At 72.8% G+C, this 56,841-nt stretch carries 52 protein-coding genes, 1 tRNA gene and 1 riboswitch; of the genes, 33 read left to right on the forward strand and 20 right to left on the reverse strand.

The window, feature by feature from the left end; genetic code table 11:
* From cbiE to ACFWPT_RS28460, 3 genes are all read right to left on the reverse strand, one after another.
* Positions 1–426, reverse strand: a 426-nt coding sequence (gene cbiE, locus ACFWPT_RS28450; RefSeq protein ID WP_380485255.1) for a precorrin-6y C5,15-methyltransferase (decarboxylating) subunit CbiE, incomplete at its 3' end; no start/stop codon positions are given.
* A gap of 102 nt (positions 427–528) precedes the next feature.
* Complete coding sequence (locus ACFWPT_RS28455; protein WP_380485257.1) at positions 529–948, reverse strand: gamma-glutamylcyclotransferase family protein; 420 nt, start codon at positions 946–948, stop codon at positions 529–531.
* A 129-nt stretch (positions 949–1,077) separates the two neighbouring features.
* Positions 1,078–1,671 carry a dihydrofolate reductase family protein gene (locus ACFWPT_RS28460; RefSeq protein WP_380485259.1) on the reverse strand — a complete coding sequence of 198 codons (594 nt, stop codon included), beginning with the start codon at positions 1,669–1,671 and terminating at the stop codon, positions 1,078–1,080.
* A 149-nt stretch (positions 1,672–1,820) separates the two neighbouring features.
* On the opposite strand from ACFWPT_RS28460, the gene ACFWPT_RS28465 reads away from it, so the two are divergent.
* Positions 1,821–2,396, forward strand: coding sequence for a TetR family transcriptional regulator (locus ACFWPT_RS28465; protein ID WP_363367271.1), 576 nt, complete (start codon positions 1,821–1,823; stop codon positions 2,394–2,396).
* A 54-nt stretch (positions 2,397–2,450) separates the two neighbouring features.
* Here the strand turns inward: ACFWPT_RS28465 and ACFWPT_RS28470 are convergent, their stop codons facing one another.
* Complete coding sequence (locus ACFWPT_RS28470; protein WP_380485261.1) at positions 2,451–3,014, reverse strand: EF-hand domain-containing protein; 564 nt, start codon at positions 3,012–3,014, stop codon at positions 2,451–2,453.
* 120 nt (positions 3,015–3,134) lie between these two features.
* On the reverse strand, positions 3,135–3,566 hold the full coding sequence (locus ACFWPT_RS28475) for a cytidine deaminase family protein (protein ID WP_380342319.1): 432 nt from the start codon (positions 3,564–3,566) through the stop codon (positions 3,135–3,137).
* 41 nt (positions 3,567–3,607) lie between these two features.
* Here ACFWPT_RS28475 and ACFWPT_RS28480 point away from each other — a divergent pair, with 41 nt between their 5' ends.
* The gene (locus tag ACFWPT_RS28480) at positions 3,608–4,261 is read left to right on the forward strand and encodes a GNAT family N-acetyltransferase (RefSeq protein WP_380485263.1); all 654 of its coding nucleotides are present in this window, start codon (positions 3,608–3,610) and stop codon (positions 4,259–4,261) included.
* Here ACFWPT_RS28480 and ACFWPT_RS28485 read toward each other — a convergent pair.
* The 4 genes from ACFWPT_RS28485 to ACFWPT_RS28500 all read right to left on the reverse strand — a co-directional run bounded on the left by ACFWPT_RS28485 (position 4,258) and on the right by ACFWPT_RS28500 (position 9,922).
* Positions 4,258–5,898, reverse strand: a complete 1,641-nt coding sequence (locus ACFWPT_RS28485; RefSeq protein WP_380485265.1) for a dipeptide ABC transporter ATP-binding protein — start codon at positions 5,896–5,898, stop codon at positions 4,258–4,260. The genes ACFWPT_RS28480 and ACFWPT_RS28485 overlap by 4 nt on opposite strands.
* A 118-nt stretch (positions 5,899–6,016) precedes the next feature.
* Entirely contained in the window at positions 6,017–7,009 is a 993-nt protein-coding gene (locus ACFWPT_RS28490) for an ABC transporter permease (protein WP_063350084.1), read from the reverse strand.
* Between the two features lie 119 nt (positions 7,010–7,128).
* Complete coding sequence (locus ACFWPT_RS28495) at positions 7,129–8,880, reverse strand: ABC transporter substrate-binding protein (RefSeq protein WP_380342312.1); 1,752 nt, start codon at positions 8,878–8,880, stop codon at positions 7,129–7,131.
* Between the two features lie 76 nt (positions 8,881–8,956).
* Positions 8,957–9,922: an ABC transporter permease gene (locus ACFWPT_RS28500; protein ID WP_363367281.1), complete on the reverse strand. Its 966-nt coding sequence runs from the start codon at positions 9,920–9,922 to the stop codon at positions 8,957–8,959.
* A gap of 305 nt (positions 9,923–10,227) precedes the next feature.
* A riboswitch (ZMP/ZTP riboswitch) is annotated at positions 10,228–10,323 on the forward strand.
* 29 nt (positions 10,324–10,352) lie between these two features.
* On the opposite strand from ACFWPT_RS28500, the gene ACFWPT_RS28505 reads away from it, so the two are divergent.
* Complete coding sequence (locus ACFWPT_RS28505) at positions 10,353–11,843, forward strand: glycine hydroxymethyltransferase (RefSeq protein ID WP_380342309.1); 1,491 nt, start codon at positions 10,353–10,355, stop codon at positions 11,841–11,843.
* A gap of 162 nt (positions 11,844–12,005) precedes the next feature.
* Here the strand turns inward: ACFWPT_RS28505 and ACFWPT_RS28510 are convergent, their stop codons facing one another.
* The gene (locus tag ACFWPT_RS28510; protein ID WP_380485268.1) at positions 12,006–13,436 is read right to left on the reverse strand and encodes an aldehyde dehydrogenase family protein; all 1,431 of its coding nucleotides are present in this window, start codon (positions 13,434–13,436) and stop codon (positions 12,006–12,008) included.
* 613 nt (positions 13,437–14,049) lie between these two features.
* On the opposite strand from ACFWPT_RS28510, the gene ACFWPT_RS28515 reads away from it, so the two are divergent.
* Positions 14,050–15,030 (forward strand): class I SAM-dependent methyltransferase, encoded by a 981-nt coding sequence (locus ACFWPT_RS28515; protein ID WP_380373820.1) that lies wholly within the window; start codon positions 14,050–14,052, stop codon positions 15,028–15,030.
* Between the two features lie 125 nt (positions 15,031–15,155).
* On the opposite strand, the gene ACFWPT_RS28520 is transcribed toward ACFWPT_RS28515, so the two are convergent.
* Both ACFWPT_RS28520 and ACFWPT_RS28525 read right to left on the reverse strand, forming a co-directional pair.
* Complete coding sequence (locus ACFWPT_RS28520; protein WP_380429400.1) at positions 15,156–16,838, reverse strand: APC family permease; 1,683 nt, start codon at positions 16,836–16,838, stop codon at positions 15,156–15,158.
* Between the two features lie 358 nt (positions 16,839–17,196).
* Positions 17,197–17,281 (reverse strand) — tRNA-Leu (locus ACFWPT_RS28525).
* A gap of 384 nt (positions 17,282–17,665) precedes the next feature.
* Here ACFWPT_RS28525 and ACFWPT_RS28530 point away from each other — a divergent pair.
* Positions 17,666–18,208, forward strand: a complete 543-nt coding sequence (locus tag ACFWPT_RS28530) for an ATP-binding protein (RefSeq protein WP_380485295.1) — start codon at positions 17,666–17,668, stop codon at positions 18,206–18,208.
* A gap of 32 nt (positions 18,209–18,240) precedes the next feature.
* On the opposite strand, the gene idi is transcribed toward ACFWPT_RS28530, so the two are convergent.
* Positions 18,241–18,897: an isopentenyl-diphosphate Delta-isomerase gene (idi, locus tag ACFWPT_RS28535; protein WP_079136034.1), complete on the reverse strand. Its 657-nt coding sequence runs from the start codon at positions 18,895–18,897 to the stop codon at positions 18,241–18,243.
* Positions 18,898–19,413: 516 nt separating this feature from the next.
* Between idi and ACFWPT_RS28540 the strand changes: the two genes are divergently transcribed.
* The 15 genes from ACFWPT_RS28540 to ACFWPT_RS28610 all read left to right on the forward strand — a co-directional run bounded on the left by ACFWPT_RS28540 (position 19,414) and on the right by ACFWPT_RS28610 (position 37,102).
* On the forward strand, positions 19,414–20,169 hold the full coding sequence (locus ACFWPT_RS28540; RefSeq protein ID WP_380485270.1) for a sugar phosphate nucleotidyltransferase: 756 nt from the start codon (positions 19,414–19,416) through the stop codon (positions 20,167–20,169).
* A complete protein-coding gene (locus tag ACFWPT_RS28545) occupies positions 20,157–21,218 on the forward strand; it encodes an iron-containing alcohol dehydrogenase family protein (RefSeq protein WP_063350092.1) in 1,062 nt (353 codons plus the stop codon). Before ACFWPT_RS28540 ends, ACFWPT_RS28545 begins: the two co-directional genes overlap by 13 nt.
* A 91-nt stretch (positions 21,219–21,309) precedes the next feature.
* Positions 21,310–22,047 (forward strand): CDP-alcohol phosphatidyltransferase family protein, encoded by a 738-nt coding sequence (locus ACFWPT_RS28550; protein WP_063351558.1) that lies wholly within the window; start codon positions 21,310–21,312, stop codon positions 22,045–22,047.
* Positions 22,044–22,943: a glycosyltransferase family 2 protein gene (locus ACFWPT_RS28555; protein ID WP_380485272.1), complete on the forward strand. Its 900-nt coding sequence runs from the start codon at positions 22,044–22,046 to the stop codon at positions 22,941–22,943. The genes ACFWPT_RS28550 and ACFWPT_RS28555 overlap by 4 nt, the downstream gene beginning before the upstream one ends.
* 136 nt (positions 22,944–23,079) lie before the next feature.
* A complete protein-coding gene (locus tag ACFWPT_RS28560; protein WP_380373811.1) occupies positions 23,080–24,021 on the forward strand; it encodes an ABC transporter permease in 942 nt (313 codons plus the stop codon).
* Complete coding sequence (locus tag ACFWPT_RS28565) at positions 24,014–24,823, forward strand: ABC transporter ATP-binding protein (RefSeq protein ID WP_063350095.1); 810 nt, start codon at positions 24,014–24,016, stop codon at positions 24,821–24,823. Before ACFWPT_RS28560 ends, ACFWPT_RS28565 begins: the two co-directional genes overlap by 8 nt.
* Positions 24,824–25,082: 259 nt before the next feature.
* The gene (gene hpnC / locus ACFWPT_RS28570) at positions 25,083–26,063 is read left to right on the forward strand and encodes a squalene synthase HpnC (protein WP_380485297.1); all 981 of its coding nucleotides are present in this window, start codon (positions 25,083–25,085) and stop codon (positions 26,061–26,063) included.
* Between the two features lie 41 nt (positions 26,064–26,104).
* Complete coding sequence (gene hpnD / locus ACFWPT_RS28575; protein ID WP_063350097.1) at positions 26,105–26,962, forward strand: presqualene diphosphate synthase HpnD; 858 nt, start codon at positions 26,105–26,107, stop codon at positions 26,960–26,962.
* Positions 26,963–27,104: 142 nt separating this feature from the next.
* On the forward strand, positions 27,105–28,541 hold the full coding sequence (gene hpnE, locus ACFWPT_RS28580; protein WP_380373808.1) for a hydroxysqualene dehydroxylase HpnE: 1,437 nt from the start codon (positions 27,105–27,107) through the stop codon (positions 28,539–28,541).
* A gap of 239 nt (positions 28,542–28,780) precedes the next feature.
* Positions 28,781–29,869 carry a polyprenyl synthetase family protein gene (locus ACFWPT_RS28585; protein ID WP_079136360.1) on the forward strand — a complete coding sequence of 363 codons (1,089 nt, stop codon included), beginning with the start codon at positions 28,781–28,783 and terminating at the stop codon, positions 29,867–29,869.
* Between the two features lie 7 nt (positions 29,870–29,876).
* Positions 29,877–31,961 carry a squalene--hopene cyclase gene (gene shc / locus ACFWPT_RS28590; RefSeq protein ID WP_244293508.1) on the forward strand — a complete coding sequence of 695 codons (2,085 nt, stop codon included), beginning with the start codon at positions 29,877–29,879 and terminating at the stop codon, positions 31,959–31,961.
* A complete protein-coding gene (locus ACFWPT_RS28595) occupies positions 31,958–32,638 on the forward strand; it encodes a hypothetical protein (protein ID WP_063350099.1) in 681 nt (226 codons plus the stop codon). The genes shc and ACFWPT_RS28595 overlap by 4 nt, the downstream gene beginning before the upstream one ends.
* A 2-nt stretch (positions 32,639–32,640) precedes the next feature.
* Complete coding sequence (gene hpnH, locus ACFWPT_RS28600) at positions 32,641–33,669, forward strand: adenosyl-hopene transferase HpnH (RefSeq protein ID WP_063350100.1); 1,029 nt, start codon at positions 32,641–32,643, stop codon at positions 33,667–33,669.
* A gap of 126 nt (positions 33,670–33,795) precedes the next feature.
* Entirely contained in the window at positions 33,796–35,706 is a 1,911-nt protein-coding gene (dxs, locus tag ACFWPT_RS28605; RefSeq protein WP_380485275.1) for a 1-deoxy-D-xylulose-5-phosphate synthase, read from the forward strand.
* Positions 35,696–37,102 carry an aspartate aminotransferase family protein gene (locus ACFWPT_RS28610; protein WP_380373800.1) on the forward strand — a complete coding sequence of 469 codons (1,407 nt, stop codon included), beginning with the start codon at positions 35,696–35,698 and terminating at the stop codon, positions 37,100–37,102. Before dxs ends, ACFWPT_RS28610 begins: the two co-directional genes overlap by 11 nt.
* A gap of 94 nt (positions 37,103–37,196) precedes the next feature.
* On the opposite strand, the gene ACFWPT_RS28615 is transcribed toward ACFWPT_RS28610, so the two are convergent.
* Positions 37,197–37,472, reverse strand: a complete 276-nt coding sequence (locus ACFWPT_RS28615; RefSeq protein ID WP_363377224.1) for a DUF6343 family protein — start codon at positions 37,470–37,472, stop codon at positions 37,197–37,199.
* 77 nt (positions 37,473–37,549) lie between these two features.
* On the opposite strand from ACFWPT_RS28615, the gene ACFWPT_RS28620 reads away from it, so the two are divergent.
* On the forward strand, positions 37,550–37,750 hold the full coding sequence (locus ACFWPT_RS28620; protein ID WP_063350104.1) for an I78 family peptidase inhibitor: 201 nt from the start codon (positions 37,550–37,552) through the stop codon (positions 37,748–37,750).
* 82 nt (positions 37,751–37,832) lie between these two features.
* Here the strand turns inward: ACFWPT_RS28620 and ACFWPT_RS28625 are convergent, their stop codons facing one another.
* Together ACFWPT_RS28625 and fabG are read right to left on the reverse strand one after the other, a co-directional pair.
* A complete protein-coding gene (locus ACFWPT_RS28625) occupies positions 37,833–38,600 on the reverse strand; it encodes a phosphatase PAP2 family protein (protein ID WP_363377226.1) in 768 nt (255 codons plus the stop codon).
* Positions 38,601–38,831: 231 nt separating this feature from the next.
* On the reverse strand, positions 38,832–39,599 hold the full coding sequence (gene fabG / locus ACFWPT_RS28630; protein WP_350875567.1) for a 3-oxoacyl-ACP reductase FabG: 768 nt from the start codon (positions 39,597–39,599) through the stop codon (positions 38,832–38,834).
* 375 nt (positions 39,600–39,974) lie between these two features.
* On the opposite strand from fabG, the gene ACFWPT_RS28635 reads away from it, so the two are divergent.
* A complete protein-coding gene (locus ACFWPT_RS28635; protein ID WP_363377227.1) occupies positions 39,975–40,871 on the forward strand; it encodes a MarR family transcriptional regulator in 897 nt (298 codons plus the stop codon).
* A gap of 257 nt (positions 40,872–41,128) precedes the next feature.
* Here ACFWPT_RS28635 and ACFWPT_RS28640 read toward each other — a convergent pair whose 3' ends face one another.
* Positions 41,129–41,992 carry an aldo/keto reductase gene (locus ACFWPT_RS28640; protein WP_363377228.1) on the reverse strand — a complete coding sequence of 288 codons (864 nt, stop codon included), beginning with the start codon at positions 41,990–41,992 and terminating at the stop codon, positions 41,129–41,131.
* A 477-nt stretch (positions 41,993–42,469) separates the two neighbouring features.
* Between ACFWPT_RS28640 and ACFWPT_RS28645 the strand changes: the two genes are divergently transcribed.
* From ACFWPT_RS28645 to ACFWPT_RS28695, 11 genes are all read left to right on the forward strand, one after another.
* Positions 42,470–44,242: an ABC transporter transmembrane domain-containing protein gene (locus tag ACFWPT_RS28645; protein ID WP_380373790.1), complete on the forward strand. Its 1,773-nt coding sequence runs from the start codon at positions 42,470–42,472 to the stop codon at positions 44,240–44,242.
* Positions 44,243–44,306: 64 nt separating this feature from the next.
* Positions 44,307–46,079, forward strand: coding sequence for an ABC transporter ATP-binding protein (locus ACFWPT_RS28650; RefSeq protein ID WP_063350108.1), 1,773 nt, complete (start codon positions 44,307–44,309; stop codon positions 46,077–46,079).
* 149 nt (positions 46,080–46,228) lie between these two features.
* Positions 46,229–46,474 (forward strand): LapA family protein, encoded by a 246-nt coding sequence (locus ACFWPT_RS28655; protein ID WP_363585876.1) that lies wholly within the window; start codon positions 46,229–46,231, stop codon positions 46,472–46,474.
* 47 nt (positions 46,475–46,521) lie between these two features.
* Positions 46,522–47,250: an amino acid ABC transporter ATP-binding protein gene (locus ACFWPT_RS28660; RefSeq protein ID WP_063351563.1), complete on the forward strand. Its 729-nt coding sequence runs from the start codon at positions 46,522–46,524 to the stop codon at positions 47,248–47,250.
* Positions 47,251–47,259: 9 nt separating this feature from the next.
* On the forward strand, positions 47,260–48,177 hold the full coding sequence (locus tag ACFWPT_RS28665; RefSeq protein ID WP_380373785.1) for a glutamate ABC transporter substrate-binding protein: 918 nt from the start codon (positions 47,260–47,262) through the stop codon (positions 48,175–48,177).
* Between the two features lie 12 nt (positions 48,178–48,189).
* Positions 48,190–48,834 (forward strand): amino acid ABC transporter permease, encoded by a 645-nt coding sequence (locus tag ACFWPT_RS28670; protein ID WP_380373783.1) that lies wholly within the window; start codon positions 48,190–48,192, stop codon positions 48,832–48,834.
* Positions 48,831–49,700 carry an amino acid ABC transporter permease gene (locus ACFWPT_RS28675; protein WP_063350111.1) on the forward strand — a complete coding sequence of 290 codons (870 nt, stop codon included), beginning with the start codon at positions 48,831–48,833 and terminating at the stop codon, positions 49,698–49,700. Before ACFWPT_RS28670 ends, ACFWPT_RS28675 begins: the two co-directional genes overlap by 4 nt.
* A 107-nt stretch (positions 49,701–49,807) precedes the next feature.
* Positions 49,808–50,722: a LysR family transcriptional regulator gene (locus tag ACFWPT_RS28680; protein WP_380485278.1), complete on the forward strand. Its 915-nt coding sequence runs from the start codon at positions 49,808–49,810 to the stop codon at positions 50,720–50,722.
* A 124-nt stretch (positions 50,723–50,846) separates the two neighbouring features.
* The gene (locus ACFWPT_RS28685) at positions 50,847–51,428 is read left to right on the forward strand and encodes a cysteine dioxygenase (RefSeq protein WP_380342271.1); all 582 of its coding nucleotides are present in this window, start codon (positions 50,847–50,849) and stop codon (positions 51,426–51,428) included.
* 13 nt (positions 51,429–51,441) lie between these two features.
* The gene (locus ACFWPT_RS28690; protein WP_380373855.1) at positions 51,442–52,533 is read left to right on the forward strand and encodes a YeiH family protein; all 1,092 of its coding nucleotides are present in this window, start codon (positions 51,442–51,444) and stop codon (positions 52,531–52,533) included.
* Positions 52,534–52,618: 85 nt separating this feature from the next.
* Positions 52,619–53,326 carry a spermidine synthase gene (locus ACFWPT_RS28695; protein ID WP_380485281.1) on the forward strand — a complete coding sequence of 236 codons (708 nt, stop codon included), beginning with the start codon at positions 52,619–52,621 and terminating at the stop codon, positions 53,324–53,326.
* A 132-nt stretch (positions 53,327–53,458) separates the two neighbouring features.
* On the opposite strand, the gene ACFWPT_RS28700 is transcribed toward ACFWPT_RS28695, so the two are convergent.
* The 3 genes from ACFWPT_RS28700 to ACFWPT_RS28710 form a co-directional block, all read right to left on the reverse strand.
* A complete protein-coding gene (locus ACFWPT_RS28700; protein ID WP_380485283.1) occupies positions 53,459–55,207 on the reverse strand; it encodes a hypothetical protein in 1,749 nt (582 codons plus the stop codon).
* 130 nt (positions 55,208–55,337) lie between these two features.
* On the reverse strand, positions 55,338–56,231 hold the full coding sequence (locus tag ACFWPT_RS28705; protein ID WP_380373774.1) for a TetR/AcrR family transcriptional regulator: 894 nt from the start codon (positions 56,229–56,231) through the stop codon (positions 55,338–55,340).
* Between the two features lie 33 nt (positions 56,232–56,264).
* Complete coding sequence (locus tag ACFWPT_RS28710) at positions 56,265–56,774, reverse strand: NUDIX hydrolase (RefSeq protein ID WP_063350117.1); 510 nt, start codon at positions 56,772–56,774, stop codon at positions 56,265–56,267.
* Positions 56,775–56,841: the final 67 nt, after the last annotated feature.

Here is a 56,841-nt window from a genome sequence, read left to right on the forward strand (position 1 = left end):
GGCCAGGGCGAGGGTGTCCAGCGGGCGGCCGACCAGGCTGACCACCTCGGTGGACTCCAGCGGCCAGCCGAGTCGGGCGCAGGCGTGGGAGACGGCGGAGGGGTGCGGCAGGACGCGCAGCCGCCCGGCGCCGACCGTCTCGGCGAGGGTGCGGCCGATGCCGTAGAACATCGGGTCGCCGCTGGCCAGGACGGCGACCCGGCGGTCCGCGTGCGCGGCGAACAGCCCGGGAACGGCCGGGCGCAGCGGGGACGGCCACGGGACGCGCTCGGCGGCGACCTCGTCGCGGGGGAGGAGGTCCAGCTGCCGGGGGCCGCCGACGACCACCTCGGCTGCCCGCAGGGCGGCCTGGCCGGCGGTGGAGAGGCCGGGCCAGCCGTCGGCCCCGATCCCGACGACGGTGATCGGGGGTGGCAGCTCGGGCACCGGGTGGCTCCTGTCGTTCGGCGGGCGCCGTGAGTAGAAAAAATAACTATCGGGGCAGCCTACCTGGCGGTATCCGGCCGCCCGTCTCCCGCCCGTCCCCCGCTACCGGTCCGCCCAGTCCCCCGAGTCGATCACCGCGGGCCGCTCCCGCAGTCGGCTTTCGACGACGGGCCCGGCGAAGTACACCCAGGCCTCCCGCAGCTCGCCCGCCGCCGTCCGCACCGGCAGCCGCCGCCGTACGTACAGGCCCGTCCCGTCCGCCCGGCAGTCCTCCAGCCGGTCCAGCGCCGCGAGCGCTCCGGCGTACGCGCCGGGCCGTACGGTGATCAGCTCGCCCACGATCCGGCGCCCGGGCGTCGCGTCCGGCACCGCGTACGGGTACCCGGGGCCGTCGTGCAGTGTGGCGCCGTCCAGCACGGCCGGGCGGATGTCGGCGCAGCGTTCGGCCAGGTGGGCGGCGTGGTTGCGGCCGCCGCTGCGCAGGGTGCCGTAGACGAAGAACGGCAGGGCCTCCTCGGACACGGGTTCGACCTCTCGGCTGGGGGAGCGCCCACGGTACGTCCTCGCGCCCGCGCCGCGATAGCGCCTCTTGCCTCGCGCGCCTCTTGCCTCGCGCGTCCCGTGCCCCGCGCGTCCGCCGGACGGTGGGCGTCAGGCGGCGTCCGGGGCGGTCCGTGCGTAGGTGAGGACGACGTTGCCGCGCTCGAAGACGCGGCTGTCGGTGAGCGTGAAGGCGCGGGGCCCGAACTCCGCGCGGAACAGCGGGATGCCCGATCCGACCACCACCGGGTACTGCTTGATGATCAACTCGTCGATCTCGGGCAGCAGCCGGCCGGCCAGGTCGGCGCCGCCGCAGAGCCAGATGCCGAGCCCGTCCTGCTGCTTCAGCCGGCGGACGAGGGCCACCGGGTCCTCCGCGGTGACCTCCACCGCCGGGTCCGGGCTGGTGCCGAGGGTGCGGGAGACCACGATCTGCCGCAGGTGGGCGTAGGGGCTGGTGAGGCCCACGGCCAGCCCCGGTGCGTAGGTGCCGCGGCCCATGACGACGGTGTCGAAGCGCTTGTTGGGTGCCTCCGCGATGCCGAACGCCGCGCGGCCGGGGGTGGGGATGGTCTCCGGGTACTCGGCGAAGAGCGTCGAGGTGTAGTCCTCGGTGAGGAACGGCGCGAAGAAGTCGAAGCTGTCGTCCGGGCCGGCGATGAAGCCGTCGATGGTGGTGCCGATGAAGTAGGTGAGCTTGCGCATGCAGGTCCTTTGGGGTCGGGAAGCGGCGCGGGCCGTGCGGCCCGCCGCCTAACCACTCCGACTATAGTACTCCAGTCGTAGTGGTTGCCAAGGTGTTTTCGGACCCGGGCACCCCGGCTCCCGAAAACCCCGCGAGAGAGAATCGACCCATGGTCCAGAACCCCGCCCGCCGCACCGCCCTCGCCGACGCCGCCATCGAGGTCCTCGCCCGCGAGGGCGCCCGCGGCCTCACCTTCCGCGCGGTCGACGTGCAGGCCGGCGTCCCCAACGGCACGGCCTCCAACTACTTCGCCAACCGCGACCACCTGCTCCACCAGACCGCCCGGCACATCCACCACCGGCTCACCCCGGACCCGGCCGTCATCGCCGACCTGCTGCGGGCCCCGCGTGACCGCGCTCTGGTCGCCGCCCTGATGCGCGACCTGATCCGCCGCATCTCCGCGGACCGGGCCGGCTACCTCGCGATGCTCGAACTGCGCCTGGAAGCCACCCGCCGCCCCGGCCTGCGGGCCCAGCTCACCGGCACCATCCGCGAGCAACTGGAGGCCAACGTCGCCTACCACCTCGACGGAGGACTGCCCGGCGACCGCGAGACCGTCCTCGTCCTCTACCTCGCGATGACCGGCCTGATCGTCGAACACCTCACCCTGCCCGAGGTGTTGGGCACCGACACCCTGCCCGCCCTGCTCGACACCATCGTCGAGCGAATCGTCCCCGCCACCTGACCCTGCCGGCCTCGCGTTTCGGCGGGCGAGGGGGCGGCTGTGCCGGAGGGGGTGTCAGAGGGTGTGCGGGGGCCTGCCCGTCCACCAGTTGCCGGGGGCGTCGGGGTCGCGGCTGGTCCAGAACTCGATGATCGCGCTGGTGAACTCGGCTGCGGAGAGGGTGCCGTCGCCGTCGCGGTCGAGGTGGCGGAAGGCCTCGTCGGCGTCGTCGCGGGAGAGGCCGGCGAAGTGGCCGCGCTGGAAGACGAAGAACTCGCCGGCGTCGACCGTTCCGCTGCGGTCGGTGTCGGCGACGGCGAGGAAGGCGTCGGCGAGTGCGCCGAAGCTGGTCCGCGCGGCCTCGGGGTCGTCGGAGAGGGCGCCGGTCGAGCGGACGAACTGTTCGCGGGTGATCGCCTCGGTGCCGGCGGGCAGGCGGGCCAGGTGCAGGTCGTGCCAGACCGTCAGGTAGGCGCGGACGATGACGGCCTCGGCCTCCGAGCCCTCCTGGTGGCCGAGCGAGCGGGCGACGGCGATGCCCATGAGGATGTGGTCCCGTTCGGTGAGGAGTCCGTCGCCGTCGGCGTCGAGGTGGTCGAACCCGTGGTTGATCTTTGCTGTGAGCAGGTCGTCCGACAATGTGCCCCCTCGGTTGGCGATCACTACGACACGTCGCCAGCACGCTAGTGCCTGGAGTCGCGCTCGCGCAGCCGAACGACGGGCGAACGGCCACACGAGCGCGACTCAAGGGCGAGGTTGCTAGCCGTCCTGGTGCTCGGCCCAGACGTACGCCTCGGGGAGCAGGTCGAGGACGGGCAGGGCGAGCAGTTCCGTCCCCCGCTTGACGATGATCTCGACCGTCGGGAAGTAGTCGAGCAGCACCTGCCGGCAGCGGCCGCACGGCGGCACGACGCCCCGGCCCCGGTCGCCGACCGCGACGACCGTGGTGAGGTCGTACGCGCCCTGGCCGGCGGCCGCGCCGATGAGGACGAGCTCCGCGCACGGGCCGCCGGTGAAGTGGTAGGCGTTCAAGGCCGTGACGATCCGCCCGTCGGCGTTGCGTCCGGCGGCCGCGACGGTGTGGTTGTCGCCCCGGGAGAAGCGCTGGGCCACCGCCCGGGCGGCCTCGACGAGCTCCTGGTCGACGGCTGCGCGGTCTCCTACGGGGTCGGATTGATCGCTGGCGGACATATTCGCTGGGACTCCTTGATCGCACATGACAGGCTTCGAGCATGGACCGACCGCCCCTGATCGTGCCAACGCTTTGCGCGGGCCCCTTCACCCTTCGCCCCTGGCGCCTCACCGACCTCGCCGTGGTCCGGGAGGCGGGCACCGACCCGTACATCCCGCTGGTCACCACCGTCCCGGCCGCCTCCGCCGGGTACGACGACGGGGCCGATCGGGCGTTCGTCGAACGGCAGTGGGCGAGGGCGGCGGACGGCACCGGTTACTCCTTCACCGTGGCGTCGCGGCCGGACGACCGGGCCGTCGGCTTCGTCGGGCTGTTCCCGCAGGCCGACGGCAGGGCCTCCGTCGGTTACTGGACGGCCCCCTCGGCGCGCGGGCGCGCGGTGGCCGGGCACGCGCTGCGGACGGTCGCGGCCTGGGCGCTGGACGACCTCGGCCTCGCCCGGCTGGAGCTGTACATCGAACCCTGGAACGCCGCGTCCCTCCGGACCGCCGAGCGGACCGGCTTCCGGCACGAGGGCCTGCTGCGCAGCCACCGCACCGTCGGCGACGAGCGCCGCGACATGCACCTCTACGCACTCCTCCCCACCGACCCCCGCGAGGCCACGCCCGGCCCCTGTGAGGCCACCGACCCCCGTGAGGCCACGCCCGACCGCACGGCCACGGCCAGTCCCCGCGAGGACCGGTCCCAGGATTAGTGCACCGCCGCCAGCAGTTCCCGGGTGTACTCGGTGTGCGGCGCGCTGAACAGGCGGTCGCGGTCGGTGGACTCGACCAGTCGGCCCCGGTGCATCACGGCCACCCGGTCGCAGAAGTGCCGCACCACGGCGAGGTCGTGCGAGACGAACAGGAAGGCGACGCCGAGGCGTTCGCGCAGCTCCATCAGCAGGTTGAGCACCTGCGCCTGGACCGAGACGTCGAGGGCCGACACCGGTTCGTCCGCGATGATCAGGCGCGGCTGCGGGGCGAGGGCCCGAGCGATGCCGATCCGCTGGCGCTGTCCGCCGGAGAACTCGTGCGGGTAGCGGTCCAGGTGGGCGGCGGGCAGCCCGACCTGGTCCAGCAGTTCGGCCGAGCGCTCCCGCCGCTGGGCCGCGTCGAGTGAGGTGTGCAGGCGCAGCGGGGTGTCGAGGGTCTGGGCGACGGTGCGGCGCGGGTTGAGGGAGGCGTACGGGTCCTGGAAGACCAGCTGGATCTCCCGGCTGAGCCGGCGCCGCAGCTCCCGGCTCGGGCGGGTGACGTCCTGGCCGTCGTACAGGACCGTTCCCGAGGTGGGCTGTTGGAGGCCGGCCAGGACGCGGGCGGTGGTGGACTTGCCGGAGCCGGACTCGCCGACCAGTCCGAGCGTCTCGCCGGGGGCGATCCGCAGTCCTACGCCCTCCACTGCCCGGACGGGCTCGGCGCGCAGGCTGGGAAGGCGGCGCCGCCCGGGGAAGTGGACGGCGAGGTCCGCCACCTCGACGAGCCAGCGCTCGGGGTGCCCGACCGTCCGGGGCGCGAATTCGGCGGTGGGTGACGGATCGTCAACTGTCGGCAACGGTGAGCCGGGTACGGAGTCGAGGGTGAGCGCCGCCCCGACCAGTGCGCGGGTGTACGGCTCGCGCGGCGCGGCCAGCAGCTCGACGGTCGGCGCGGACTCGACCTCGACGCCGCCGCGCAGCACGAGCGTGCGGTCCGTCGTCCCGGCGACCACGCCGAGGTCGTGGCTGACCAGCAGCACCGCCGTGCCGTGCTCGCGCTGCAACTCGCCGAGCAGGTCGAGGACTTGCCGCTGCACCCGGGAGTCCAGGGCGGTGGTGGGCTCGTCGGCGATCAGCACCTGCGGGTCGTTCATCAGTGCCATGGCGATCATCACCCGCTGGCGCATCCCGCCGGAGAACTGGTGCGGGAAGTCGCGCACCCGGGCGGCCGGGATGCCGACCCGGTCGAGCATCGCGGCGGCCCGTCGGCGGGCCTCGGCGCGGCCGGCGCCGGGGTGGTGCAGCCGGTACATCTCGGCGAGTTGGGCGCCGACGCCGTGGAAGGGGCTGAGCGAGGTGAGCGCGTCCTGGAAGACCAGCGCGGCCCGGCCGCCCCGGACCGGGCGCAGCGTGGACTCCGTCGCGCCCACCAACTCCTGCCCGCCCAGCCGGATCGAGCCGGTGACGGTGGTGGTGCGCGGGTCGTGCAGGCCGAGGACGGCGAGGCCGGTGGCCGACTTGCCGGAGCCCGACTCGCCGACCAGGCCGAGGACTTCACCGGCGGCGAGGTCGAAGGAGAGCCCCCGGACGGCGGTCACGGGCGTCCCGCCGCGCGGGTCGGCGAAGGTGACGGTCAGATCGCGAACGCTCAGCACGGGCTCTGCGGAGGGCGCGGCACCAGGCCCAGGAGCGGCCTCCGACACGGCTCCGGGCGCGGCTCCGGGCACGCCCCCGGACACGGATTCAACAGTGGACGTCATCGAACGGCTCCAGTCAGCTCAGGCGGATTCGCGGGTCGAGCCAGGCCACCACCAGGTCGGCCAGCGCGACGAACAGCACCACGAAGCAGGCGGCCAGCAGCACCGCGCCGACCACCGCGGGCAGGTCCTGCCCGGACACCGCCTGGGCGGCGAACCGCCCGACCCCGTTCAGCCCGAACACCGTCTCGGTGATGACCGCCCCGCCGAGCAGCACCCCGGCCTCCAGGCCGAGCAGTTGCACCAGCGGTCCGGCGGCGCCGCGCGAGGTGTACTTGAGGTGGGCGCGCAGCCGGCCGAGGCCCTTGCCGCGCGCCGTGCGGACGTACTCCTCGTTCATCGTCTCCAGCAGCTGGGAGCGTGAAAGCCGGGCGAACACGGCGGAGTTGACGAAGCCGAGGACGAGCCAGGGGAGCAGCAGCCCGCCCGCCCAGGCCGCGAGGTCCTCGGTCGGCGGGGTGTAGGAGGGCAGTGGCAGCAGGCCGGTGGAGTAGACCAGTGCCCACTGGGCGACGTATCCGAGGAAGTAGATCTGCACGCTGGCGCCGACGAGGGTGAAGCCGGAGAGCAGCCGGTCGGTGCGGCCGCCGTGCCGCAGCGCGGAGACGAACCCGGTGCCGAGGCCGAGCACCAGCAGGACGGCGAGGGCGCCGGCGGTGAGCGAGAAGGTGACCGGCAGGTGGTCGGCCAGGGCCTCGGTGACGGGCTGGTGCAGCCGGTAGGAGTAGCCGAGGCAGGGCGCGTCGCAGTGGATGACCGAGCCGTCCACGTCGCTGATGTCGCGCCCGGCGACGACCCCGGTGAGGTAGTCGGTGTACTGGGTGAGCAGCGGCTGGTCCAGGCCCATGCTCTGGCGCACCGCCGCGACTTGGCCGCTGTCGCAGCGCGGGCCGCAGGCGGCGCGGGCCGGGTCGGCGGGCGCGGCGTAGAAGAGGGCGAAGGCGGCGGCGGAGACCGCGACCAGGACGGCGAGGGCCTGGAGGGTCCGCCGCAGGGCGAAGGAGAGCATGGCCGGTCCGGGGTCGACGGGACGGGGAGACGTACGCGAGGGCTACGTGGAGCACACGGGGAGTGCAGGACTTCAGGGGCCCGCCCCCGCACCGACCGGCGCGGGGGCGGGTACGGCGGTCAGGACTTCAGGTACAGCCACGCCAGGCTGACCGTGCCGTAGATGGGGTGGATGAACGCCCCGCCGACGTTGGAGCCGCGTACCTGGTTGACGTTCGCGTAGACGAACGGCAGCACCGGGACGTCCTGCATCACGGTCTTCTCCAGCGCGTACAGCTCCTTGGCCTTGGCGCGCGGCTCGCCGATCTGGTTGATCCGGTCGATCTCCTTGTCCACCGCCGGGTTGCGGTAGCGCGCGGAGTTGAGGTCGCTGCCGGCGCGGCCGTCGAAGGAGAACGGGATCAGCGTGGACGGGGTCGGCCAGTCGACGGAGGAGGTCTCCTCGAACAGGTCGTACGGGGAGTCGGCGCGGTGCACCTCGTCCAGGAACGCCTTGGGGTCGATCGGCTTGGGCACGATGGTGATGCCCGACTTGGCGAAGCCGTCCACCAGCACCTGCGCGGTGCGCTGTCCGTCCGGGGTGTTCTTGTACCCGTAGGTCAGGCTGGTCGGCGCCTGCTTGGCCTTGGCGAGCGCGGCCTTGGCGGCCTCCGGGTCGCCTTCGGGCTTGACCGGGTAGAGGTCGTACTTCTCCCAGTCGATCAGCGCCGGCGAGCTGAGCGTGCTGGCGAGTTCGCCGATCCGGGAGCCGCCCTGGACCTGGCGGGCCTGCTGGCGGGGGTATCCGAGGTGCAGGGCCTTGCGGACCTCGACGTCCGGCACCCGCTCGTTGTTGATCACCAGCTGGGTGACGAAGGCGCCCTGGCGCCCGGAGACGACCAGGTCCTTGGCCTTCGGGTCGGTGTCGGCGGTCTGGTACAGCTCGGGGGAGAGCACGTCGGAGGCGGTGGTGGCGCTGGCGCCGCCGTCGCGCCCGGACAGGATCTCCTGGTTGATGTTGAGCGCCTCCTTGCCGAACGTGAAGACGAACTTGTCCGGGTACTGGCTGCGGATCGGGTCGGTCTCGGCCTTCCAGGCGGGGTTGCGCTCCAGCACCATGCGGGTGTTCTGGACGTGCTCGACGATCCGGTAGGGGCCGGTGGCGAACGGCTGCCGGTCGTAGTCCGTCCCGGTGTCCTTGTCCCGGCGCACCGGCGAGGACGAGGACTGCGCGGCCATGTACGGGACGTCGGCCTGCGGCTGCGGGAAGTGGAAGACGAGGGTGTGCTCGTCGGGCGTCTCGATCGCGGCCAGGTCGCCGTCCTGCGGGCCGGCGTACTTGGCGCGCGCCGCCTCGTAGCTGGCCTCGCCGGTGAGCCACTGCGGCCAGTACGGCGGGCCGACCTCGTAGCCCTTGCCGAAGCTGCGCTCGATGCCGTACTTGACGTCCTGGGAGGTGATCGGCTTGCCGTCCTCCCAGGCCACGCCGTCCTTGAGCCGGTACGTCCAGGTGCGCCCGCCGTCGCCGGAGGTGCCGGTGTCGGTCGCCAGGTCGCCGACCAACTTGGCCTTTCCGTCGACGACCTGATACTGCGTCAGCTGGCGGCCCCAGAGCAGCGAGGCGTTGTACGTCGCGCCCGCGTAGACCTTCTGCGGGTCGAGGTGGCGGAACTCGACGCTGTTGTACACGTTCACGGTGCCGCCCACGCGGGCGCCGGCGACGGCGGGGGCCGGGCCGGCGCTCTCCTTCTCGCCGCCGAGCGCGGCGGTCAGCGGGGACGTCTCCTTGGCGGCCGCCCCGGCGGGCGCCGGGCCGGTGCCCGCGCCGGCCGAGCAGGCGGTCGCCAGCAGGGCGGTGGCGACGACGGCGAGGGACGGTCTGGTCCAGCGCATGGCGAATCTCTCCTTGCCCCGGGAGTCGGGGCGGGTCGGGGCGGGCTTGGGGTGATGGACGGAGGAGGACGGGGGCTCAGCGGGCGGCGCGCGGGTCCAGCGCGTCCCGGACGGCATCGCCGAGCAGGTTGAAGGCGAGCACGAAGAGCAGCAGGGCGACACCGGGGAAGACCATGTAGGTCGGATCGGCCTGGAAGACCTCGGAGCCGCGGGAGATCATCCGCCCCCAGTCCGGGATCGGCTCCGTGATGCCGACGCCGAGGAAGGACAGCACCGCTTCGGAGGCGACGAAGGTCGGTACCGCCATGGTGGCGTGCACCAGCAGCTGCGAGCGGACGTTCGGCAGCAGTTCGTGGACGACGACATGGAATCGGCCGGCGCCCTGGGCCCGGGCGGACTGCACGAAATCCCTTTCCCGGAGCGACCGCACGGTGGCCCGCAGGGAAAGCGCGAGCGGAATCCAGCCGAACGCGGAGAAGACCAGGATCAGCACCAGGAACTGCATCCACTCCGGTTCCGCGGCGCCCGGATCGACCAGCCGGGACTGGATGACGGGGCTCAGCGCGAGGAGCAGGAGCAGGGTCGGAAAGGCCAGCAGCACGTTGGCCAGGAAGCCGAACAGCCGGTCGGCGATCCCGCCGAGGTAGCCGACCGCGACCCCGGCCAGCACGCCGAGCGTGGTGGTCACGGCGGCGGAGGCGAAGGCGATCAGCAGCGAGGTGCGGATGCCGTAGAGCAGCTGGGTCAGGACGTCCCGGCCGAGCCCCGGCTCCAGGCCGAACCAGAAGTCGCCCGAGATGCCGCCGTTCGGCAGGACGGGCAGGCCGCTGTCGCTGAGCAGGCCGGGGGAGTTCTGGCCGTAGTGCTCGACCGGGTTCTTCCCGTACAGGGCGGCGATCAGCGGGGCGGCGAGGGCGAGCAGCAGGAAGAGCAGGACGACGGCGAGGGCGGCGGCGCCGACCCGGTCGCGCAGGAGCCGGCCGAGCAGCCTCGGCGCGGCGGGTGCGGGGACGGAGCCCGCTGCTGTTTCGACCACGGCCATGAGAGGCGTACTCCCCGAATTCTCCGCCGCCCTGTGGGTGAGGGTGCGCTGGTGTGCATTTCCGAACCGGCCCCCGGGGGTTTCCCGTCGGCTGTTCGAGCGCCATCAGACCGGATGCGCGGGGAGGTCCGCAAATCACCTCCGGCGGTTTTCCCCGGCATTGTTTCGGCGCGTATTGCGGCTTCATTCGGCGTCATTGCGCCGCAATACCGGCGTTGCAGAAGAACGGACATCGAGGGGCGAAACGGGCGTGCCGTCCCGAATCCTGAGATCTCCGCCACATCCCCCCGGGCATTGGTACGATCCCGGGGAGCCGCGACTGGCGCGCACGGATGGAACCGACCATCGGGAAGCGGCTCCGTGCACCCGCACGACAGTTGCCGAGCGCCTGGGCCGTCCGTACTCGTCCGTGCACCACGAGGAGACCGCCTTGGCCACCCCGCACACCCCTCATGCCGTTGAGGCCGCCCAGGCCCCGCACACCGCCGCCGGCGCGGCCGCCGACACCGCCTTCCGCAGCGCCCTCGACGTGGTCGCCGGCGTGGAGCCGCGGATCGCCGCCGCCATCGGCCAGGAGCTGGAGGACCAGCGCGCCTCGCTCAAGCTGATCGCCAGCGAGAACTACGCCTCCCCGGCCGTCCTGCTCGCCATGGGCAACTGGCTCAGCGACAAGTACGCCGAGGGCACCGCGGGCCGGCGCTTCTACGCGGGCTGCCGCAACGTCGACACCGTCGAGACCATCGCCGCCGAGCACGCCCGCGCCCTGTTCGGCGCCGACCACGCCTACGTCCAGCCGCACTCCGGCATCGACGCCAACCTCACCGCCTTCTGGGCCGTCCTCTCCCAGCGGGTGGAGAGCCCGGCGCTGGAGCGGGCCAAGGTCCGGGGCGTCAACGACCTCACCGAGCAGGACTGGGCGCAGCTGCGCCAGTCGCTCGGCAACCAGCGGATGCTCGGCATGTCCCTGGACGCCGGGGGCCACCTCACCCACGGCTTCCGACCCAACATCTCGGGCAAGATGTTCGACCAGCGCAGCTACGGCACCGACCCGGCCACCGGCCTGATCGACTACGACGCGCTGCGCGAGACCGCCCGGGAGTTCCGCCCGCTGATCCTGGTCGCCGGCTACTCCGCCTACCCGCGACTGGTCGACTTCCGGCGGATGCGCGAGATCGCGGACGAGGTCGGCGCGACCCTCATGGTCGACATGGCGCACTTCGCCGGCCTCGTCGCGGGCAAGGTGCTGACCGGCGACCACGACCCCGTCCAGCACGCCCAGATCGTCACCACGACCACCCACAAGTCGCTGCGCGGCCCGCGCGGCGGCATGGTGCTGTGCGACACCGAACTGGCCGAACACGTCGACCGCGGCTGCCCGTTGGTGCTCGGCGGACCGCTCTCGCACGTCATGGCCGCCAAGGCGGTCGCCTTCGCCGAGGCCCGCCGACCCGAGTTCCAGACCTACGCCCACGCCGTCGTGGACAACGCCCGGGCGCTCGCCGAGGGCCTGCTGCGCCGCGGCGGCCGGCTGGTCACCGGCGGCACCGACAACCACCTCGTCCTCGCCGACGTCTCCGGCTACGGCCTGACGGGCCGTCAGGCGGAGGCTGCGCTGCTGGACTCGGGCGTCGTCACCAACCGCAACTCCGTCCCGCAGGACCCGAACGGCGCCTGGTACACCTCGGGCGTGCGCCTCGGCACCCCGGCCCTCACCACCCGCGGCCTCGGCACCGCCGAGATGGACGAGATCGCCGCCCTGATCGACACCGTCCTGCGCGCCACCACCCCGACCACCACCGCGGGCGGCGCCCCCTCCAAGGCCCAGTACCGCCTCGACGACGCCGTGCGCGACGGCGTCGCCAAGCGCGCCACCGACCTCCTCGCCCCCTTCCCCCTCTACCCGGGCGTCGACCTCACCTGACCGGCCGCACCTGACCGGCCGCACCTGACCGGCCGCACCTGGCCGGCCCCGCCTGGCCGGCCCCGTCCAACCGCCCTCGATGCCCGAACCCCCGGGCCCGCCGCCCCACTTGCGGCGGGCCCGGAGCCGGCGCCGAGGCCGGCACCCCGCTCGGTACCGAGGTCAGTACTGCAGCGACTTGTACTGGAGGAACTCCTCCAGCCCGTGGCGGCCCAGTTCGCGGCCGAGGCCGGAGCTCTTGTAGCCGCCGAACGGGGCGAGCGGGTTGAAGCGGCCGCCGTTGAGGTCGACCTGGCCGGTGTCGAGGCGGCGGGCGAAGGCGGCGGCGGTGTCGGTGTCCGCGGCCCAGACGCCGCCGGCCAGGCCGTACTCGGTGTCGTTGGCGAGTTCGGCGGCGTGGTCCTCGTCCCGGTAGGGGAGGACCACCAGGACGGGGCCGAACACCTCCTCCCGGGCGATCGCCATGTCCCCCGTGACGTCGGCGAGCACGGTCGGGTGGACGTAGAAGCCGGTGGGCAGGCCCGGGACGGGCTCCGCGCCGCCGACGACCAGCCGGGCGCCCGCGGCGAGCGCGCCCTCGACGTAACCGCGCACCCGGGCCAGCTGCTCGGCGTTGACCAGCGGGCCGATCCGGGTCTGCGGGTCGGTCGGATCGCCCGGGGCGTACTTGGCGGCGGCCTTCGCGGCCGTCGTGACGGCCTCCTCGTACTGGTCCTGGTGCACCAGCAGGCGGGTCCACGCGCTGCACGTCTGGCCCGAGTTGGCGAACACGTTGGCGATGTTGACGTTGACCGCCCGGGTCAGGTCCGCGCCCGGCAGCACCACGTTGGCGGACTTGCCGCCGAGTTCCAGGGCGACCCGCTTCAGACCCCGGCCGGCCGTCTCGGCGACCTGCCGGCCGACGGCGGTGGATCCGGTGAACGAGACCACGTCCACGCCCGGATGGGCGGCGAGCGCCGCACCCGCCACCGCGCCCGTGCCGGTCACCAGGTTGAACGCGCCTGCGGGGAAGCCCGCCTCGTGCACCAGCCGGGCGAACAGCCGGGCCACCAGCGGGGTGTCCTCGGCGGGCTTGAGGACCACCGGGCAGCCGGCCGCCAGGGCCGGGACGACCTTGGCGACGATCTGGTGCAGCGGGTAGTTCCACGGCGTGATCGCCGCGACCACCCCGGCGGGCTCGGCGAGCACCACCGAGTTGCCGATCCGTTCCTCGAAGGGGTGCTCGGCGAGCAGTGTCAGGTAGGAGGTCGCCACGGTCAGCGGCGCTCCGGCGTGCACGGCGGCGGCGAAGCCGACCGGGGCGCCGAGTTCGGCGACCACGGTGGCGGTGATCTCCTCCTGCGCGGCGGCGATTTTGTCCCGCAGCCGGGTCAGCAGGGCGAGCCGGTCCGCGCGGGCGGTCGTCGCCCAGCCGCGGGCCGCCCGGCGGGCCGCGGCGACCGCGGCGTCGACGTCGGCCGGCCCGCCGGCCGGCACGGTGGCGAGCACCTGCTCGGTCGCCGGATTCAGCACCTCGATCGACCCGGCGTCGTCCAGGGAGGGCCGCCAGGCGCCGTCGATGTACTGGTCGCCGTACTCCGCGTGCTGCTGCACCGAGTGTCCTCTCATCCGGTCGGCCGATTGACCAACAGCGCTAGTCAAAGGGCCAGTCAAGGCGGCCCGGTCGGCCGCGCGCAAGAGCCAATCCGGTCCGGTGGGCCGGCGGGTTACCCCGGGGCGAACCGCGCGGTGTACTCGTCGAACGGCTCGGTCCCCGCGCCCGCGCCCCGTTCGTCCGACCGCTCAAGGGCCTCGCACGGCCACGGCACCGGGCGGCCGCCCGCCCACCGTCCTCGTCACCGCCTCCGCCACCGCCGTCAGCTCCACCGCCCGCCGCCGGGCGTCCAGTTGACGATCCGCGCGCGGCGCGACCGGCCGGCCGTGGTCCGCCGTCGCGGGACACCGGACGAACCGTCCCGAAGGCTCCGCGTTCACCCTCCGACAGCGAAACGACGGTCCGCGAAAATCATTGCGCGAAAAGCTCCTCACGCCTGCGGGCACCGCTGTAGATTGCAGCGAACTCAGCGGTGAAGCACTACTGTTGCCAGTGGTTCGTAGTGGTGCACATGGTCCGGGACCAGCGCGTCCCACGGTCGGGCGGGGGTTTCCACCGGGCTGAGGTCTGGCTCAAATCCGCAGGTCATCCGTACCGCATAAGGAGCATCCCGTGACCGATGCCGCGTTGAAGGACGAGTCGCAGCGGCCTGCCGAACCAGCCGTGCTGGAGGACGTTCCGGGCTGGTTCTGGGACCATGACCGGCACTCGTTCGACTGGTTCATGGGACGGCAGGAGAAGACCGGGGTCACCGGCGACCTGCTGGAGATGGGCGCGTACCTGGGCCGCAGCGCGATCGTGATCGGCGAGCACCTCCAGCCCGGCGAGTCCTTCACCGTCTGTGACCTCTTCGACTCGGACGCGCCGGACGACGAGAACGCGGCCGAGATGGACACCTCCTACCGGAAGTCGCTGACCCGCTCGGCCTTCGAGGTCAACTACCTCGCCTTCCACGAGGAACTGCCGGAGATAATCCAGGCCCCGACCTCAGCCCTGGCCGGCGGGCGGATCGCGGCGGGCACGTTCCGCTTCATCCACATCGACGCCTCGCACCTGTACGAGCACGTCGTGGGCGACCTCCAGGTGGCCCGGGTCGCGCTCCAGGACCAGGGTGTCGTCGTCCTGGACGACTACCGCTCGCAGCACACCCCGGGCGTGGCCGCCGCGACCTGGGGCGCGGTCTTCAACCACGGGCTCAAGCCGATCATGTTGACCGAGTGCAAGTTCTACGGCACCTGGGGGGATCCGGAGCCGTTCCAGCGCGACCTGCTCGACCGGGTGGACCTCGCCTCCGGCTGTTACCTCAGCTCCGAGACCTTGAACGGGCAGCAGGTGCTCCGGATGACCGGCGACTCGGACGGGATCGGCGCGTTCCGCCCCTCCCGCCACCACCGGCGGCTGGCCGCCGAGGCGGCCCGGGACGAGGCCTCGCAGTCCCGCCGGGCGGTCCAGGAGGAGGCCGCCCGCGACCTCGCCGCCCGCCGGGCCCGCGCCGCCGAACTGCGCCGCCCGGCCAATGTCGCCAAGCGCGCCGCCCGCGACCTGCTGCCCCCGGTCGTCACCTCCGTCATCCGCCGCGCCCGCCGCGGCTGACGGCCGCCCGCCGACGGCCGACGGGTCCGACTGTCACCCGATACTCGGCCCCGCCCTGTCCCGCCCCGCCAACGCCGAAGGGCCGGTCGACGAACTCGACCGGCCCCTCGGTGTTGCGCGCTCCCTCAGGCCCGCGAGGCCTCCCGCGGCTCCTGGCCGGAGCCCGCGGAGCCCGCAGAGCCGTCGGAGCCCTCGGCGGCCGCGGCCTCCTCGGCCAGCTCGCGCCGGACGGCGGCCAGGGACGGGTTGGCCCAGGCGCTGGCGACGCCCCAGTGGTAGAAGGCCAGTGCGATGGCCGCGACGACCAGCAGGTCCCAGCCCTCGGGCAGGTAGCCCTGGCCGCCGAAGTCGGTGCTGCCGGCCCAGGAGACGCCGGCCATCACGAACAGGTACGCGACCATCCAGGCGCCCGCCTTCAGGTGCGGCTTCAGCTCGGCCCACGGCTTGCGCAGCTCGTACCAGGCCCAGATCGGCAGACCGGCGGCCATCAGCAGGATGACCTTGCCGGTGAGCGGCCAGCGGGCCCAGTACAGGACCAGCGAGCCGAACACCATCGCCACGGGCGCGATGACCGGCATGGCCCGCAGCCGGACCGGCCGGGGCAGGTCCGGCGCGAGGCGGCGCAGCGCCATCACGGCGACCGGGCCGGTGACGTACGAGATCACGGTGGCGACCGAGACGATCTCGGCCAGCGAGCCCCAGCCGCGGAAGACCGCGAGGAACAGGAAGGCGACCACCAGGTTGAGCACCAGGGCCGGGCGCGGGATGCCGGTCTTGGCGTCGACCTTGCCGAAGATCTTCGGCAGGTGGCCGTTCTCCTGCACGCCGTGGATCATGCGCGAGGTGGTGGCGGCGTAGATCATGCCGGTGCCGCTGGGGGAGACGAAGGCGTCCGCGTACAGCAGCAGGGCGAGCCAGTTGAGGCCCCAGACCATCGCGAGGTCGGCGAGCGGCGAGGTGTAGGCGAGGCTGCTCCAGCCGTGCGACAGGTCGGCGGCCGGGATGGCACCGATGAAGGCGATCTGCAGCGCGACGTAGATCACCAGGGCGATCAGGATCGAGCCGATGACGGCCTTGGGCAGCGACTTGCCGGGGTTGCGGGCCTCGCCGGCCAGGTTGAGCGGGGACTGGAAGCCGTTGAAGGCCCAGACGATGCCGGACACCGCGACGGCGGTGAACACGGCGCTCCAGCCGTTCGGCGCGAAGCCGCCGTGGTCGGTGAAGTGGGCGGTGTCGAAGTGGGCGAACAGCAGCGCGCCGGCGGTCAGGGTCGGGACGATGACCTTGAAGACGGTGATCGCCGTGTTGGTCTTGGCGAACATCGTGATGGCGAACCAGTTGAGGATGAAGTAGCCGACCAGCAGCACGCTGGCCAGTGCTACCCCGCTCAGGGTGAGTTCCTTGCCGTTGTACAGCCCCTGTGCCCAGCCGAAGTGCCAGGAGCTCATGTACTGGACGGAGGCGGTGGCCTCGCCGGGGATGACCGAGACGATGGCGATCCAGTTGGCCCAGGCGGCGAGGTAGCCGGCCAGCGAGCCGTGCGAGTACTGGCCGTACCGGACCATGCCGCCGGCCTTGGGGAACATCGACCCGAGCTCGCTGTAGGTGAGCGCGATGGTCAGTGCCACGGCGGCCCCGATCACCCAGGCCAGGATCGACGCGGGGCCGGCCAGCCGGGCGGCGCGCTCGGCGCCGAACAGCCACCCGGATCCGATGATCGATCCGAGCCCCACGGCGGTGAGGCTGATGGTGCCGAGCGATCGCCGGTAGTTCTGATGTGATGCCGTCGGAGACTCTGGCTCACTCAACGTATCGGTCCTCTCGCTCGGGATTTCATCGGGTGGTGTCGTGGTTTTTACGCTGGTTTCCGGACAAACGGAGACAGCCTATGGGGCCAAAACGGGCGAATACCTCAAGGGAAGCTCAAACTGTCCGATCGTTGCCATCTCGTGTCCGCTTTCCGGGTCACGACAGCCGCAGAAGTCGCCTGGGTCACAGCGGTTGCGGGGGTCGCGAGCGCCGCAGTGGCCACCCGGTCCGCACGGAGAACCCGAGAGAACCTGCGAGAACCCGAGAGGACCCGGAAGAACCCGTGGATGGCGACGGCACGTCGGGAAAAAGAAATTCCCCGCGGGTTCCTTTCGGATCCCACGGGGAATTCGGTTGTGTCCGAGGGGGGACTTGAACCCCCACGCCCGATAAAGGGCACTAGCACCTCAAGCTAGCGCGTCTGCCATTCCGCCACCCGGACAGGGTGTGTGCTTCGGGGTTTTTCTCGCCCCCTCGGCGACAGAGAGAACATTACCAGGGTTCTGGAGTGCTTCTCACCTGCGTTTCCCCGGGTGGGGGGATGTCCGGGTCGGTCGGGGTGGTCGGGCTGGCTGGGATGGGTCGCCACGGTGCGCGAACCCCGGCCGAAGCGGTGGCGAGCGCGAAGGAAACGGTCGACCCCGGCGGCGGCCGCGGTCCGTTCCGGCCGGAAGCGGTCCGACACGGGCAAGTTGTCGACGGTGCCACGGTCCCGGCGGTGCCTCTCCTAGCCTCTGTGGATCGAGGGCGCCATGAGCGGAACGCCTGATTCCCGGGTCGCGGACACTCCCGGGTCGCGGACGAAGGGCGGCTGGACGTGGAGCAGATCAGCGGGGCGGCGAAGGCCGAGCCGAGACGTGCCGGACCGGAGCGCGTACCCGCCGAGCCGAGACGCACCGGGCCGGAACGCACCGGGCCGGAACGCGCACCCGCCGGACCGGTCGAGGGCGTGTGGCGCTTCCCGGTGCCGGCCGAGGAGGCCTCGGTGCCGCTGACCCGGCACGCGGTCCGTGACCGCCTGCTGGCCCAGGGGATGGCCGGGGTGCGCTACCAGGAGCTGGTGGACGACGTGCTGCTGATCGTCTCGGAGCTGGTGAGCAACGCGGTGACGCACGCGGCGAAGCTGTCGCCGGAGGTGACGACCGAGCTGGCGGTCCGCCGGGGCTGGGTCCGGGTGTCGGTCGAGGACGGTGACCCGTACCGGCCGAAGGCGCTGGAGAGCGACACCGGGCGGACCGGTGGCCGCGGCCTGCTGCTGGTGAAGAGCGTGACGTTGCAGGCCGGCGGGGTGTGCGACGTGGAGCGGACGGGGGAGGGCGGCAAGGTCATCTGGGCCTCGCTGCCCGTCCCTCCGGAGACCGACGACTGAGCGCCGCGGGCCCGCCGACCGGTCCCGCCCGCCTACCAGTCCCGCCCGGCGATCTCCCGGATCCCCGGCAGCGCCGCCTCGAAGACCGTCTCGAACCACACCGAGAACGGCCGTTCGGCGCGCAGTTCCCGCAGTTCCTGCGCGGTCACGAAGGCGTAGTCGTCGACCTCGTCGGGGTTGGGCTCGACGGGCGCGGTCACCAGCCCGACGAACAGGTGGTTCCACTCCCGCTCGATCAGCCCGGTGGCCTCGTCCGGCAGGTCGTAACGGACCGTACCCGCCTCGCAGAGCAGCGCCGGCGCGATGCCGAGCTCCTCGGCGGTGCGGCGGGCGGCGGCGACGAACGGGGGCTCGTCCGGGTACGGGTGGCCGCAGCAGGTGTTCGACCAGACGCCGGGGGAGTGGTACTTGCCGAGTGCCCGCCGCTGGAGCAGCAGCCGCCCCTGGCGGTCGAAGAGGAAGACCGAGAACGCGCGGTGCAGCCGGCCGGGCTGCTGGTGTGCCCAGTGCTTCTCGGCGGTGCCGGTGGTGACGCCCTCGTCGTCGACCAGTTCCAGCAGGATCTCGGGACCGGCGCCGGCGGTCCCGGTCGAGGCCCCCGGGGCGACCGTCACGTCCGTCTCGACGTCGAGACCGGTGTCGATCTCGGAGTCGAAGTGTGTCGGGTTGGTCGGCAGGCTCTGGGGCATGGGGCCTCTTTCGGGAGGGGGGAGCAACGGAAGCATCGGGGTACGTCCGGTACACCGGGTGCAGCGGACGCAGCGGGGGCACCGGCGCCGGCGTCGGGCTCCAGTCTGCCGTATGGGTGGCGGTGGGGACGGGTCCCACGCACAACCGGGCGGATCATGACCGTCCGCAGGTCGATTCCGGGCACAGATGGGTCCAAGTCGCTCCCGGAAGGGTCATCGGAATAGCAGAATTGTTCGGCATTCGTTCGAGTCGCGTTCGATCACCGCTTCGCCCCCTCGTTCGATCATCGCCTCGCCCCCGCGTTCGATCACCGCTTCGCCACCCTCCCGTCACCTCGCGGCCCCCGGCCGCGTTCGGGTCGGCCGCCCGGGTCGCCTACCATCGCTTACGGCACGGTGCCCGCACTCGCGGCGGCACCGGCGCGCCGATTCGCGGCCCGGCCGGACGGAAAGCCGGTGCCCCGGCACCCCGCGCGCACCGCCCCGCGCACCGCACGACGGATCAGGAGACCCCGCATGATCGGCCTCGTTCTGGCAGCCGGCGCCGGCCGCCGGCTGCGCCCGTACACCGACACCCTGCCCAAGGCGCTGGTGCCGGTCGACGGGGAGCGGACCGTGCTGGACCTCACCCTCGGCAACTTCGCCGAGGTCGGCATCCGCGAGGCCGCGATCGTCGTCGGCTACCGCAAGGAGGCGGTGTACGACCGCAAGGACGCCCTGGAGAGCAAGTACGGCGTCAAGCTCCACCTGGTCGAGAACGACAAGGCCGAGGAGTGGAACAACGCGTACTCGCTCTGGTGCGCCCGCGAGCTCTTCGCCGAGGGCCTACTGCTGGCCAACGGCGACACCGTGCACCCGGCGTCCGTGCAGCGCACCATGCTGGAGGGCAACCAGCGCCTCGTGGAGGCCGGCACCGCCCCCGGCATCCTGCTGGCCCTCGACACGGTGAAGAAGCTCGCCGACGAGGAGATGAAGGTCGTCGTCGACCCGGCCGCCGGCATGCGCCGCATCACCAAGCTGATGGACCCGACCGAGGCCACCGGCGAGTACATCGGCGTCACCGTGATCAACCCCGCCGCCGCCGCCGACCTGACCGACGCGCTGCGCGCCACCTACGAGCGCGACCCGCAGCTGTACTACGAGGACGGCTACCAGGAGATGGTCAACCGCGGCCTGCGGATCGACGTGCAGCCGATCGGCGAGGTCTCCTGGGTCGAGGTCGACAACCACGACGACCTGGCGAAGGCGCGGGAGATCGCGTGCCAGTACTGACCCGGCTGGTTCCGTCGCCGCTGTTCGTCGAGGTCCGCCCGGGCGCGCTGGACGCGCTCGGCGGCATCCTCGCCGACCAGCGGCTGTCCGCCTCGGGCCGGATCGCGGTGGCGATCAGCAACGGCTCGGGCGCGGCGATGCGCCGGCGCCTGGAGCCGGCCCTGCCCGGCGCCGACTGGTACAACGTCGACGACGGCAGCCTGGACAGCGCGGTGCGCCTGGCCGAGTCGGTGCGCGGCGGACACTACGACGCGATGGTCGGCCTCGGCGGTGGCAAGATCATCGACGCCGCCAAGTACGCCGCCGCCCGGGTCGGCCTGCCGTTGGTCGCGGTCGCCACCAACCTGGCCCACGACGGCATCTGTTCGCCGGTCTCCACGCTCGACAACGACGCCGGCCGCGGCTCCTACGGGGTGCCCAGCCCGATCGGCATCATCGTCGACCTGGACGTGATCCGGCAGGCCCCGCCGCGCTTCGTGGCAGCCGGCATCGGCGACGTGGTCTCCAACATCTCCGCCTGCGCGGACTGGGAGTTGTCGCACGCGGTCACCGGCGAGCCGGTGGACGGACTGGCCGTGGCGATGGCCCGCTCGGCCGGCGAGAACCTGCTGCGGCACCCAGGTAACACTCAGGATCAGGACCTCCTCACGGCCCTCGCGGAAGCCCTGGTACTGTCCGGCATCGCGATGAACATCGCGGGCAGCACCCGGCCTTCCTCGGGTGCCTGCCACGAGATCTCGCATGCTCTGGACGTGCTGTACCCCAAGCGTTCCGCCCAGCACGGCGAACAGGTCGGCCTCGGCGCCGCGTTCGCCAGCTTCCTGCGGGGCGAGCGCGAGCTGACCGGTCTGATCGTGGAGCGCCTGGCGAGCCACGGGCTGCCGGTGACCGCAGCTCAGATCGGTTTCACCGAGGCGGAGTTCACCGACGCGGTGCACTACGCTCCGAACACCCGCCCGGGGCGCTTCACCATCCTTGAGCACCTCGACCTCTCCCCCTCAGCAATCAGGGACGCGTACGCCGACTATGTCCAAGCCGTCAACAGCTGACCCCTCCACCACGGGCGCCGAGCGGCCCCCGGTGGACCTGACCCGCCGGCCCTCGATCGAGGAACTGCGCGCGGTGATCCACCCGGAGGGCATGCTCCAGCGCCGCAGCGCCGAGCACTGGGCCGGGCGCCTGTACATGCGGCGGATCTCGCTGCGGATCACCCGCGTGCTCTCCACCGTGACGGCGATCACGCCGAACGGCCTGACGTACCTGATGATGTTCACCGGCGTCCTGGCCGGCGTCGCGCTGGTCGTACCGGGCATCGCGGGCGCGGTCCTGGGGGCCCTGCTGATCCAGGTCTACCTGCTGCTGGACTGCGTGGACGGCGAGGTGGCCCGCTGGCGCCGGCAGACCTCGCTCACCGGCGTCTACCTGGACCGGGTCGGCCACTACATGTCCGAGGCGGCCCTGCTCACCGGGCTGGGCCTGCGCGCCACCGACCTGCTGCACCGCGAGGGCGGCGGCTCGCACTGGGAGTGGGCGTTCCTGGGCACGCTGGCCGCGCTCGGCGCGATCCTGATCAAGTCCGAGACGGACCTGGTGGACGTGGCCCGGGCCCGCAGCGGCCTGACGGCGGTCGAGGACAGCGCCGCGGTGCCGCGCTCGTCCTCGGTGGCCAAGGCCCGCCGGGCGGCCTCCTTCCTGAAGTTCCACCGCCTGGTCGGCGCGGTCGAGGCCTCGCTGCTGATCCTCGCGGCCGGGATCGCCGACGCCGTCCACGGCGGGCTGTTCTTCACCCGGATCGCGGTGGTCGCGCTGGCGGCGATCGCCATGCTGCAGACCGTGCTGCACCTGCTGAGCATCGTCCTCTCCAGCAGGCTGCGATGAGCGCCCCGACCAGCGCGGAGAGCTTCCGCCTCGGAGCCGTCATCATCACCATGGGCAACCGCCCCGAGGAACTGGCCGCCCTGATCGACTCGGTGCGCGCCCAGGAGGGCGGGGCGGTCGAGCTGGCCGTGGTGGGCCAGGGCGCCGAGCTGCCGCCGCTGCCGGAGGGCGTGCGCAGCGTCGAGCTGCCGGAGAACCTCGGCATCCCGGGCGGGCGCAACGTCGGCATCGAGCTGTTCGGCCGCGACGGCCGGGACGTGGACGCCGTCCTCTTCCTGGACGACGACGGGCACCTGCCGCGCACCGACTCGGCCCGCCTGCTGCGCGAGGCCTTCACCGCCGACCCGGAGCTGGGCATCGTGGCCTTCCGGATCGCCGACCCCGACACCGGCGTGACCCAGCGCCGGCACGTCCCCCGGCTGCGCGCCAGCGACCCGCTGCGCTCGTCCCGGGTGACCACCTTCCTGGGCGGCGCGACTGCCGTGCGCTGCGCGGTGTTCGAGCAGGCCGGGCAGCTGCCCGCGGAGTTCTTCTACGCCCACGAGGAGACCGACCTCGCGTGGCGCGCGGCGGACGCCGGCTGGGCCATCGACTACCGCGCGGACGTGGTGCTGCACCACCCGACGACCTCGCCCGCGCGGCACGCCACCTACTTCCACAACATTGCCCGTAACAGGGTTTGGCTCGCCAGACGGAACCTTCCGGCCCTGTTGGTGCCTCTCTATCTGGGAACCTGGTTCCTGCTGACCCTGGCCCGCCGCCCCTCCTCGGAGGCGCTGAAGGCTTGGTGGGGCGGGTTCCGGGCGGGCTGGCGCGAACCCTGCGGTCCGCGGCGGCCCATGCGATGGCGTACCGTTTGGCGATTGACCAGGCTGGGCCGGCCACCGGTCATCTGATCGAATGATCGATCGCTGCGGCCGGTGACCACACACCGGCCGGACTCTCCCCGTGATCCAGTGGATCCCCATCGGCGCAAGGCCGGCGGACCCCCGTCGACCGGCCGCCCCGACCGATCCCGCGTGAAGGACGAATGTGTCGACAGTGAGTGAACCCGTCAGCCTCTCATCCCCCAGGGGGGTGGACGCGGGCCTGACCCCCAAGCAGCTTGCGGACAAGTACGGCCTGGCCGTGAGCGGCAGGCGGCCCGGCCTGATTGCCTACACCAAGCAGCTCTGGGCCCGGCGCCACTTCATCTGGGCCTTCGCCACCGCCCGCCTGGTGGCCCAGTACACCGACGCCAAGCTCGGCCAGCTGTGGCAGGTCGTGACGCCGCTGCTGAACTGCGCGGTGTTCTACCTGGTCTTCGGTGTGATCCTGAAGAGCAAGGACAACTTCCCGCCGGACACCTACATCGCCTGGCTCTGCATCGGTGTCTTCGTCTTCCAGTTCACCCAGAACGCGGTGCAGTCCGGCACCCGGGCGATCGCCGACAACCTCGGGCTGATCCGCGCGCTGCACTTCCCCCGGGCCTCGCTGCCGATCGCGTTCACCGTGATCCAGCTCCAGCAGCTGCTGATCTCGATGGTGGTGCTGGTCGGCACCGTGCTGGTCAGCGGCATCAAGCCGGGCCGGACCTGGCTGCTGATCATCCCGGCCCTGGTGCTGCAGATGATGTTCAACACGGGCATCGCCCTGGTCATGGCGCGGCTCGGCTCCAAGACCAGCGACATCTCCCAGCTGATCCCCTTCGTGATGCGGGCCTGGATGTTCCTGTCCGGCGTGATGTTCAGCATCCAGGACAAGATCCAGGAGTGGCCCAAGTACATCCAGACGCTGATGGCCCTCAACCCGGCCTCGGTCTACATGGACCTGCTGCGGCACGCCTTCGCGCCGATCATCTACAACAAGCACCAGCCCTCGTACCAGGAACTCCCGCTCCACCAGTGGACCTACGCCATCGGGTGGGCGGTCGTGATGTTCGTGATCGGATACGTCTTCTTCTGGAAGGCCGAGGAGGAGTACGGCCGTGGCTGACGTCGAACTGAGCAAGCTGGACACCGTCAGGGACGCGGATGTCGCCCGCGAGCCCACCGTCGTCGTCGACGACGTGCACATCGTCTACCGGGTGCACGGCGCAGGCTCCGGCAAGGGCAGCGCCACCTCGGCGATGAGCCGCATCATCAGCCGCAAGCGCTCCGCGGGCGTGCGCGAGGTGCACGCCGTGCGCGGCGTCAGCTTCACCGCCTACAAGGGCGAGGCGATCGGCCTGATCGGCTCCAACGGCTCCGGCAAGTCGACCATGCTGGCCGCCATCGCGGGCCTGCTGCCGACCGAGAAGGGCGGCATCTACACCAACGGCCAGCCCTCGCTGCTGGGCGTGAACGCGGCGCTGATGAACGAGCTCACCGGTGAGCGCAACGTCATCCTCGGCTGCCTGGCGATGGGCATGGCGCCGGCCGACGTGCGCAGCCGCTACGAGGACATCGTCGAGTTCTCCGGCATCAACGAGAAGGGCGACTTCATCTCGCTGCCGATGCGCACGTACTCCTCCGGCATGGGCGCCCGCCTGCGCTTCGCCATCGCCGCCGCGAAGACCCATGACGTGCTGCTGATCGACGAGGCGCTGGCCACCGGCGACCAGGCGTTCCAGCAGCGCAGCAAGAAGCGGATCGACGAACTGCGCAAGTCCGCCGGTACGGTCTTCCTGGTCAGCCACGACAACAGCTCGATCCGCGAGGTTTGCGAGCGGACGATCTGGATCGAGGCCGGCGAGCTGATCATGGACGGTCCGACCGAAGAGGTCGTCGGCCGCTACGAGCGCGGCGAGCGCCCGTAATAACAAGCCGTCCAGGGGGCCGGTTCCGGGGATTTCCGGGGCCGGCCCCCTGTTCGTGCGCCCCCGCCGGTGCCCCGGGTGGCCCGCCGCCGCGGGGGTGAGCGCCCCCGTGCGCCGGGCGGGGCGCTCTTCTCCGGCGCGCCCCGTGGTGTCAGGCTGTATGCGCGGGGGCGGTGTGCCGGAGGTGGCGCCCCCGCTCGGACGCGTGTCCGAGTCGGGCCGGTGATGCCCAGCGGTGTAGAACGGGGGAGTGACAGCAGTGTCGGCTTCGGCCCAGCCCAGAGATACGTCGGTGAACCGCTCCGCGGGGGAGACCCTGGACAAGGCGGGCGCGGAGAACTTCCCGGTCGCCCCGTTCTTCCTGCCCGCGGCCTGGCGCGACGACCTGATGGCCGTCTACGGCTACGCCCGGCTGGTCGACGACGCCGGCGACGGCGACCTGGCCGATCCGGCCGCCACCGCCGCCCTGCTCGGGGTCGAGGCCACGCCCCCCACCACCCCTTCGGCCCAGTCCGGCCCGCCGAGTCCGCAGGAGGTCGCCTTCCGCCTCGCACTGCTGGACGGACTGGAGCGCGATCTCGACCGGGTCTTCGAAGCGGCGCTCCACCCGGGAGCCTCCGAGGGCCCCCGCCACCCGCTGCTGCGCAGCCTCGTCCCGCTGGTCGACCGGCACGGGTTCACCCCGGAGCCGTTCCGCCGCCTGATCGAGGCCAACCGGGTGGACCAGACCACCACCCGCTACGCCGGCTACGACGACCTGATCGGCTACTGCACCCTCTCCGCCGACCCGGTCGGCCGCCTGGTGCTGGCCATCGCCGGCGTCGCCACCCCCGAGCGGATCGAGCTGTCCGACGCGATCTGCAGCGCCCTCCAGGTGGTCGAACACCTTCAGGACGTCGCCGAGGACCTCGCCCACGGGCGGATCTACCTCCCCGCCGAGGACCTCGCCCGGTTCGGCGTCACCGAGGCGGACCTCGCCGCCCCCACCGCCAGCGGCCCGGTGCGCGAGCTGATCGCCTTCGAGGTGCAGCGGGCCCGCACCCTGCTCGACCGCGGCGCGCCATTGGTAGGTACGGTTCGGGGGAGGCTTCGACTGCTCCTGGCGGGATTCACCGCCAGCGGGTACGCGGCCCTGGCGGCCATCGAGGACGCCGGGTACGACGTGCTCGCGCAGCAGGCGAAGCCGGACAAGCGCCGCCTCGCAGCGAAGGCGGCGGCAATCTTCGCGAAGGGAAGGTGAACGCCCGAGTGGCGGCATCACCACTGGCGTCGGCCCAGGTCATGGCGGCGTACCGGTACTGCGAGGCAGTCACCGGACTTCAGGCACGCAACTTCAGCTACGGCATCCGGTTGCTGCCCGAACCCAAGCGGCTGGCCATGTCGGCCCTCTACGCCCTGGCCCGCCGGGTCGACGACATCGGCGACGGGGACCTTCCGTCCGACCGCAAGGCCGAGGCGCTGGTGCGCACCCGGGAACTGGTGGACGAGGTCCGCGCCGGGGTGGTCGCCGAGGACGACACCGACCCGATCAAGGTCGCCCTGGCCGACGCGGCCCGGCGCTTCCCGATCCCGCTCGGCGGCTTCGACGAACTGATCGACGGCGTCGAGATGGACCTCAAGGGCGCCGAGTACCAGACCTACGAGGAACTGAAGGTCTACTGCCGCTGCGTGGCCGGCTCGGTCGGCCGGCTCTCGCTCGGCGTGTACGGCTGCGACGACCCCGAGCGCGGCGCGGGCTACGCGGACACCCTGGGCCTGGCCCTGCAGCTCACCAACATCCTGCGCGACCTGCGCGAGGACGCCCTGAACGGCCGCACCTACCTGCCCGCCGAGGACCTGGCCCGGTTCGGCTGCGAGCAGGGCTTCGCGCTGCCCAGGCCGCCGGTCGGCGCCGACTTCACCGGCCTGGTGGCCTTCGAGGCCGCCCGCGCCCAGGCCGCCTTCGAGGAGGGCCTGCGGCTGCTGCCGATGCTCGACCGCCGCAGCCGGGCCTGCACCGCCGCGATGGCGGGGATCTACCACCGGCTGCTCGGCCGGATCGCCGCCGACCCCGAGTCCGTCCTGCGCGGCCGGGTCTCGCTGCCGGGCTGGGAGAAGGCGTACGTCGCGCTTTCCGGGCTCGCCGGGGGGCGTTCTTGATTCTCACCGCAGTTCTGTCACGCTGTGTCAGCGGGGAATCACAAGCGGGCAGAGCAGTGTTGACCAGGACCGGGCCGGTCACGAGCGTGCCGGCCGGAGCGACCGCCGCAGGGCGGTCCAGCAATCGCGAGGGGGAGGGCCGATGACCGGGCGAGCCGATGCCGCGCGCCCGGCCGCCGTGGTGGTCGGCGGCGGCCTGGCCGGGATCACCGCCGCGCTGCGGCTGGCCGAGGCCGACCACCGGGTCACGCTGGTCGAGGGGCGGCCCAGGCTCGGCGGGCTGGCGTTCTCCTTCCAGCGCGGCGAGCTGACCGTCGACAACGGCCAGCACGTCTACCTGCGCTGCTGCACCGCCTACCGCGGCCTGCTGGAGCGGCTCGGCGCCGCCCGGCTGGTCCACGTACAGGACCGGCTGGACGTCCCGGTGCTCTCCGTCGCCGGGCCGGACGCGGCCCCGGTGCGCACCCTCGGGCGGCTGCGCCGGGCCGGCCTGCCCGTCCCGCTGCACCTGGCCGGCAGCCTCGCCCGCTACCCGCACCTCGGGCCGGCCGACCGCGCCCGGGTGGTCCGCGGCGCGCTGGCGCTCCAGGGCCTGGACCTCGCCGACCCGGCACTGGACGAGATCTCCTTCGGCGAGTGGCTGCGCCGCAACGGGCAGAACGCGAACACCCTCGCCGCCCTCTGGGACCTGGTCGGCGTCGCCACCCTGAACGCCCGGGCCGACCAGGTGTCGCTGGCGCTGGCGGCGATGGTCTTCAAGACCGGCCTGCTCTCCGACCCGGGCGCCTCCGACATCGGCATGGCCGCCGTCCCGCTCGGCGTGATCCACCACGACCGGGCGCTCGCCGAGCTGGAACGCGCCGGCGTGAAGGTACTGCTGCGCGCCCGCGTGACGGAGCTCAAGCCGGCGGTGCCCCAGCACGCCGTCCATCTGGAAGGCGGCGCGGAGCCGCTCTCTGCCGAGACCGTCGTGCTGGCCGGCGCCCAGGACAGCGCGGCCGCCCTGCTGCCCCCGAACGCCCTCCCCGGCCAGGACCGGCTGGCCGACTTCGGCACCGCGCCGATCCTCAACGTGCACGTGGTCTACGACCGCAAGGTGCTGCGCCGGCCGTTCTTCGCCGCCCTCGGCTCCCCGGTGCAGTGGGTCTTCGACCGCACCGCGCACTCCGGCCTGGCCGGCACCGGGCTCGGCCGGGCCCACCCCGGCGCCCAGTACCTGGCGCTCTCGCAGTCCGCCGTCCAGGACGAGATCGACCTGCCGGTCGCCGAGCTGCGCCGCCGGTACCTGCCGGAGCTGGCCCGGCTGCTCCCGGCCGCCGCCGGGGCCGAGGTGCTGGACTTCTTCGTCACCCGCGAGCGCACCGCCACCTTCGACCCGGCGCCCGGCAGCGCGCTGCTGCGCCCGTCGGCCCGCACGGACGTCCCCGGCCTGCTGCTGGCCGGCGCGTGGACGGCCACCGGCTGGCCCGCGACCATGGAAGGGGCCGTGCGCAGCGGCCACGCCGCGGCTGACGCGGCGCTCGCCGCGGCCGGCAGCCGGCTCCCGGTGGACCGGGGCGACGGGAGGTGGCCCCGGTGACGGCGGGCGCCGCCGGGGACCCCGCCAGAGCCGGCGGGCCTCCCGTCGACCGCACCGGCGGGAACGACACCGGCCGCACCGGCGGCACTGACAGCGGTGACACCGGCACCAGCCGCACCGACCCGAGCCGCATCGACACCGGCCGCACCGACACCGGCCACATCGACACCAGCCGCACCGACAGCGCAAGCACCCGGCCGCCCCGGGCGGTCCGGCACCACGAGGGAGAGGGAACGCACGTGGAGTCACGCACCGGCATCGCCGTCGGAGGCACGGCGCACGCCGAACCGGTCTCGGTGCCGGAGCTGCTGGCCCGCAGCCGCACGCTCTGCACCCCGCCGCTACGGTCCGCCGTCGCCCGTTTGGCCGCACCGATGGACACCGTCGCCGCGTACCACTTCGGCTGGATCGACCGGGACGGCACCCCGGCCAAGGGCGACGGCGGCAAGGCCGTGCGCCCCGCCCTGGCCCTGCTCTCCGCCCGGGCCACCGGCGCCGCCGCCGAGGTCGGCGTGCCGGGCGGGGTCGCGGTTGAACTGGTGCACAACTTCTCCCTGCTCCATGATGATCTGATGGACGGTGACGAGACCCGGCGGCACCGGGCCACCGCCTGGACGGTCTTCGGTCCGGCCCAGGCGATCCTGGCCGGCGACGCCCTGGCGACGCTCGGCACGGAGGTGCTGCTCGACGCCGCGGTGACCGGCGGTACGAGCCCCACCGACGCCGCGCGTGCCGTCCGGCTGCTCACCACGGCGACCCGCCGACTGATCGACGGCCAGGCCATGGACGTCGCCTTCGAACAGCGCGACAGCGTCACCGTCGCCGAGTGCCTGGAGATGGAGGGCGGCAAGACCGCGGCGCTGCTGGCGGCCGCCTCGGCGATCGGCGCCGTCCTGGCCGGGGCCGACGACAAGGTCTCCGAACCGCTCCAGCGTTACGGCCACCACCTGGGCCTGGCCTTCCAGGCGGTGGACGACCTGCTCGGCATCTGGGGCGCCACCGAGGTCACCGGCAAGCCGCACTGGGGCGATCTGCGCCAGCGCAAGAAGTCCCTGCCGGTCGCCGCCGCGCTGGCCGAGGGCGGCGCGGCCTCGCGCCGGCTCGCCGAGCAGCTGGCCGACCCGAAGGGCCGCGGCGAGGAGGGCGAGCCCGAGCTCGCCGCCCGGGCCGCGCTGATCGAGGAGGCCGGCGGCCGCGCCTGGACCCAGGAGGAAGCCCGCCGCCAGCACACGACTGCCCTCGCCGCCCTGGACGAGGTGCCCATGTCCGACGAGGTGCGCGAGCACTTCGTCGCACTCGCCGAATTCGTGGTGGTACGAGAGAGGTGACGTTACGTTGACAGCAACCGCGGACGGCCGGCTCGACCCTGAGTACGATTCCGAGCCGGTCGCGGTGGGCGACCGCCCCCCGACCCTCCTGGGCGCCGGGCGGTGGCAGCCCGAAGACACCGACCAGCTCCGGCCGGCCGGTGAGGCGGACCTCGGAGCGGCCGACGCGCGGGAGGCACTGGCCCGCGCCACCACCCACCTGCTCTCGCTGCAGAGCTCCGAGGGCTGGTGGAAGGGCGACCTGGAGACCAACGTCACCATGGACGCCGAGGACTTACTGCTGCGGCAGTTCCTCGGGATCCGGACCGAGGACCAGACCAAGGCCACCGCCGAATGGATCCGGTCCCAGCAGCGGGAGGACGGCACCTGGGCCACCTTCCACGGCGGGCCGGCCGAACTGTCCACCACCGTCGAGGCGTACGTCGCCCTCAAACTCGCCGGCGACGACCCCGAGGCCCCGCACATGGTGGCCGCCGCGCGGTACGTCCGCTCCGCCGGGGGCATCGCGGCCGCCCGGGTCTTCACCCGGATCTGGCTCGCGCTCTTCGGCTGGTGGCCCTGGGAACGGCTCCCCGAGATGCCGCCCGAGATCATCTTCCTGCCCAAGTGGCTGCCGCTGAACATCTACGCCTTCGGCTGCTGGGCCCGCCAGACCATCGTCCCGCTGACCGTCGTCTCGGCCCACCGCCCCGTCCGTCCGGCGCCCTTCCCGCTCACCGAGCTGCACACCGACCCGGACCACCCCTACCCCGACCGGCCGCTCGCCCCCGCCACCAGCTGGGACGGCCTCTTCGAGCGCCTCGACAAGGTCCTGCACGCCTACCACCACCGCGCCCTGCGCCCGCTGCGCCGGCTCGCCGTCTCGCAGGCCTGCCGCTGGATCGTCGAACGGCAGGAGGCCGACGGCTGCTGGGGTGGCATCCAGCCGCCCGCCGTGTACTCGCTGATCGCCCTGCACCTGGAGGGCTACGAGCTGGAGCACCCGGTGATGCAGGCCGGACTCTCCTCCTTCGACCGCTTCACCGTGCACACCGAGGACGGCCGGCGCTGGCTGGAGGCCTGCCAGTCCCCGGTCTGGGACACCTGCCTGGCCACCATCGCGCTGGTCGACGCCGGGCTGCCGGCCGACCACCCGGCGCTGGTCTCGGCCGTCGACTGGATGCTCGGCGAGGAGATCCGCAAGGACGGCGACTGGTCCGTCCAGCGGCCCACGCTGGCCCCCGGCGGCTGGGCCTTCGAGTTCGAGAACGACACCTACCCCGACATCGACGACACCGCCGAGGTGGTGCTCGCGCTGGGCCGGGTCGACCACCCCGACCCGGCCAAGGTCGATGCGGCGATGGACCGCGGCGTGCTCTGGAACCTCGGCATGCAGTCCAAGAACGGCGCCTGGGGCGCCTTCGACGTCGACAACACCAGCACGCTGCCCAACAAGCTGCCGTTCTGCGACTTCGGCGAGGTGGTCGACCCGCCGTCCGCCGACGTCACCGCCCACGTGGTGGAGATGCTCGCCGAGACCGGCCGGGCCCGCGACCGGCGCACCCGGCGCGGCGTCGAGTGGCTGCTGCACAACCAGGAGGCGGACGGCTCCTGGTTCGGCCGCTGGGGCACCAACTACATCTACGGCACCGGCTCGGTGCTGCCCGCCCTGGTCGCGGCCGGCGTCCCGGACGAGCACCCGGCGATCCGGCGCGCCGTCCGCTGGCTGGAGGACCGGCAGAACACCGACGGCGGCTGGGGCGAGGACATGCGCTCCTACGAGGACCCGGCCCGCTGGGCCGGGCGCGGCGACTCCACCGCCTCGCAGACCGCATGGGCGCTGATGGCGCTGCTCGCGGCCGGCGAGGGCCCGGACGGCCGGGCCAACCCGGCGGTGGAACACGGCGTGGACTGGCTGGTGCGCACCCAGCTGCCCGAGGGCACCTGGGACGAGCCGCAGTTCACCGGCACCGGCTTCCCGTGGGACTTCTCCATCAACTACCACCTGTACCGGCTGGTCTTCCCGGTCACCGCGCTCGGCCGCTACCTGCACGGCAGCCCCGCCCTCGGCCGCCGCAACGGCGACACCCCGGCGATCGGGGCGGCGCGGTGACCACCGCCCCGCTGCTGGTGCTCTGCGCGCTGGGCCCCGAGGTCTGGGCGCTGCGCGGTGGCGACTGGCGCGGCGCGGCCGGCGGGCCGCCGGTGCTGGTGCGCACCGGCATGGGCCGGCGGCGGGCCGCGCTGACCGTCCGTCGGTTGCTCGGCTCCGCCCCCGGCGGCTACGGCGCGGTCGTGGTGGCCGGCTTCGGCGCCGCGGTCGGCCCGGGCGTGCTGCCGGGCGACATCGTGGTCGCCGACGGCGTGCGCGACGCGGAGGGGCACCTGTACCCCGTCGACTCCGGGCCGGAGCTCGCCAGGGCCCTCAAGGAACTCGGCCTGACCGCGCACGCCGGGGTGCACCACACCGCCGACCACGTCGTCCGCGGCCTCGAACGGCGCGCCCTGCACCTCCAGGGCGCGCTCGCCGTCGACATGGAGGCCGCCGCCGTGCTGGCCGCGCTGCGGGAACGGCGGCCGACGCTGCCCGCCGCCGTCCTGCGGGTGGTCGTGGACACCCCCGAGCGCGAACTGCTGCGGCCCGGCACCCTCCCGGCCGGGGTGCGTGCCTGGCGGACCCTGCGGGCGGCGGTACCCGCCCTGGTCGACTGGTACCGGCAGGAGTCCCGGCCCGGCCCCGCGGACCTGAACCACCCCACATCCTCGACGCTCCCCCAGGAGGCGAGCTAGCCATGGCCATGCCGTTGCGCCAGACCGTGCGGGTCGGCACCTACCTCATGCAGCAGAAGCTGCTCAAACGCCGGGACAAGTTCCCACTGATCGTCGAACTGGAGCCGCTGTTCGCCTGCAACCTCGCCTGTGAGGGCTGTGGCAAGATCCAGCACCCGGCGGGTGTGCTGAAGCAGCGCATGCCGGTGGCCCAGGCGGTCGGCGCGGTCCTGGAGTCGGGTGCCCCGATGGTCTCGATCGCCGGCGGCGAGCCGCTGATGCACCCGCAGATCGACGAGATCGTCCGCCAGCTCGTCGAGCGCCGCAAGTACGTCTTCCTCTGCACCAACGCGCTGCTGATGCGCAAGAAGATGGACAAGTTCAAGCCCTCGCCGTACTTCACCTTCGCCGTGCACATCGACGGCATGCGCGAGCGGCACGACGAGTCGGTGGCCAAGGAGGGCACCTTCGACGAGGCGGTGGCGGCGATCAAGGAGGCCAAGCGGCGCGGCTTCCGGGTCACCACCAACAGCACCTTCTTCAACACCGACACCCCGCAGACCATCATCGAGGTGCTGGACTTCCTCAACGACGAGCTCAAGGTCGACGAGATGATGATCTCCCCGGCCTACGCCTACGAGAAGGCCCCCGACCAGGAGCACTTCCTCGGCGTCGACCAGACCCGGGAGCTCTTCCGCAAGGCCTTCGCCGGCGGCAACCGGAGCCGCTGGCGGCTCAACCACAGCCCGCTCTTCCTGGACTTCCTGGAGGGCAAGGCCGACTTCGAGTGCACCCCCTGGGGCATCCCCAACTACTCGCTGTTCGGCTGGCAGCGGCCCTGCTACCTGATGGCCGACGGCTACGTGCCCACCTACCGCGAACTCGTCGAGAAGACCGACTGGAGCAAGTACGGCCGCGGCAAGGACCCGCGCTGCGCCAACTGCATGGCGCACTGCGGCTACGAGCCGACCGCCGTACTCGCCACCATGGGCTCGCTCAAGGAGTCGCTGCGCGCCATCACCGAGACCATCGGCGCCAACCGCGGCCACTGAGCCGGTCGTTCGACCGCGCCACCGCTCCCGAGGACACCCCGTCCGGCCCGGGCCCCGCGCCCGGGCCGGCCCCGCCCCCGCCGGGCGGCGGTACCGCCGCGCCACTCCGAGTCGTGAGGTGTACCCATGTCACTGCTCTCCAGCGTCACGTCACCGGCCGAACTGCGAAAGCTTCCGGCGGCCGAACTCCCGCTGCTCGCCGACGAGATCCGCGCGTTCCTGATCGACGCCGTCACCCGCGCCGGCGGCCACCTCGGGCCCAACCTCGGCGTGGTCGAGCTGACCATCGCCCTGCACCGGGTCTTCGACTCCCCGTACGACCGGATCGTCTTCGACACCGGCCACCAGAGCTACGTCCACAAACTGCTCACCGGCCGCCAGGACTTCTCCCGGCTGCGGATGAAGGGCGGGCTCTCCGGCTACCCCTCGCGCGGCGAGTCCGAACACGACCTGGTCGAGAACTCGCACGCCTCCACCGCCCTGTCCTACGCCGACGGCCTCGCCAAGGCCGCCCGACTGCTCGGCCAGCACGACCGGCACACCGTCGCGGTGATCGGCGACGGCGCGCTCACCGGCGGGCTCGCCTGGGAGGCGCTCAACAACATCGCCGAGGCCCGCGACCGGCCGCTGGTCATCGTCGTCAACGACAACGAGCGCTCCTACGCCAAGACCATCGGCGGCCTCGCCAACCACCTGGCCACCCTGCGCACCACCCAGGGGTACGAACGCTTCCTCGCCCTCGGCAAGGGCGCGCTGCAGCGCACCCCGCTCGTCGGCCAGCCGATCTTCGACGCGCTGCACGGAGCCAAGAAGGGCTTCAAGGACGCCTTCGCGCCCCAGGGCATGTTCGAGGACCTCGGGCTGAAGTACCTCGGGCCGATCGACGGCCACGACCTCGGCGCCGTCGAACAGGCGCTGCGCCAGGCGCGCAACTTCGGCGGCCCTGTCATCGTGCACTGCCTCACCGTCAAGGGGCGCGGCTACCGGCCCGCCGAACAGGACGAGGCCGACCGCTTCCACGCCGTCAACCCGATCGACCCGTACACCTGCCTGCCGATCTCGCCCAGCGGCGGAGTCTCCTGGACCTCGGTGTTCGGCGACGAACTGGTCGCGCTCGGCGCCGAGCGGCCCGACCTGGTGGCGATCACCGCGGCGATGCTCCAACCGGTCGGCCTGGCCCGCTTCGCCAAGGCCTTCCCGGAGCGCACCTTCGACGTCGGCATCGCCGAGCAGCACGCCGTCACCTCCGCCGCCGGCCTCGCCACCGGCGGCCTGCACCCGGTCGTCGCCGTCTACGCGACCTTCCTGAACCGGGCCTTCGACCAGGTCCTGATGGACGTCGCCCTGCACCGGCTCGGCGTCACCTTCGTCCTCGACCGCTCCGGGGTCACCGGCAGCGACGGCGCCTCGCACAACGGCATGTGGGACATGTCGATCCTCCAGGTCGTCCCGGGCCTCAGGCTCGCCGCCCCGCGCGACGCCGACCAGCTGCGGGCCCAGCTGCGCGAGGCCGTCGACGTCGAGGACGCCCCCACCGTGGTCCGCTTCCCCAAGGCCACCATCGGGCCCGCTGTGCCGGCCGTCGAGCGGATCGGCGGGATGGACGTCCTGCTGCGCACCGGCCGGCCGTCGGAGATCCTCCTGGTCGCGGTCGGCACCACCGCCGCCGCCTGCCTGGACGCCGCCCGGCTGCTGCTCGCCGAGGGCTTCACCGCGACCGTCGTCGACCCCCGCTGGGTCAAACCGGTCGACCCGGCCCTGCCGGAACTGGCCGCCGCCCACCGGCTGGTCGTCACCGTCGAGGACAACGGCCGCACCGGTGGCGTCGGCGCCGCCGTCGCCCAGACGCTGCGCGACGCCGACGTGGACGTGCCGGTGCGGGTGCTCGGCCTGCCGCAGGAGTTCCTCGGCCACGCCGCGCGCGGGGAGATCCTGGAGGAGACCGGTCTGACCGGCACCGGAGTCGCCGCCCAGACCGCCGTCTTCGCCAAGAACCTGCTACCGAACCGAGGAGCGAACCAGCGCCATGCCGGCTGACCCCGACCGCACCGCCGCCAGCTTCGACCTCGCCGCGCTGATCGCCGAACGCGGCGCCGAGCGGTACGAGCTGCACGGCCGCCACCTCAACCCGCAGCTGCCGCGCATGCTGCACACCATCGGCTTCGACAAGTACTACGAGCGCGCCAAGGGCCCGTACTTCTACGACGCCGAGGGCAACGAGTACCTCGACATGCTGGCCGGCTTCGGCATCTTCGCGCTGGGCCGCCACCACCCGGTCGTGCGGTCGGCGATCCAGCAGGTGATGGACCTCGACCTGCCGGACCTGGTCCGCTTCGACTGCTCGCCGCTGCCCGGGCTGCTCGCCGAGCGACTGCTCTCGTACGCGCCCGGGCTGGACCGGGTGTTCTTCGGCAACAGCGGCACCGAGGCGGTGGAGACCGCGCTCAAGTTCGCCCGGTACGCCACCGGCCGCAGGCGCGTCCTGTATGCCGACCACGCCTTCCACGGGCTGACCACCGGCTCGCTCTCCGTCAACGGGGAGAGCGGTTTCCGCAAGGGCTTCGATCCGCTGCTGCCGGACACCGCCATCCCGCTCGGCGACCTCGGCGCGCTGGCCAGGGAGCTGAAGCGCGGCGACGTCGCCGCCCTGATCGTCGAGCCGATCCAGGGCAAGGGCGTCCTGGCGCCGCCGCCCGGCTGGCTGCGTGCCGCGCAGGCCCTGCTGCACGAGCACAGGGCGCTGCTGATCTGCGACGAGGTGCAGACCGGGATCGGCCGTACCGGCGAGTTCTTCGCCTACCAGCACGAGGAGGGCGTGCTGCCCGACCTGGTCTGCGCGGCCAAGGCGCTCTCCGGCGGCTACGTGCCGGTCGGGGCGACGCTCGGCAAGAGCTGGATCTTCGAGAAGGTGTACTCCTCGATGGACCGGGTGCTGGTGCACTCGGCCAGCTTCGGTGCCAACGCCCAGGCGATGGCGGCCGGACTGGCGACCCTGGAGGTGATGCGCGAGGAGAAGGTGGTGGAGAACGCGCGTCAGGTCGGCGATCAGTTGCGCGAGCGGCTGGCCGCACTGGTCGACCGGTACGAGCTGCTCGCCGAGGTGCGCGGCCGGGGTCTGATGATCGGCATCGAGTTCGGCCGGCCCAAGTCGCTCAAGCTGCGCACCGGATGGACGGCCCTGCAAGCGGCGCGCAAGGGGCTGTTCGCCCAGATGGTGGTCGTCCCGCTGCTCCAGCGGCACCGGATCCTGACCCAGGTGTCCGGTGACCACCTGGAGGTGATCAAGCTGATCCCGCCGCTGATCATCACGGAGCGCGACGTCGACCGGTTCGTGGACGCCTTCACCGACATCATGGATGACGCGCACCGGGGGAGCGGGCTGATGTGGGACTTCGGGCGGACGCTGGTGAAGCAGGCGGTCGGCAGTCGCTGAGCTGGTTCTGGGCGGGTGCTCGGCGGCGGTGCGGGAGTGTTGCGGGAGTGGGAAGTCGGCCGGGCCGACTTCCCACTCCGTGGGAGACACCGTGTCAGAGCTCGGTCCGGCGGCGCCGGATGACCACGACGAGATCGACGGTGGCGAACAGGGTGAGCAGGCCGCAGGCGATGGCGAAGCCGGTGAGGGTCCCCCGGCTGGGGGCGCCGTCGGCGGGGGAGGCCGCCGCCCAGATCGCGAAGCCCGCCGTCGCGAGCGCGAACAGCGGCGTGAAGGTGAGCGACAGCAGGTAGCGGAGCTTGAGGTCGCTGCGGGCGGTGGCCGGCTCGGTGCCGCTGCGCCAGGGCCGTCGCGGAGTGGTGGTGCGCATGGCCGTTCACCTCCGGGCCGCGCGGGTGGGGGCTACGATTCCAGCGTACGTCCGTGGGGGAGAGCGGGGGAGACGCGATGACGGGGTCGGACGCGGCGGCGGACGCCGAGGGCTACGCGGGGCTGCGGATCGAACGGGCCCGGGAGCTGGCCCGGCGGCACGGCTGGGCCTCGGTCCGGGTGCTGGAGCCGGGGGCGATGATGACCATGGACCACCGTGAGGGCCGGCTCAACCTCGCGGTGCGCGACGGCGTGGTCGAGCGCAGCTGGGAGGGGTAGGGCCGCCCTCCCGGTGGTCGACCTTTCCGGTGGCCGGGGTGGCCGGGGTGGCCGGGGTGGCCGGTGGTCGTGGCGTGCGGGCTCAGTGGCCCGGCCGCCGGGCCAACCGCTGTTCGGCGGCGACGACCAGCGGCTCCAGCAGCGGCAGCGAGAGCAGGACCAGCAGTCCGGCGGCCCAGCCGGCCAGCACGTCGGTGACCCAGTGGGTGCCCAGGTAGAGCGTGGTCAGGCCGATCGAGCAGGCGGTGGCGGCGGCGATCACCGCGCCGGTGCGCCGCCAGCGGACCGCGAGGTAGGCGAGCACGCCCCAGGTGACGACCGCGTTGGCGGTGTGACCGGACGGGAAGATGGTGCCGCCGGAGAACAGTTCGGGCGAGCCGACGTACTGGGCGTAGTGCGGGCCGAGCCGGCCGGTGACGATCTTGACCGCGCCGACCGTGACGTTGAGCAGCAGCAGCGCGACGGCCATCACCAGCAGCGGGCGCAGCCGGCCCAGCCGGTGCGCGCGCCAGCCGAGCCAGACGAAGGCGGCGATGGCGGAGGGGCCGCGTTGCCCGGCGACCACCCAGGTGTCGAGCAGCGGTTCCAGGCTGGGCCAGCGTTCGTAGGGGCGGAACAGCCGGACCGACCAGTCGAGGTCGACCAGGGCGGTGTTGAGCAGGACACCGGCCAGGACCAGCAGGTAGGCGACGCAGGTCACGGCGAGCAGGGCGGCCTGCCGGCGGCCCATCGGCGGCCAGCCGGGCTCGCGGCGGTGGGCTCGTTCGGGGCTCGGGCGCTCGCGGTGGGTGGTGGTGAGCTGCTCCGGCCCCTGGTTCGGATAGGGCGCGGGGGTACTCGGGGCTTGCACGGGGGTGACCTTACCCATCCGGCCGGGGCTATTCCGGAGGGATTTGTCATTTTCCCGTGAAATCGACAATTGGCGGAGAGAGGTCCGCCCGGGGAGTGATTTCCGCGATTCTCGGATCGAATGCCAGTGTGGTGTTCGAATGATTCTGCAAAAGCCCCGGTAAAGAAAACGGAGTGGGAGGCCGGCGCGGCCGGCTTCCCACTCCGTGGTAACCCTGTGTAGGTTCCGTGCTCAGTCGAGGGGGCCGCCGGCGACGTAGATCACCTGCCCGGAAACGAAGCCGGCGCCCTCGCTCGCGAGGAAGGAGATGGTGTGGGCGACGTCCTCAGGCAGACCGACCCGCTGGACCGGGATCTGGGAGGCCGCAGCCCGCTTGAAGTCTTCGAAGTCCATGCCGACCCGGGCGGCGGTGGCCGCGGTCATGTCGGTGGCGATGAAGCCGGGGGCCACGGCGTTGGCGGTGATGCCGAACTTGCCCAGCTCAATGGCCAAAGTCTTGGTGAAGCCCTGCAGACCGGCCTTGGCGGCCGAGTAGTTGGCCTGGCCGCGGTTGCCCTGGGCGGACGAGGAGGACAAGTTGACGATGCGGCCGAAACCGGCGTCCACCATGTGCTTCTGCACCGCGCGGGTCATCAGGAAGGCCCCGCGCAGGTGGACGTTCATGACCGTGTCCCAGTCGGACTCGGACATCTTGAAGAGCAGGTTGTCGCGGAGCACGCCCGCGTTGTTGACCAGCACGACGGGGGCGCCGAGCTCGGCGGCCACGCGGTCGACGGCGGCCTGCACCTGGTCGGCGTCCGAGACGTCGGCGCCCACGGCCAGGGCCCGGCCGCCGGCCGCGGTGATCCGGTCGACGGTGTCCTTCCCGGCGGTCTCGTCCAGGTCGAGGACGGCCACGGCGTAGCCGTCGGCGGCCAGTTGCACGGCGGTGGCGGCGCCCAGGCCGCGGGCGGCGCCGGTGACGACGGCGACCCGGGGGGCGGTGCTCTGCTCGGTCATGCTCGCTCTCGTCTCTCTCGGGGTGGTCTCCGCGGGGAGCGCCCCGGGGAGGGTGGCCACACCCTACCCGCGAGTAGGGAGGGCGAACAGGGCTGGAGAGTCGTGGGTGACGGTCGGTAAGGACCGACCGGTCGGCTTTCTGCTGAGAACGGGTTACCGAGAGGGCGTGGCGGCCGCGTAAATATGCCAATGTTGCCGAACCTGCGTCTACTATCCGCCCCTGCCTGCCAGCAAGGGCCCGCCGTTTGTATAGTGTCCGCCAGCAGCCACCGGCTGCACGGCTGGAGCGCCCTCCCTCATAGCTGGACGCCCACTCGCCGTTACTGCCCCACCCGGGTGTCCCACACACACCGGGTGTGACATCGGGACGGATACATGGTGCTGGGGGAGATCCCGACGACCCGCGTGTCCGCGCGACTGCAACAGTCGCCCGGACACCTGATTCGCGTTGCACAGCAGGTTCACACCAGGCTGTGGTCCGAGCATGTCGGAGCCGATCTCACGGCTCCGCAGTTCGCCGTCCTGCTGGTCCTGGCCCTCGAACCGGGTGCCGACCAGCGGACGGTCGGCGAGCGAGCCTCGCTGGACAAGGCGACGATGGCGGAGATGGTCGCGCGGCTGGTCCGCCGCGGCTTGGTGCTGCGAAGGCGTGACCCGGCCGACGGCCGGCGAAAACTGCTCGCTCTCTCGCAGAGCGGTGCCCAGGCGGTGCGTGAGGCCACCGGCGGTGTGGTCCGCGTGCAGCGCACCCTGTTCGAGCCGCTGACGGCGGAGGAGCAGGTGGAGATCGTGCGGGTGATGGCCAAGATAGCCAGGCTGGAGCCCGCCGCGGTCGCCGTGTTCTCCGATGCGCGGCCGACACTGGACGCGCAGCGGGCGATCGGCTACCTGATCAGGGTGGGCCAGCAGGTGCACACCAAACTCTGGTCGGAGCACGTCGGTGCGGAGCTCACGGCTCCGCAGTACGCGGTGCTGGACGCGCTCGAACTGGAACCGGGCGCCGACCAGCGCACGGTCGGTGAGCTGGCCTCGCTGGACAAGGCGACGATGGCCGAGATGGTGAGCCGGCTGGTGCGCCGTGGTCTGGTGCAGCGCCGGCGCGACCCCTCGGACGGGCGCCGCAACCTGCTGTCGCTCTCGCCGGCGGGCCAGGACCTGCTGCACCGTTCGACGGCCGGCGTGGCCGAGGTCCAGCGGCTGCTGCTCGCCCCGCTGGACGAGAGTGAGCACGGGCCCGCGCTGGCGCTCCTCGGCAAGGCGGCGCGGCTCTAGAAGGATCCTTTGAGCGCCAGCCAAAACGATTCGCCAACGTACGGAAGGCCTGGTGTGCCGAAGGCTTGAGGCGTTGACGGCTCAAGGCGTTGATGACTCGAGCCGTTGACGGCTCAAGGTGCTGGTGGCCTGACGTGCCGGAGGCCGCTGCTCGTCGGTGTCGGCGGATCGTGGCACACCGAAGACCGCCCACCCCTGCAGGGGTGGGCGGTCGTTCGACATGACCGCTCGTCAGAGAAGTCGGACGGCGGGTGCCGTCAGTTCCAGTCGAACTCCTGCGGGTCCGGACCGATCCGCGTGCCGGTGGCGACACCGGCGATCGCGGCGAGGTCCTCGGCGTCCAGCTCGAAGCCGGCGACGTCCAGGTTCTCCCGGATGCGGGCCGGGGTGACCGACTTCGGGATCGCGATCACGCCGCTCTGCAGGTGCCAGCGGAGCACCACCTGGGCGACCGTGCGGCCGTGCTTCTCGGCGATCTTCGCCAGCACCGGCTCGGCGAGCAGCTCCTTGCCCTGGCCCAGCGGGCTCCAGGCCTCGGTGGCGATGCCGTGCTGGGCGTGGAAGGCGCGAAGCTCGGTCTGCGGGAAGTACGGGTGCAGCTCGACCTGGTTCAGCACCGGGACGACCGAGGTCTCGTCGAGCAGTCGGGTGAGCTGCTCGGGCCCGAAGTTGGAGACGCCGACCGACTTGACCCGGCCGTCCGCCTTCAGCTGCTCGAAGGCCTTCCAGACGTTCAGGTAGCTGCCGTGCTTCGGGCGCGGCCAGTGGATCAGGTAGAGGTCGACGTAGTCGAGGCCGAGCTTGGCCAGCGACGCGTCGAACTCGCGCAGGACGGCGTCGCGGCCCTGCTCGCCCGACCAGTCACGGGTGCCCGAGTTCCACAGCTTGGTGGTGATGTAGAGGTCCTCGCGGGCGACGCCGCCGGCCAGGGCCTCGGTGATCGCCTGGCCGGTGCCGGCCTCGTTCTCGTAGATGGCCGCGGTGTCGATGGAGCGGTAGCCCGCTTCGATCGCGGTGCGGACGGCGGCCGTGGCCTCGTCGTCCGGGACCTGCCACACGCCGAATCCGAGCTGCGGGATCTGCGCGCCGTCGTTCAGCGTGACGTTGGGGATGTTGCTCACGGGAAGGGGTGCCCTCCTGGTTGTCCGTCTGATTCCAGAAGGGGGCAACTGGGGCCCGGGCGGGATTGTTCCCGCCGTTCGGGGGAATCTTGCGGGGCCGGGGGCCCGCTCCGGCGGGAATCCGGGGGCCGGGCGGCGAAAAACCTGTTGCGCAGATCACATCGGGGTTGGCAGGCTCGTGGCCATGACCTCCTGAGATCCGGGCCCTTCGTGCCCTTCCCGCCCCCGTCCGGCCGTCCCGTCCGGCGGTCCCGTTCGGCGCCGCCCCGGACGCGCCGATGCCGCCGGGGCGAGGCGCCGCGCTGTCGCCCGCCGCCGCCCGTCTTCCGCTGTTCGCGCGAGTCGGGCCCGCCGTGCCGCGAGACCCGTGCCTCCGGCTCGTGACCTTCTCCCGGCGTGCCCGCTCACGCCTGCTCGCACCCTCCAGCACCTCCAGGACCTCCAGCACCGTCCCGCACCCTCCTGTATCGGAGTGTCATGCTGCTCACCCCCCTGCCGTTGGCCGACCCCGGTAGTCCCGATCTCTCCTCGCCCCCGGCCTTCCTGCGCTGGCTCCAGCGCGGCCAGCGGCGCGGGCAGGTGCTGGCCACCTGCTGGGCGCTGCTGGAGATGGGCGGCCAGGCGGCGCTGCCGATAGCGCTCGGGTGGGGCGTGCAGGCCGCCGTCGACGGCGAGGCCGCCGGGATCTGGCGGGCCGGTGCCCTCGCGGTGGCGCTCGCCGTGCTGTCCGCGCTCGGTGCCGTGCTGCTGCACCGGCAGGCGGTCTGGAACTGGATCCACGCGGCGTGCCACGTGCGGCAGCTGGTGGCCCGGCAGGCCTCGCACCTGGGCGCCGGGCTGTCCTGCCGGATCGCCACCGGCGAGGTCGTCGCGGTCGGCAGCGGGGACGTCGAGCGGATCGGCTGGTACGTCGAACTCGTCGCCCGGGTCCGGGCCGCGGTGATCGTCTGGCTGGCCGTCAGCTCGGCCGTGCTGGTCGTCGAACCGGTGCTCGGGGTCGGGGTGCTGCTCGGCGTCCCGGTGCTGGCGGCCGCCGTCTGGCCGCTGATCGGGCCGTTCGAGCGGCGGTACGAGCAGCAGCGCACGCTCGGCGGCAAGGCCACCGAGCTGGCCGCCGACACCGTGGCGGGGCTGCGGGTGCTGCGCGGCATCGGCGGCGAGGAACTGTTCCTCGACCGGTACCGGGCCGCCTCCCAGAAGGTCCGGGCCGCGGCCGTCCGATCGGCCCGGATCTGGTCGCTGATGCAGGCCCAACAGGTCCTGCTGCCAGGCCTGTTCGTGATCGGGGTGACGTGGTACGGCGCCCGGCAGGCGGCCGCGGGCGAGCTCGCCGTCGGCACCCTGATCGCCGTGTACGGCGCCACCGCCTTCCTCGCGGCGCCGCTGCGGATCCTCGGCGAGGCCGCGCACGCCTGGAGCGTCGCCCGGGTCTCCGCCGGGCGCGCCGTCCGGGTGCTCTCGCTCAGCCGCACCGGCGGCGTGGCCGAGGCCTCGCTGAACAAGCCGGGGAACGCCGACCTGTTCGACCCGGCGACCGGGCTGACCGCGCGGGCCGGGGAGCTGACCGCGGTCGTCTGCGGGGACCCGGACTTCGCCGGGGCGCTCGCCGGGCGGCTCGGCGGGCACGTCCCGGCTGCCGAGGACGAGCCGGAGCAGCCCTCCGTCCGGCTCGGCGGGACGGAGCTGGACGCGGTGCCACTGGCCGAGGCCAGGGCGGCGGTGCTGGTCCACGACAAGGAGCCGGTGCTGCTCTCCGGCACCCTGGCCGGGCTGTTCGACATCCCGTCCTCGGGGCGGGTCTCGGTGGCCGAGGCGCTGGCCGCCGCCCGGTCCGACGACGTGCTGGAGGCCCTGGTGGACGGCTCGCCGGAGTGTGCGGGCGACGCGATGCTCGCCCGGATCACCGAGCGCGGGCGCTCGCTGTCCGGCGGGCAACGCCAGCGGCTCGCCCTGGCCCGCGCGCTGCTGGCCGACCCGCCGGTCCTCGTCCTGGACGAGCCGACCAGCGCGGTGGACGCCCACACCGAGTCCAGGATCGCCACCGGACTGCGGGACACCCGGGCGGGGCACACCACCGTGGTCTTCGCGACCAGCCCGCTGCTGCTCGACCAGGCCGACCGGGTGGTGCTGCTGCGCGACGGCCGGGTGGCCGTGGCCGGGCGGCACCGCGACCTGATGCGGACCGAGCCGGCCTACCGGGCCGTGGTCACCCGCGAAGAGGAGCCGGCACCGGTGGGGGAGCCGGTATGAGCGGCCGCGTGGGCACCCGCGCCGTCCGCCCCGCCCGACCCGCCGCATACCTGAGGAGCACGTCATGAAGCCCCCCGTCCATGAGGAGCAGGGGCCGGCCACCACCCTGCCGGTCGGCTCACCGGCCGCCGTGCGCGCCTACCTGCGCCTGCTCGCCCGGCGCCACCGCCGAGGGTTCTCCGCGGTGGTGTCACTGCACTCGGTGGCCACCGTGGCCGGGCTGGTCGGCCCCTGGGTGCTCGGCAGCCTGGTCGAGTCGCTGGCCACCGGCACCGCCGAGGCCACCATCGCGGTCGCGGTCGGCTGGTACCTGCTGGCGCTGGTGGTGCAGTCCGCCTTCACCGGCTGGTCCCGGATGCGCGGTGCCGTCCTCGGCGAGCGGGTGCTGGCCGACCTGCGCGAGGACTTCCTGGTCCGCTCGGTCGCGCTGCCCACCGGCGTGCTGGAGCGGGCCGGCACCGGGGACCTGGTCTCCCGGGGCACCACGGACGTCGACCGGCTGGACAAGTCGGTGCGCGAGGCCGTGCCCGAACTCGCCGTCGCCATCGTGTCGTTGCTGCTGGTGATCGGCGCCCTGCTGGTCACCTCGCCGCTGCTCGCGCTCACCTCGCTGATCGGCCTGCCGCTGCTGCTGGTCAGCTCCCGCTGGTACTTCAAGCGCGCGCCGCAGTCCTACCGCAACGAGTCGGCCGGGTACGCCGCGGTGAACACCGTGCTGGCCGAGACGGTGGACGCCGGGCGGACGGTGGAGGCGCTGCGCCTGGGCGACCAGCGGATCGCCCTGACGGACCGCAAGCTGGGCGAGTGGCTCGCCTGGGAGCGCTACACCCTGTGGCTGCGCTCGGTCTGGTTCCCGACCATCGACGCGGTCTACTCCTCGGCGGTGCTGGCCACCCTGTTGCTCGGCGGGCTGTTCACCCTCAAGGGGTGGATCACCGTCGGCCAGTTGACCACAGGAGTGCTGTACGCGCAGATGCTGACCGGCCCGGTCGACCTGATCCTGCGCTGGTACGACGAACTGCAGATCGGCCAGGCCTCACTGGCCCGGCTGGTCGGCGTCCGCGAGGTGCCGGAGCACGAGGGCGACGAGTCCAGCCACCCGGACGGCCGCCGGGTCGAGGCCCGGGACGTCCGGTTCGGCTACCGCGAGGGCGCCGACGTCCTGCACGGCATCAGCCTGGACGTCGCGCCGGGCAGCCGGGTCGCGCTGGTCGGGCCGTCCGGGGCGGGCAAGTCCACGCTGGGGCGGCTGCTGGCCGGGATCTACGCCCCCGGGCGCGGCAGCGTGACGCTCGGCGGGGCGGCGCTGGCGCGGATGCCGGCCGAGCGGGTGCGGGCGGAGGTCGCCCTGGTGAACCAGGAGCACCACGTCTTCGTCGGCACCCTGCGGGACAACCTGCGGCTGGCCGCGCCCGGGGCCGAGGACACCGAACTGCGCTCCGCGCTGGACGCGGTGGACGCCGGCGGCTGGGTGGACGCGCTGCCGCACGGCCTCGACACCGAGGTCGGCTCCGGCGGCACCGCGCTGACCCCGCCGCAGGCCCAGCAGCTGGCGCTGGCCCGGCTGGTGCTGGCCGATCCGCACACCCTGGTGCTGGACGAGGCCACCTCGCTGCTGGACCCGCGCGCCGCCCGGCACCTGGAGCGCTCGCTCGCCCGGGTGCTGGAGGGCCGCACGGTGATCGCCATCGCCCACCGGCTGCACACCGCGCACGACGCGGACGTGATCGCGGTGGTCGAGGGCGGCCGGATCAGCGAGTACGGCAGCCACCCGGAGCTGGTCGCGGCCGGCGGCCCGTACGCGGCGCTCTGGCGCTCCTGGCGGGACGAGCGGTAGCGGGCCGGCGCCGTCGAACGCGTACGGCGCCGTTGACCCGTACGGCATTTCAAACCCGCACGGGGCCGGATTGCCCCGTGCGGGTTACTCCCTCGCCCATCAGGGCGTGTAACCGGGCAAATCGGATCCCCGGCCCGCAGACTGCTCCGGTGACCAAGATTTCGGACGGCTCGTCCGGCTCCAAACGCAGCGAGATCGCCGGGATCCCCACCCGGTACATCGGGATCGGCGTCCTCGTCGTCCTCGCCGTGTGGTTCCTGTTCGCGAACCTCGACAAGGTGAAGATCCAGTTCTGGGTGTTCACCGTCACCGCGCCGCTCTGGATCGCACTGCTCGCCACGCTGCTCGCCGGCGGCGCTCTGGGCTGGCTGCTGAAGGGGCGTCGCGGCCGGTGACCAGCGCTCCCGGGCCGGCCCAGGCGGGGCCCTCGGCCTTCACGCCGCTGATCGAGGTGCGCGGCGTCAACAAGCACTTCGGGGACCTGCACGTCCTCCAGGACATCGAGCTGACCGTGGGCCGCGGCGAGGTCGTCGTGGTCATCGGACCGTCCGGCTCCGGCAAGTCGACGCTCTGCCGGGCGATCAACCGTCTGGAGCCGATCGAGGACGGCACCATCCTGATCGACGGCGAGCCGCTGCCCGAGGAGGGCAAGGGACTGGCCCGGCTGCGCGCCGAGGTCGGCATGGTGTTCCAGTCCTTCAACCTGTTCGCGCACAAGACCGTGCTGCAGAACGTCTCGCTCGCGCAGATCAAGGTCCGCGGCCGGCCCCGGGCGGAGGCGGACGCCAAGTCCCGCGCCCTGCTGGAGCGGGTCGGGCTGGAGGCGCACGCCGACAAGTACCCGGCCCAGCTCTCCGGCGGCCAGCAGCAGCGGGTGGCGATCGCCCGGGCGCTGGCGATGGACCCGAAGGCGCTGCTGTTCGACGAGCCGACCTCGGCGCTCGACCCCGAGATGATCAACGAGGTGCTGGACGTCATGCGCCAGCTCGCCCACGAGGGCATGACGATGGTCGTGGTCACCCACGAGATGGGCTTCGCCCGGGCCTCCGCCAACCGGGTGGTCTTCATGGCCGACGGCCGGATCGTCGAGGACCGCGCCCCGGAGGACTTCTTCAACGCTCCGGAGAGCGAGCGCGCCCGGGACTTCCTGTCCAAGATCCTGAAGCACTGAGGCGGCGCCGTGACGAGGAAGACCACCGCCGCCCGGGGCCGGACGGCGCTCGCCGCCGTCCTGCTGCTCGCCGGGCTGGCCGCCGGCTGCGGCAAGCCCGGCACCCCGCCGCCCAAGGGCCCGCAGGCGAGCGCGCTGCCCAGCTACCAGGTGCGCGACGCCGCCTCCATCACCGGCTCGCCGACCCTGGACGCCGCCCGGAGCCGGGGCCACCTGGTGGTCGGCGCCAAGGAGGACCAGCCGTACCTGGGCGAGAAGAACCCGGCCACCGGCGTGTACTCCGGCTTCGACATCGAGATCGCCAAGATGGTCGGCGCCTACCTCGGCTTTCCGCCGGACCGGATCGAGTTCAAGACCATCGCCTCGGCCAACCGCGAGACCGCGCTGCAGAACGGCCAGGTGGACTTCTACGTCGGCACCTACACCATCAACGACAACCGGAAGAAGCTGGTCGGCTTCGCCGGACCGTACTTCATCGCCGGGCAGTCGCTGCTGGTGCGCAGGAACGACAACACCATCCACGGCCCGCAGGACCTGGACGGCAAGAAGGTCTGCTCGGCGGCCGGCTCGACCCCGTACCAGCGCATCCAGTCGCAGTTCCCGAAGGCGAAGCTGATCGGCTACGACACCTACTCGGCCTGCGTGGACAACCTGATCACCGGCCAGGTCGACGCCGTCACCACGGACAACGCGATCCTGCTGGGCTACGCGGCCAAGGCGCCGGACGAGCTCAAGGTGGTCGGCCCGCTGTTCTCCCAGGAGCCGTACGGGATCGGCACCCCGAAGAACGACACCGTGCTGCGCCTGGCCCTGGACGACGCGCTGGCGCAGAACGAGCAGAACGGCGACTGGAAGAAGGCCTACGACGCGACCCTGGGCCTGTCCGGGGAGCCGGCGCCCACACCGCCGCCGATCGACCGGTACTGAGAGGGCCGCGCCGTGAAAACGCTGACCGACAACTGGTCGACCTACTGGGACGGCTTCCTCGGCACGCTCTCGCTGTTCGCGGTGAGCGCCGTGCTGTCGCTGGTGCTGGGAGTGATGATCGCGGGTTTCCGGGTCTCGCCGGTCCGGCCGTTGCGGGTGTTCGGGACGGCGTGGGTGACGCTGCTGCGCAACACGCCGCTGACCCTGCTGTTCTTCATCGTGGTGCTGGGCCTGCCGCGCTTCAACATCACGCTGCCGTTCTTCGTCTTCGCGGTGGCCGCGCTCGGCTGCTACACCTCGGCCTTCGTCTGCGAGGCGATGCGCTCGGGCATCAACACCGTGCCGGTGGGGCAGGGGGAGGCGGCGCGCAGCCTGGGCATGAGCTTCGGGCAGACGATGAGCGTGGTGGTCATGCCGCAGGCGTACCGGTCGGTGGTCGCGCCGATCGGCAGTGTGATGATCGCGCTGGCGAAGAACACGGCGATCGCCGGCTCGTTCAGCGTCACCGAACTGCTCGGCACCTACCGGACGATCAACGAGCTGGGCTACAGCATCATCTGGACCTTCGTCTGGATCGCCGTCGGCTACCTGATCATCACCCTGGCCGTCAGCGCCGTCTTCAACCTGCTGGAACGACGAGTGGCGGTGTCGCGATGACCGTTGGATCCTCGGCGCTGTACGACATCCCCGGTCCGAAGGCGCTCGCCCGCCACCGGCTGTACGGCGGGATCGCGCTGCTGCTGATCGCGGCGCTGATCGGTTGGATCGTCTACATGCTCTTCCACACCCACCAGTTCACGTACCAGAAGTGGATGCCCTTCGAGTACCGGGGCGTCCAGGACCTGCTGCTGAGCGGGCTCGGCAACACCCTCAAGGCCTTCGGCTGGACAGTGCTGTTCGCGCTGCCCTTCGGCGCGCTGTTCGCGGCGGGGCGACTGTCCGACCACAAGGTGGTGCGGGTGCTCTCCACGGTGGTGGTGGAGTTCTTCCGGGCCATGCCGCTGCTGGTGATGATCTTCTTCGTCTTCGTCGCGCTCAAGGTGCAGCCGCTGTGGGCGCTGGTGGCCGGGCTGGTGCTGTACAACGGCTCGGTGCTGGCCGAGGTCTTCCGGGCCGGCGTGCTCGCGGTGCCCAAGGGGCAGCGCGAGGCGGCCTACGCGCTCGGCCTGCGCAAGACCCAGGTGATGACGTACGTGCTGGTGCCGCAGGCCAACCGGGCCATGCTGCCGGCCATCATCAGCCAGCTGGTGGTCGCGCTCAAGGACACCTCGTTGGGCTTCCTGATCACCTACGAGGAGTTCCTGCACGCGGGCAAGCTGATCGCCACCAACCTCGACTACGACCTGCCGTTCATCCCCGTGGTGATCGTGATCGCGCCGATCTACATCGGCATGTGCCTGCTGCTCTCCTGGCTCGCCCGCTGGGTCGAGCGCCGCAGCCGGCGCAGCCCGAGCATGCGGGGCGGGGCGCCGGTGGTCAAGGCCGGGGTGGCGATGGGACTGCCGCCGTCCGCGCAGCAGTGAGAAGGCTGGTTCGATCCTGAACCATAGGTGCGGGTGGGGATAGAGCGGGCACCTCCAATTTCCTCTTATGATTGCGGAGGCTCGACGACGACGACCGGGGAGGGGCCATGGAGCCGGTATTCGACTCACGGCACATCAGGACGTTCCACGAGGTCGTCAGAGCAGGCTCCTACTCGGCCGCCGCCCGCGAGCTCGGCTACACCCAGCCCGCCATCACCCAGCAGATGAAGGCGCTCGAACGCACCGTCGGCGTCGCGCTGTTCACCCGGGCCGGGCGCGGACTGCGGCTCACCGAGGCGGGCGAGGCACTCTCCCGGCACGCCGAACTGATCCTCGGCAGCCTCTCCGCCGCCCAGCAGCAGCTCGCCGCGCTCGCCCGGCTGCGGGCCGGGCGGGTGCGGGTCTGCGCCTTCCCCAGCGCCAACGCCACCCTGATACCCGAGGCGATGGCCCGGCTGCTCGCCGAACACCCCGGTGTGCGGGTCGAGCTGCTGGAGGCCGAACCGCCCGACTCCGTCCAGCGACTGCTGCGCGGGGAGTGCGACATCGCGCTGGCCTTCCGCTACCCCAGCGGCGCGACCGAGGTGCCCGACGGGCTGGACGAGATCCCGCTGATGGAGGACCTGCTCACCGTGCTGCTGCCGGTCGGACACCCGCTCGGCCGTCGGCACGCCGTTCGGCTCGTCGACCTCGACGGCGAGCGCTGGATCGCCGGGTGCCCGCGCTGCCGGGCCAACCTGCTGAACGTCTGCGCGGAGGAGGGCTTCGCGCCGGACATCGTGTTCTCCACGGACGACAACCTCGCGGTCCAGAGCCTGGTCGCCGCCGGGGTCGGGATCGCGCTGATGCCCGCGCTGGTGCTCTCCTTCATGTGCCACCGCAAGGTCACCGGGCGGGCCGTCGAACCGCACCTGCGCCGGCAGGTGAGCGCGTACGTGCTGCGCGAGCACCGGCGGATACCGGCCACCGGGCTGGTGCTGGACCATCTGCGGCGGGCGGCGGCCAGCCGGATCGGGTGCTGACCGGATCGGGTGCTGAGTCGTGGCTCCGGTGGGTGCTCGCCGGGGCGATTCATAAGCTGAAGTTGAGGGGAAGCTTAAGAACCATCGTTGGACGTGATGGGTCGGTGCAGCCGAACCTGCTGGCATGACACCCCCAGCCACGGTCGGCAGCGACCGGCTCACCGAGCGGATGACCGCCCTGATCGGCGAGATCCGTGCCGTCGTGGACCGCGGACTGCCCCCGGAACTCACCGCCTACCTGGTCGGCGAACGCCTCGCCCCGCACCTGCACGCCGACCCCGACGGGCCCGACGCGCTGCTCACCCCCGCCCAGCGCGAGGGCGACCCGAAGCGCTACCGCCAGCACGTCCTGCACGCCGAGGAGGACGGCGGCTTCTCCGTCGTCGCCCTGGTCTGGCTGCCCGGCCAGCAGACCCCGATCCACGACCACGTCTCCTGGTGCGTGGCCGGCGTCCACCAGGGCCAGGAGAGCGAGACCCGCTACCGGCTGGTCTCCGACGGCCGCACCGCCCACCTCGTCGAGACCGAGCACGTCGCCGGCCCGGCCGGCACCGTCGCGGCCTTCGCCCCGCCCGGTGACATCCACCTGGTGCGCAACGCCTGCAACAGCACCGCCATCTCCATCCACGTGTACGGCGCGGACGTCTCGCGGCTCGGCACCAGCATCCGGCGCGTCTACCGGCTGCCCGCCGACCAGCAGCAGTGAGGGCGGCGTGGCACTGACCCTCCGGGAGCGCGCCACGCGCACCCGCTCACTGCCCCCGCTCGGCGGGGACGCCCCCGGCCTGCTGCTCGCGGCGGCCGGGGTGGCCGCCGCGATCGCCGTCCACGCGGCCGTGCCCGCCGTGCCCAAGCTCACCGCCGCCGTCGTGCTCGGCATGGCGGCGGCCCACCTGCCCGGGCTGCGCCCGGTGGTGCGCGGGGTGGCCCGGCCGGGGCTGTCCATGGCCGGCAAGCGGCTGATGCGGCTCGGGATCGTCCTGCTCGGGCTCAAGCTCAGCCTGGACGACGTGCTCGGCCTCGGCTGGGCCACCGTCGCCATGGTGCTCGCGGTGGTCGCGGCCACCTTCACCGGCACGCTCTGGCTCGGCCGACGGCTCGGCCTGCCGGGCGACCAGCCGCTGCTGGTCGCCACCGGGTACTCCATCTGCGGAGCCTCGGCGATCGGCGCGGTCAGCCAGGCGGCCGGCAGCGAGGAGGAGGACGTCGCCGCCTCGGTGGCCCTGGTCACCCTGTGCGGGACGCTGGCCATCGCCGTGCTGCCGCTGCTCCAGCAGCCGTTCGGGCTGGGCGACGTGGAGTTCGGGCGGTGGGTCGGCGCGAGCGTGCACGACGTCGGGCAGGTGGTCGCCACCGCGCAGACCGGCGGGGCGGGCGCGCTGCGGGAGGCCGTCCTGGTCAAGCTGATGCGGGTGGTGCTGCTGGCGCCGCTGGTCGCCGGGATGGCCGTCGCGGTGCGGCGCCGGGCGCGACGGGGCGGGGAGGCCGTCGTCGGGGCGGACCAGGAGTCGGGGGAAGACCCTGCGAAGAACCCGGTCAAGACCGGCAGCCGCCCGCCGATCGTCCCGCTGTTCGTGGCGGGGTTCCTCGCGATGATCGTGCTGCGGACCACCGGGGTGCTTCCGGAGCGGGCGCTCACCCTCGCCGGGGACACCCAGGAACTGCTGCTGGCCGCCGCGCTGTTCGGCCTCGGCAGCGCCGTGCACCTGCCGACCATGGTCCGCACCGGCGGGCGGCTCGCCCTGCTCGGGCTCGGCTCCTGGGTGGTCGTCGCGGGCGTCTCCTACGCCGGGGTGCTGGTCACGACGTGACGGGCGCAGGGGCGGACTCGGCTATTGTCGGGCGGGTACTCGTCCGCCGGGACGCTCCTGCACCCGAGTCCGCTGAGGAAGCCGCATGTCCACCGCACTGCCCGAACGGGACGCTCACGAGGCCGTCGTCACGCTCGACCGGCGGGACGGCCCGTTCGGCGAGGTGGTACTGCGCCAGCGGGGTCGGCACTTCGAGATCATCGCCAACGGCTGCTTCCTGATGGACACCGCCGACGGCCGCTCCGAACGCCTGCTGATCCAGGCGGCGTTGGACGAACTGGACCGCACCGGCGCCCCCGCAGAGCCCTCGGTGCTGATCGGAGGCCTCGGCGTCGGCTTCTCGCTGGCGTACGCGGCGGCCGAGCCGCGCTGGGGGCGGATCGCCATCGTCGAGCGCGAGACCGCCATCATCGACTGGCACCGGAACGGGCCGCTCGGCGCCTTCTCCGGCGGCGCGCTGGAGGACCAGCGGGTCCAGGTCCTCCACACCGACCTGCTGGAGTACCTGGCGGCGGCCGACGGCGAGCGCTACGACGCGCTGTGCCTCGACATCGACAACGGCCCGGACTGGACCGTCACCGACTCCAACGCCGGGCTGTACGGCGCCGACGGGCTCGCGGTGCTCTGGCACCGGCTGCAGCCGGGCGGGGTGCTGGCGGTGTGGAGCGCCCAGCCCTCCGCTGACTTCGAGGAGGCGCTGCGGGCGGTGGGCTTCTCCGACGTCGTCACGCACGAGATCCCGGTCAGCCGCGGCGTGCCGGACATGGTCCACCTGGCCCGGCGCGCAGGCTGACGGCGCAGGGCCTCGCCAACCCTCCTGCCGCGTCCGGGCGTTGTCCGTGGCAGCGGCCAACTGCCGGCTCTCGGCGTCGCGTTGTCGCGGCCCCTGGGGTTGGACCCCTGGCGGAGGGGCAATTGCCGGGGCTCAGCCGAACGGCCTGGTCTCCGGGCCCGAAGCCTCCGCCGCGTCGGTCTCCGTCGCTTCGTCCGGGGTGGGCGGGAGGCTTTCCGGGGCGAAGGGGTTGAAGTCCGGCGGGGGCACCATGACGGGCGTGCCCTTGCGCGGGGCGTCCTGCGCGGGAACGGCCTGCGCGGGAACGGCCGGCGGCGCGGAGGGCGGCGGCGGGACGGCCGGGCCCTGCGCCGCGAGCGTGGTGCCGAACGGGTCGGACTGGTCGGCCGTCACCGTGCCGAACGGGTCGGTGGTCGGGGCGGCCGCTGCCGGGGACGTGTCCGGGGTGGGCGGGAGGCTTTCCGGGGCGAAGGGGTTGAAGTCCGGCGGGGGCACCATGACCGGCGTGCCCTTCCGCCTGGCTGGCGCCGCCTGCGGCTCGGCGTCGGCCGGGGAGGCCTCCGCGACGGGCGCGAACGGGTTGAAGTCCTCGGGCGGGAGCTGCACCGGCGTGCCGCGCAGGTCCGCCGGCACCTCCTCCGCCTCTTCCGGCTCCTTCTCGACGGGAGCGGGAGCGGCAGCAGGTGTGGCGGGCGCGGGCGCGGGCGCGGGCACGGCGCCGGCCACCGCCCCGTCCCAGCCGAACTGAACGCTCTTCAGCAGCTCCGCGAACGCCCGCGTGTACAGGTCCCAGTCCTCCGGCTGCGCCGTGGACAGCTGGACGCAGAGCACGGTGCCGCCGTCCGGCAGCGGGACGAAGGCCTCGACCGCCGAGGTGACCACCCAGCGCCGCTGCCCGTCGGCGGACAGCGGCCCCGGCACCGGGACGGTCCGTCCCTCGACCAGGACGGCGGCCGGCCCGGCCGGCAGCAGGACCGTCCACACCTCGGCGTGCCGCCGGACGGTGGCGAGTTCGGTGGCGAGCGCGGTGATCGGCAGCGGGTGCCGGGCGAGCGAGACGACGAGGGCGGCGTCGGAGGCCCGGCCGTCCACGTCCAGCGCGCAGACGCCCGCGTAGACCGTGCCGGCGTCGTGGACCAGGTCGGCGAGGGTGGCGGCGATGACCGCGAAGTCGCGGCGCCGCTCCGGACCGTCGCCGCTGAACAGCTCCTCGGCGACCTCGGCCAGATGCCCGGTCAGTTCCTCGGCGGCCGCGGCGGTGGCCGGGTCGACGCCGTCCGCCCCGCCCGCCGGCGCGGGCACCGTACGGGAGCAGACCCCGGCCGGACCGCCGGGGGAGGTCAGCGGGTGGAAGCCGGGCGGGACCACCAGCCGGACCTCGGCACCCGCGCCGGTGGCCAGTTCGACCGGCTGGCGGGTCTGCTGCCCGGCGGCCAGCGCGGCCAGTGCCGGGGCGAACGGCGGGCGCAGCTTGGGGTCGGCGAACTCGCCGGTGACCGGCAGGTGGAACAGCGCGGCCGAGGTGGTGCCCCGGTCGGCGATCGCGCCGCGCACCGCCCCGCCGCCGTAGCGGGTGTGGAGGGCGGCGGTCACCCGGTCGGCGACCCGGGCGCCGCTACCGGGGCGGGCCGTGCCGGCGGTGAGCACCGTGCCGAGCCGGTCCACGGCCGCGTGCACCGGGCCGTTCGGGGCCAGCGGGAGGCCGAACAGCGCCTCGGCGGCGGGGTGTTCGGCCGGGCGCAGGGCGCTGAGCGAGGCCGCCGGATGGCGGGAGGTGCGCTCGTCGAAGAGGGCGTCGGTGAGCGTGCCGAGGGTCGCGCAGACCTGCTCCGCCGCTGCGAAGGGATTGGCCTCCGCGCTGAACTGGACGTCCTGGGTCAACTGTTGAGCCCCCCGCTCTGCTGCGTCTGCGGTCCGCTGGTTCGGGTGGGTCCGCGCGCGCCGTGGCGGCGTGCCGCCGGACTCCGTGCTCATTCCTATCAGAGCCCGCTGTCGGGACCGAACCGGCGGATCACCCGATGGGAGCCGCGGTCGTTCCGCCCGTGGCCTGCGGGGACGTTTCGCCGGACGGTGCGGTGGCGAGCGCGGTGACCGCCTCGGCGATCCCGGGGACGGCGAACAGCCCGGCGAGCTCCCGCACCAGGCGCCCGGTCGGGCCGTCAGGACGCTCGTCCGCGAAGAACGAGGCGAGTTCGGCGGCGAGCGCCGGCTCCCGGGCGGCGGTGAGGGTGAGGGTGGCGACGAACTCCTGCACCAGGTGCAGCTGCAGGTCCTCCAACGGCACCGAGCGTTCGGCCAGCCACTCCAGCGAGGTGATCTCGGCGTTGGCGATCCAGGCCCGGACGGTCAGCCGCAGCCCGGGGCTCGGCGCGGGGATCGCCAGGTGGGAGAGGATCTGGTCGTGGGCGGCCCGCCGCACCTCGTCGATCACCGCCGAGGTGCCCGCGCTGGCCGCCACCGAGCCGCCGCGCAGCAGCGCCGCGAAGCCGGGCCCGTGGCTCTGCACGAAGTCCAGGTAGCGGCCCATCACCCGGTACAGCCGCTCGGACAGCGGCCCGTCGGCGGGCTCCTCGAAGCGCGCCGAGAGCTCCCGCCCGGCCCGCCGCAGCGACTCCTCGTACAGCGCCTGCTTGCCGGGGAAGTAGTGGTACACCAGCGGCCGGGAGGCCCCCGCGGCGGCGGCGATGTCGTCGATCGACACCTCTTCGGGCGGGCGCCGGCTGAACAGCTCCAGCGCGACGGCGATCAGCTGCTCGCGCCGCTCGTCCACGCTGAGCCTGCGGCGCGGCCGCTCACCGGCAGCCGCCCGGCCTGGCGTCCGGCCCGCAGCCCGGTCCGGGGCCTGCTCCGGGGCGGGGGTCCGTGCAGCGCGGGCGGCCGTCGGCGACGGCGTACGGGAGGCCATGCGCGCCACCCTATCCGCCGTCCGGGGCGGGGCCTATGCGGCGTGGAGGTCCAGGTAGCGGCGGTAGGCCTCGCGGCCGTCGGGGACGAAGTGGTCGCGGGCGAGGCGGTCGGCGAGCTCGGCGGGGGTGAGCCAGGCGTGCCAGGCGACCTCGGACTCCTGCGGCTGGACCGGGCCGTCCCACTCGGCCTCGTACATGTCGCTCCACCAGGAGAGCCGGTCCTGCCGGAAGAGGAACTTGAAGAGCGGGCGCGGGGTGATCCCGTGCACGCCGAGCTCCTCCTCGGCCTCGCGGACGGCGGCCTCGGCGTACGTCTCGCCGGAGCCGACCACGCCGCCGACGAACATGTCGTACGCGCCGGGGGCGAACAGCTTGGTGTCGGTGCGGCGGTGGACGAAGATCCGCCCGGCCGGGTCGCGGACCAGGATGAAGACGCACCGGTGGGTGAGCCCCTGCCGGTACACCTCCCCGCGCAGCGCCGTCCCGATCACCCGGTCGTGCTCGTCGACGACGTCCAGCAGTTCTTCGGCAGGGTTGGTCATGACGGACAGGTTAGGGTTTCGGGGCCCGCTTCGAACGCTTTTCGAGTGCGATCCGAGCTCGATTCGC

This window comes from Kitasatospora sp. NPDC058478 (genome assembly GCF_042720345.1).
In the GTDB taxonomy this organism is placed as follows: Bacteria; Actinomycetota; Actinomycetes; order Streptomycetales; family Streptomycetaceae; genus Kitasatospora.

Excerpts from the sequence above, each read along its gene's own strand:
- ACFWPT_RS28460 (WP_380485259.1), bottom strand. The coding sequence starts at position 1,671 with ATGCGCAAGCTCACCTACTTCATCGGCACCACCATCGACGGCTTCATC.
- ACFWPT_RS28465 (WP_363367271.1), top strand. The coding sequence starts at position 1,821 with ATGGTCCAGAACCCCGCCCGCCGCACCGCCCTCGCCGACGCCGCCATC.
- ACFWPT_RS28475 (WP_380342319.1), bottom strand. The coding sequence starts at position 3,566 with ATGTCCGCCAGCGATCAATCCGACCCCGTAGGAGACCGCGCAGCCGTC.
- ACFWPT_RS28480 (WP_380485263.1), top strand. The coding sequence starts at position 3,608 with ATGGACCGACCGCCCCTGATCGTGCCAACGCTTTGCGCGGGCCCCTTC.
- ACFWPT_RS28490 (WP_063350084.1), bottom strand. The coding sequence starts at position 7,009 with ATGCTCTCCTTCGCCCTGCGGCGGACCCTCCAGGCCCTCGCCGTCCTG.
- ACFWPT_RS28495 (WP_380342312.1), bottom strand. The coding sequence starts at position 8,880 with ATGCGCTGGACCAGACCGTCCCTCGCCGTCGTCGCCACCGCCCTGCTG.
- ACFWPT_RS28500 (WP_363367281.1), bottom strand. The coding sequence starts at position 9,922 with ATGGCCGTGGTCGAAACAGCAGCGGGCTCCGTCCCCGCACCCGCCGCG.
- idi (WP_079136034.1), bottom strand. The coding sequence starts at position 18,897 with ATGCCCCAGAGCCTGCCGACCAACCCGACACACTTCGACTCCGAGATC.
- ACFWPT_RS28540 (WP_380485270.1), top strand. The coding sequence starts at position 19,414 with ATGATCGGCCTCGTTCTGGCAGCCGGCGCCGGCCGCCGGCTGCGCCCG.
- ACFWPT_RS28550 (WP_063351558.1), top strand. The coding sequence starts at position 21,310 with ATGCTCCAGCGCCGCAGCGCCGAGCACTGGGCCGGGCGCCTGTACATG.
- ACFWPT_RS28555 (WP_380485272.1), top strand. The coding sequence starts at position 22,044 with ATGAGCGCCCCGACCAGCGCGGAGAGCTTCCGCCTCGGAGCCGTCATC.
- hpnD (WP_063350097.1), top strand. The coding sequence starts at position 26,105 with ATGGCGGCGTACCGGTACTGCGAGGCAGTCACCGGACTTCAGGCACGC.
- hpnE (WP_380373808.1), top strand. The coding sequence starts at position 27,105 with ATGACCGGGCGAGCCGATGCCGCGCGCCCGGCCGCCGTGGTGGTCGGC.
- hpnH (WP_063350100.1), top strand. The coding sequence starts at position 32,641 with ATGGCCATGCCGTTGCGCCAGACCGTGCGGGTCGGCACCTACCTCATG.
- dxs (WP_380485275.1), top strand. The coding sequence starts at position 33,796 with ATGTCACTGCTCTCCAGCGTCACGTCACCGGCCGAACTGCGAAAGCTT.
- ACFWPT_RS28610 (WP_380373800.1), top strand. The coding sequence starts at position 35,696 with ATGCCGGCTGACCCCGACCGCACCGCCGCCAGCTTCGACCTCGCCGCG.
- ACFWPT_RS28615 (WP_363377224.1), bottom strand. The coding sequence starts at position 37,472 with ATGCGCACCACCACTCCGCGACGGCCCTGGCGCAGCGGCACCGAGCCG.
- ACFWPT_RS28620 (WP_063350104.1), top strand. The coding sequence starts at position 37,550 with ATGACGGGGTCGGACGCGGCGGCGGACGCCGAGGGCTACGCGGGGCTG.
- fabG (WP_350875567.1), bottom strand. The coding sequence starts at position 39,599 with ATGACCGAGCAGAGCACCGCCCCCCGGGTCGCCGTCGTCACCGGCGCC.
- ACFWPT_RS28635 (WP_363377227.1), top strand. The coding sequence starts at position 39,975 with ATGGTGCTGGGGGAGATCCCGACGACCCGCGTGTCCGCGCGACTGCAA.
- ACFWPT_RS28645 (WP_380373790.1), top strand. The coding sequence starts at position 42,470 with ATGCTGCTCACCCCCCTGCCGTTGGCCGACCCCGGTAGTCCCGATCTC.
- ACFWPT_RS28650 (WP_063350108.1), top strand. The coding sequence starts at position 44,307 with ATGAAGCCCCCCGTCCATGAGGAGCAGGGGCCGGCCACCACCCTGCCG.
- ACFWPT_RS28675 (WP_063350111.1), top strand. The coding sequence starts at position 48,831 with ATGACCGTTGGATCCTCGGCGCTGTACGACATCCCCGGTCCGAAGGCG.
- ACFWPT_RS28680 (WP_380485278.1), top strand. The coding sequence starts at position 49,808 with ATGGAGCCGGTATTCGACTCACGGCACATCAGGACGTTCCACGAGGTC.
- ACFWPT_RS28685 (WP_380342271.1), top strand. The coding sequence starts at position 50,847 with ATGACACCCCCAGCCACGGTCGGCAGCGACCGGCTCACCGAGCGGATG.
- ACFWPT_RS28695 (WP_380485281.1), top strand. The coding sequence starts at position 52,619 with ATGTCCACCGCACTGCCCGAACGGGACGCTCACGAGGCCGTCGTCACG.
- ACFWPT_RS28705 (WP_380373774.1), bottom strand. The coding sequence starts at position 56,231 with ATGGCCTCCCGTACGCCGTCGCCGACGGCCGCCCGCGCTGCACGGACC.
- ACFWPT_RS28710 (WP_063350117.1), bottom strand. The coding sequence starts at position 56,774 with ATGACCAACCCTGCCGAAGAACTGCTGGACGTCGTCGACGAGCACGAC.